The sequence below is a fragment of the Martelella sp. AMO21009 genome (assembly GCF_053484295.1).
The window spans coordinates 1-56,480 of record NZ_JBAKFR010000019.1 but is presented as its reverse complement, the minus strand read 5'-3'; the positions used below and the strand labels follow the sequence as shown (position 1 = coordinate 56,480).

The window sequence follows — 56,480 nt, the reverse complement described above, 5'->3', positions numbered from 1 at the left end:
AGGCGAGCAGGCCGGTGAAGGTCAGGAGCCTTGCCCAGTTGATCGGCGACATCTCGCGCGCTTCCCGGTCGGCAAGGCCGAACAGGCAGAACATGGCCTGGGAAAAATCGTCTCTCGCGTTCGGCTTGTAGCGCACATAATAGCGGTACTTGCGCATCGCGCGATGCATCAGCCCGACAAGCCGATTGTGGAAGAAATCGAAGAAGCCCTTCAGCAGGGAGCCCTCGGCATCATAGCGGGCAACCGTTTCCTGATAGTAGGAGGGCAGGGGGGAGCCTGCGCCATGGAGGCCGAGAAACGTCACTTCCATGCGGAACCGGCCGCGCCGTCTACCTGGGGGCGTTTCTTTCTTGTCATCGGTGCTGCGATCATCGACCGGCGGCGGGTCCTCCAGAACGATATCGTTGATATCGGACACCGGAAAGCCGAGGCGGTTGTCGACGCTGAAGACGATCTTCTCGTCTGTCGGAAGCAGGTGGGTTCCCACTTCCGTGCCTTCGTCGAAAGCGCGCTGCGTCTGCTCGACGGCCTGGAAAAACGACCAGGCGCGCGCATCGCGGACTAGAAGGTCCGTCAGATGATCGGCTGCCGGCCTGTCTTCGCTGGCCATTGGTAAACCTCGTTGTTTTCCTCGCCTTCCACGATGAGCTCGTGGAAGGAGTTGATGCTGGCATAAAGGGTGAAGAATTCGGCAAGCACGCTGGCGAACAGGTACATGTCGCCCTCGCTCTGAAAGCAGGACTCCCGGATGGTCATGCGCGTCAGAAGTCCGCGGATGGGCTGGCCGCGAAACAGCTTGTCGAAAGGCTTGGTGTCGATCGCGCGGATGCCGTCCATGCGCTGGCGGCTGGTGCGCTCGGCGCGGCGGTCGGCATAGGCCTGAAAATCATAGATCGCGATCACCGCGCCAAGCGCATCCTTGTCGAGAAGCGACACGTAATTCAGCGCGAGATTGGAAATCATCGTCCAATAGAGCGAACCATCGAGCGGCGGGTAGATCGGCGCCGTCGGCTGACGCAGATTGCGAAAGGTGACAAAGGCGGGCGTATCCTCGGTCATCACGCAGATATCGCCGCCGCCGAGTTCGCGCGCATGGCGGGCGTTGAAGCAGCTCAGCTCCGCTGAAACCACCTCGAAATCCGGCACGGCGCTCGAATTGTCGTGCCGGACGAAGGAAATGAGGTGATCGGCGCCGGCCTGCCGCAGAGATTCCCGCATCCTGAGCCGGTAGTAAATCTGCGTCAGGTTCTGCTGGCGTTCGACCTCGTGATGAAAGGATTCGAAGGCCGGATATTCGCGAAGGTGCTTGCCGGTTGAAGGTTCACCCTCGGAACGCCAGCTCACGACCCGGTCGATCGAAAAGATGGCCTTGGCGCCGTCGCCATTGGAGGAGGGTCTCAGGGGATAATGAAGCCGGCGATAATCGACCTTCATCGGTTCGGCATCGTAACGAAACAGGTTGACGGCCGGGGTGCAATAAAGCTGTACGGTGTCCGGGCGCACCTTCACATCCGGGGGAAGGGGACGCTCGAACTGAACCGACAGGCGAAACGTCATGCCGCTTTCATTGCCGAGGCTTTCGCCGAAGCGGAGAAGATCGAAGCACTGGAATTTTTCCGGAAAAACGAAGTACTCCTGCAGCAGGCGATAGCCTTCGTAGGCTGTATTGCCTGACGGCAGTATCGCCTCGTTCGCCGCGAAACCGCCGGGCTGGACGTTCCGCAGTGGAAAGGACACGGTTCGACCGCCGCCTTCTCCGCCCGTGACGGTGATGTCGATGGATTTCAGATAGCGCCCGAACCACAGGTAAAGCATCTGTGCGGTGTGATCGCCGCTGGCAAACCACAGTCGCAGATCGCGGAGATCGATCATGCCGAGCGGCAGACCGGACAGCGTTTCGAAATCGATGTGCAGCGTGGTCGACTGCCGCGATCGCTCAAGATATTGCTCGGCGATTTCGAGCGGATAGACATGGGTTTCGGACGTTGTTCGGAACGGGCAGACCGTACCGGATACCGGCCGCGACAGGATGATCGTGCCGTGCGGCACGACTTGCCGTTCGGTGATCGACTTTTCCTGCGGCGTAAGCTTCATCAGCGCCGTGGAGGGAAACGGCCGGAGGAAATTCGGCAACAGCAGATTGACGACGGAATGGGTGAGTTCCGGCAGTTCGTCGTCCAGCTTCTCCCGGAGCCGCGACGTCAGAAACGCAAACCCCTCAAGCAGACGCTCGACATCGGGGTCCGTCGACTGTTCGGAAAGATACCGAGCGAGTTTGGGATTGTTTTCAGCAAAGAACCGACCGCTTTCCTTCAGATAGGTCAGTTCGTCCTGAAAATAGCGTGAGCGCGCCGAGTTTGCCAATTCTGGCTCCTGCAACTACTTACATTACTGTTTCGGCATGCCATCAGGACGCGCTGGCGAACTGCTTCTGTCTCAGCGAGCAGGTCCGTCCGCCATGGCGATCTTCAGGCATTGTCCTCCCGCAAGAGCGCGGCCTCCCGGACGCGTTCTAGATAATCTGCGTGGCGTGTCCGTCGCGCATCAGCAGGTCGATCTCGACCAGTTCCTGCCGCGATTTCGCCGGCACCAGAGCCTGGATCCGGAACTTCAGATCGAGCGGCCGATCTGGATCATGCATGCACTCGACAACCTTGACCTCGACGCGCGGCTCAAAGCTATTGATGCAATCACGGATCGACGCCGCGATATGTCGGGTCAGGTCGTTGGATTCGATCGACGACTCGTTGAAATCGGCAAGACCGAGACCGGGAGCTGACTGGGACGCGCCGCTACGCGCATTGAGCAGCCGGATAAGGTGGCGTTTGATCGAACGCACGGTTGCCGACGCGGCATCGTCCGTGCGTTCGATCGCCATATTCTCCTCATCCAGCACAAGGCGCTCGAACAGGCTTCCTGCCGACCGGCGATCGATGCTGTCCCGGATATCGGTGTCGCGGTCCCCTCGCATGGCCGATCTAGTCTTCCTTGTCGAGCTTGCCCACCAGGGACAGTTCGAAATTGGCGCCCATATACTTGAAGTGCGGACGGACCTTCAGCGTGACCTGATACCAGCCGGGATCGCCCTCGACATCGGAAACCTCGACGCTTGCCGCGCGCAGCGGGCGGCGCGAGCGCACATCCGAAGGCGGGTTTTCCTGGTCGGCGACATATTGCTTGAGCCAGACATTGAGCTCGCGCTCGAGGTCTTCCTTCTCCTTCCAACTGCCGATCTGCTCGCGCTGCAGCACCTTGATGTAGTGCGCCAGCCGGTTGATGATCATCATGTAGGGCAGTTGCGTGCCGAGCTTGTAGTTGGTCTCGGCGGCCTTGCCTTCCTTGGTGTTCTGGAAAATTTTCGGCTTCTGAACGGAATTGGCCGAGAAGAAGGCGGCGTTATCCGACCCCTTGCGCATGGTCAGCGCGATGAACCCCTCCTCGGCGAGCTCATATTCGCGCCGGTCGGTAATCAGGATCTCGGTCGGGATCTTTTCCTCAAGCTGCCCGAAGGCCTCGTAGACATGGACAGGCAGATCATAGACCGCGCCGCCCGACTGCGGGCCGATGATGTTCGGACACCAGCGGTATTTGGCAAAGCTTTCGGTCAGCCGCGTGGCGAGAACGAAGGAGGTATTGCCCCACAGATAATGCTCGTGGTCGTCGGTCACGCTTTCCGAATAGACAAAGCTCTTGACCGGATTTTCCTCCGCGTCATAGGGCTGGCGCAGCAGGAAACGCGGGCAGGTGAGACCGACATAGCGGGAATCCTCGCTCTGGCGGAAGCCCATCCACTTGCGGAAGCGCGGTCCTTCATAAATCGAGAACAGATCCTTCTGCGCCGGCAGATCGACGAATTCATCGACGTCGAACATCTCCGGCGAAGCTGCCGCAATGAAAGGCGCATGTGCCATGGCGCCAACCGAGGCCACGAACTGCAACAGCTTGACGTCGCGTGCGCCGGGGCCGAAATCATAATTTGCGATCATCGCACCCACAGGCTCGCCGCCGAACTGGCCGTAGCCGGAGGAGTAGATGTGCTTGTAGAGACCGGACTGCACCACTTCCGGCGCGGTCTCGAAATCCTCCAGCAGCTTCTCCTTGGAGACCGGCAGCAGGTCGATCTTGATGTTCTCGCGGAAGTCCGTCTGGTCGATCAGAAGCTTCAGCCCGCGCCAGGCCGATTCCATCTCCTGAAATCCCTTGTCGTGGATGATTTCGTCCACCTGACGCGAGACCTTTTCGTCAAGCTGGGCGATCATCTGATCGACGAGAACGCGGTTGATGCGCTCGCCGGGCTTGCGGCTTGAGAGCATGTCGGCGATGAACGCTTCCATGCCCTTGCGCGCGATGGAATAGGTTTCCGTATCGTCCGGACGGATCCGGGTTTCTTCCATGATCTGGTCCAGAAGCGAGAAGCTTTGTATTTCGCCGGACTTTTCCTTGAGAGCAGCACCTGATTGGGCCATGTTTTTCAACTCCGAACTACGCGCCGATGATCTCGGCAGGTCAAACTGCATTCCGGTATTCCTTCAGGAAAACGATGCCTGGTCAGTCTTTCTTGCCTTTCGTATCCTCGCCCTTGACGGCGATCTCGCCATCGGGCTTGCCGGCTAGATCGGGCTTCGGCGCTGCGGCCAGTTTCTCCGCCTCGCGGGCTTCGATCGACTGCAGTTCCTCCATGAGCTTCTTGCGGGCATCCTCATCTTCCAGGATCTGTTCAAGACGCTGACGGAAGGCCGGCATATTGCCGAGCGGCCCCTTCAGCGCGACAAGCGCCTCGCGCAGCTCGATAAGCTTTTGCAACTCCGGTACCTGCCGCACCACGGCATCGGGCGAGAAATCCGCAAGGCTCTTGAACTCAAGCGTGGTGCGAAGGCGCGCTTCCTCGTCGCCGGAGAGCGTGTCCTTCACCTCCATATCGCGCTTCAGTCCGGCCTCCTTCATCACCGAGGCGAAGCTGTTCTTGTCCACCGAGAGCATTTCGCGCTCTTCCAGCGGCAGGCCGTCATCATGACCCAGATAGTCGCCGAGCATGACGAGACGGAGAGGCAGTTCCACCTCTTCCTGCTGGTCACCCGTTGCAGGGACGTAACGGATATTGATGCGCTCCTTGGGAGCGACTGAACTGTCTTTTCCAGCCATTTTGTCTTGCCTCCTGTGTTCATTCAGGCCCGTTGGAAACGCGCGCGACTACGACCTTTGCGGGTATTCAGAGTAAATTTGCCGAAATTAAGGTAACCTCTAAAAGTGGTATTAATTACTATCTATAGTATCTTTAGTTGACAAGTCGGGATTCGAAAAATATCGAATAAAAAGATGTAATGCGTGATAAATCCTAAATTACATTATGATAATATATAAAATTACTTAATTTATATTGAGAGTTAACGTGGCGCATACGCAGGAGTACAACCTTGAAGCGAATCTTTAGGCTGGTAAAATCTCTCTCAGGCGGTTCTTTTCGGGTGCTGAAAAGCCTAGTAAAGTCGTATGGCATGGCCAGCCTAGTCATAGCCTTCGCGCTTTGCGCTATTATCTGGTTCGTCGGGCCTCGGTTGAAGGTCTACGGTTTCCAGCCTTTCGGGCCGGTGACGTTCCGATTGATCGCAATTATCGCGATTATATTTTTCTGGGGTGTAAGCAATCTTCTCTTCGGCGCCGTGAGCAGACGCAGGCAGGAGCGGGCCTCGGAAGAAGGGGTGACGAAGGCGCCGAGGGATCCTGTGAAGGATCGCGTCGATGCGTTCGACCGCAGTTTCCGCAACGCTATGTCCGCCATTGCGAAGCACTGGATCGGCTCCGATGGCAAGCGCGGGAAACGCTCGGTCTATTCGCTGCCCTGGTATGTGATGCTCGGCTTTCCCTCTGCCGGGAAGACGTCGTTTATCGTCGAGTCCGATCTCAAGTTTCCTCTGGCGCATCTCTTCTCGCAGGAAGACGCCAAGTCTGTGACCAAAACCGAGGATGTCGATTACTGGGTCACCGACGATGCCGTCGTCTTCGATGTCGCCGGCCAGCTACTCACCCATCAGCGCAACCGTGAGGACGACAATGTTCTCGATGTTTCCCGGCTGCTTTGGGACAAATTCCTGGGTCTGCTCAATGAATACAGGCCCCGCAGGCCGATCAACGGTGCGATCGTCTGCATCGATCTCGTCGATCTCATCCAGTCCTCGCCCGAAGTGCGCGAAAACAAGGCCGCCCTTCTGCACGCCCGTCTGGTAGAGATGTCGGAAGCGCTCAGCACGCGCTATACCGTGCACGTCATTTTGACAAAGCTCGATCTCCTCGACGGCTTTCACGAATTCGTATCGGGCCTCACCAAGGCGCAACGTGCCGAGCCCTTCGGCTTCACCTTCTCGGTCTATTCGGAAAAATCCGGTGACAGCTGGGTGGAGGAGTTCGAGGAGGCCTATGACGGCTTTCTCGAGCGTCTCAACAATCTGATGCTCGATCGTATCGCCGATCAGCATTCCTCGGAGGCGCGACGCAAGCTCTATACTTTCACGCGCCAGCTCTCCGGCTTGAAGATGCTGATCCGGGAATTCCTTGGAACCAGCCTCCATCAGGACAAGTTCTCAACGGCGCCGCTGGTGCGTGGCGTGTTCATGGCCTCCTGCCGCCAGGAAGCCGTCCCGTTCAATGCCGTCCTGACGGCGGCCTCGCAGAAATACGAGATCCGTCCGCCCGTGCTCGCCGTCCATGGCGATCACTCGAAGCACTATTTCTCGGCCAATGTCCTAAAATCCGTGATCTTCGAGGAAGCTGGCCTTGCGGGCGACAATATCCGCCTTGAGCGCTCCAAGCGGGTGCGGTTCATTCTCTCGGGTGCTGCTGCCTCGGTTCTGTTCATCGGTTTCGTCGGCTTCTACTGGCAGGCCTATGAAAGCAACCGCGCCAAGATGGATGAGGTTGTCAGCATCGCCAGGACCTACAAGGCGGACGGCGAAACTCAGCCTGCAAACGCGGCAGACGCCGGCCAGTCCTTCCTCAAGCCGCTGAACGCTCTTCGCTCCGCAGGAACGATTTTCGGCAATTATGATCGCTGGGGCGTCATCCCGTCCTTCCTGACTCTTTCGCAAGGCAGACGGATCGGGCCGGTCATCGACAAGACCTATATCGACCTGCTGCAGAACGGTTTCCTGCCCGATCTTGCAAGCTATGTGGAAGCCGACGTGGTGAAGCTCGGCAAGGCGGACGACACGCGCGACGGCGATGAACGCCTTGAGGATCTGCGCATCTATCTGATGCTCGGCGACACCTCGAAGCGCAACAATGCGCTGGTGGAAGAATGGTATGGCGAGGTCTGGCAGACGCTCTATACCGGCGACGACCAGACGCAGCAGGACCTTTCATCCCATCTGAAATTCGCCATTGAGGATGCCGATCTCGAGGTCCCGCTCAACCAGACCGAAGTCGCCTCGGCGCAGGCGGATCTGCGCGCCGTGCCGCGCGATCTGCGGCTTTACCGCAATATCGAGCAACTCGCCAAAAGTCAGCTCGTGTCAGCCGTAAACTTCAGAAACGAGATCGGGCCAGCCTACAACATCATTTTCAAACAGCCGGCCGACGCCAACGGCAAGCCGGAACCGGTTGAAATCCCGCCTTTCTTCACCAAGACCGGCTTTACCGACTTTTTTGTCAAGCAGAACGAGGCGCTGTCCGTCGTCGCCATCGAGGACGCCTGGGTGGCCGGCGAGCGCGATACGGTAAGCTATTCCCAGGAGGATCTGGAAGCGTTCCGCAAGCAGGTCGCCGAGCGCTATGCGACCAACTACATCGACACATGGACAAACGCCCTGAACCAACTGGACATCGTCGATTTCGGCAGTCTCGACAAGGGCGTGGACGTGCTTGAGGAAATCACCGGGCCGGACGATCCCTTCGCCCGGCTTATCGCGCTGGTGAAGGCGCAGACGCAGATCTATGAGGAGAAAACCGTCACCCAGACGCCGGATCAGGCAGCCGATGCCACGCAGCCCTATGACCTTTACCGGGAGCAGGGCATGCGCATCAACCGCGCCTTTGCCCGGCTCGATGCGCTGGACGATCCGCGCGACAACAAGGGCAGCTATCTCGAAGACCTCGAGGCTTCGCTCTCGAAGCTTTACGAATACCTCAAGGAGGTTCGCCAGGCCGGAGACCGCTCGGGCGAAATGGCGCTTGCCAAGGCCAAGGCGCGGGTGAAGCTGGAGGGCGACGACCCGATCTATGTGGTCGAGCGCCAGGGCGTCGATCTGCCGGAACCGATGAGCCGGTTCTTCGCAACCATTTCCGACCAGAGCTGGGCGGTGGTGCTGGACAAGGCCAAGGAAGAGCTTCAGCGCGCCTGGAACGACGATGTCTACGGCGAGTACAATCTCTCGCTGGCAACGCGGTATCCCTTCACCATTGATGCCGAGGAGGATGTGCCGCTCAAGGAATTTACCGATTTCTTCGGCCCGAACGGCAAGATCGAGAATTTCTACAACGACAATCTGAGCCTGTTCGTCGATGATGCAACCGGCAAGCCGAAGGTGATCGACGGGCAAAGCCTTGTCATCAATCCCGAGTTCCTGGTGCAGTTGAAGAAGGCGCTCGCCCTGCAGGATACCTATTTCGGCAATGACGGCGCGCTTGGCGTGAACTACACCGTGGAGCCGAAGGGCCTGTCCGGACGCTTCGGCCGCTCGGTGATGAACGTCGAAGGCCAGCTCGTGCCCTATTCGCACGGTCCGCGCTTTCCGGTGCGCATCATCTGGCCGAACGAACTTTCGAAAAAGGCCGAAAGCGTGCTGACGCTGTTTCCAAGCGGCGGCGGCAAGCCGCGAACCATGTCCTTCAGCGGGCCGTGGTCGGGCTACAGGCTTCTGAACTCCGGCAAGATCGTCAACTACGACGCCAACGGCATGGTGGTCGAGTTCGATGTCGGCGGCGGGACCGCGAGCTACACGATCACCCAGCAGGGGCAGAAGAACCCGGCGCGACAGGATCCGCTGGCCGATCTCGTTCTGCCCGCCCGTCTGTGATCACGGGCGGGAGATGCCGATGGCGAATGAGGGCTTTCTGGAGGCGATCAGCGCCACGCTGGCAGACCCCTTTGAGGGCGACATCGAGGATCTGCCGGCCTATGATGTGATCGGCGACGCACTGATCCGCCGCGGCACGCCCAGCCAGGCCTCAGTCGACTGGCAGGGCGTCGAGGTGGCGGCCGCAAGGCTTCTCGCCCGCAATGCCAAGGATATCCGGCTGGTCGAGGCCATCTGTCTGGCCAGGTTTTCAAGTCGCGATCGCGAAAGCCTGCTTGCCTGCCTTGAGGGCTTGAACGCCTTTCTGGGGCTGGAGGAAACGCTGCGAAGGCCTGCCAAAAAGGCGCAGTTTCAATCGGTTCTGACCCGGCTGATGGGCTTCCTGCTGCGCGATGAGCCGCCCGGCCCGGCTGGCGTGCTGGCCGAGGAACTGACCGCGAGCCTCCGGCTGCTTGGTGAGAACGAAGCGGTGCAGGAGGCAGGGCAGTCACGGATGATTTCGGGTTTTCTCGACCGGCTGGCCCGTGATGCCGACGGGGTGGCCGCAGATCGTGGCGACGGCGCAAAAGCCCGGCCTGAACCTCGGCCACGGGCGAACGGCAAGACGGCGGAGGTGCGGCAGGCTGAGCCTTCTTCCTCAACGACGGTCGATTTCCGGCTTTTGCGCCGCCAGGCCGGAGAGCTTGCCGACCTCTTATTCGATCTCGATCCGGCAGCCCCCGTCTCCTATCTTCTGCGCCGTCACGTGACCTGGCTCGACGTGACCGCGCCACCGCCGATCAAGGAGGGGCGGAACACGATCGTCCCGCCGGTCTCCATCGAAAGCGTCGAACGTTATGAGACCGCCTTGCGCGAAAATCCGGATGACCCGGCGCTGGCCAAACGGCTGGAGCGAACGCTGCAGTCGCTGCCCTTTTGGATCGGCGGACATGTCATCGCCGCGCGACTGGCGCAAAAATGCGGGCGTTCCGCCGTGGCGACTGCCATCGCCGCGGAAACGCGTCAGTTTCTGGGGCGCCTGCCGGGGCTGACGGACCTCAATTTCCTTGACGGTCAGCCGCTCGTTGCCACCGACGACCTGGCGGCGCTCGACCAGCTCGCGGGGAATGCCGAACGGGCGTCGGCGGCGGATGGAGACGGGATAGATCAGGAAAGCCCCGGTGGTGAGATGCCGACGCTTGAGAGCATGGCGGCGGATCCGGCGAAGGCCAGCGAATGGGACCAGAGCTATCGGCAGGCGCCATCACCGCGCATGCGCGCCTTTCTGGAGCTTGCAACGCTGGAAATGCTGGCCGCATCCGGTTTTGCCGCCATCACCGCCGATCAGGCCATCCGCCTCGAACGGGCGGCCGAAGGTATCGGCGTCAGGGAATGGGACCCGGAACTTTTCCGAAGGTTGGAGAAGTTCAGAAAATGAAGATCGATAAGCTTTTGAATCAAAAAGTAAATTTTCGTACTCAACAGTACTGGCCAAAAATGGCCGAGCCTGGCCATTTTTGGCCGAGACGGATTTGCTATTCTGGATCAATGGGTTATGTCGGAATTTGGCGTTATGTCCGTTCTTTTCCCGGCCATTTTTGGCCGAAGTTTCTTGGGTTCACTTACATAAATACTCGCTCATATGAGCCCGTTTCTTCTCACGACGATAGAAATATTCGTTTAATATCAGTATTTTGTCGTTTTTCTATTCAGAATTCCCGTCTCTGGCACGGTTTATGCCAGATAAAGCTTGCCCGCCGCGGTTGGCGCTGACGGGCCTGAACCCGCCGATGGCATGGTGCCGCGGCAGTTGAGAACAATGAAACGAAGACGCCTGCCGGATCTTGCATGTTTGGCGACAGCACCGGCAGACGTCCTCAACAACAGGCAGGAGTAACCCATGCCCACACCCGCTTATATCACGATCGAAGGCGCAACGCAGGGCCCGATCACGCAAGGGGCCTTTACCGAGGATTCGGTCGGCAACGTCTGGCAGGAAGGCCATGAGGACGAGGTCATGGTCCAGGCCATCGACCACACCGTCGTCATCCCCCGCGATCCGCAGTCGGGCCAGCCGGCCGGCCAGCGCGTGCACACGCCGTTCAAGTTCACCTGCACGCTGAACAAGGCCGTGCCGCTGCTCTATAATGCGCTGTGCACCGGCGAGATGCTGACCAAATGCGATGTCAAATGGTACCGCACCAACACCGCCGGCAAGCAGGAGCACTTTTTCACCACCACGCTGGAAGATGCGCTGGTGACTGACATGGACTGCACCCTGCCGCATTGCCAGGACCCGAAGAATGCCGATTTTACCCAGCTTGTGAAGGTGGAGCTTTCCTACCGCAAGATCACCTGGGAGCATACGGCCTCGGGCACATCCGGCTCCGACGACTGGCGCGCGCCGGCCGCCTGATCGGGCAAGATACCGCCACCTCCGGGGCGGAATGACTCCGGAGGTGCGTCTGAAGCCACAATCATAGGTAATTGTCTTTGTGGATACGCGCCTTATTGGGGCGAAAGCATCCGCGAGACAGGAGGCAAACATGTTGCGTTACGCTGTCGGAAAAACCCGAAAAGCCCGCGATTTTCTGCTGGGGCTCTGGCAGCACGGGCGGCTGCGCCGTACGGGCGGTAGCCGCAGTGAAACCGCCGAAAGCGCACAGGAAGCAGCCGTCCCCTCCGGCGCTGCGCTCGATGTTTCCGGCGAGCGCGGCGTTGTCGGGGTGGCGATCGGCGGGCGGGGCGCAGTGCCGCATCGCGTGCACGCCGCTTCTTCCGCGGATGAACTCGACCCCGGTATCAGCTTCCTCGACCGCTTTGCCGACCATTCGCTGCTTGCCGAAAACGAACGCCGCGCGACCCGCAAGGCTGCCGCTGCTACGGCATCGCCCGAGGTGGTCGCAGCAAGAACGGCGGAAGCAAGGCCACGGGCGCCAGCGCCGTCAAAGGATGGCAGTCGATCATGAGAAGACGCTCCAAAATCCCCTTGATCATATCGGGCATCGTGTTTGTGCCGGTGGCGCTGTTCTTCGCCTTTGTAATCTGGTTTGCCACGGGCGGGGGCGCAGTGGATGCAACGCCCGGTACATTCCGATGCCGCATCGGTATTCCAGGCTACATGAAAGACATCCCGGTCATCGCCCCGTGCAACACGCCGGTCTACAACTATGAGGCCATGGATGTCAGCCCTGGCAGTGGGACGATCAAATACAACTCCTATGCATCGCAAGCTGAAATTGAAGCATTTTACCGGCGTTTTCTGGTCGCCAAGGGATGTGCCATTTCTGGCGGCGGTGATGGTTTTTGGGGAGGCCAATGCGCAAACAATGAATTTCAGCAAATGACTGTTGTTTTGTCTTCAAAACTGGCCGGCCAAGAGTGCTCTTTGGTAACTCTCTATACATTGGATCCATGATGAGCAATTTCGAAGACATCGCCAAAGGCTATGCCTCTCTGGCGTTGGGCACCGCCAATGAAGGCCTGATCTACACCTGCAACTGCGGCTGGCTCGATCTCGGTCACGCCTTCTCACCCTCGAAAGACAAAACGCTCGGCGCCCGCAATCTCTGGCTTCGGGTGAAAGCCGGTGGCCGGTATGCGAAGGTCAGGACCGGCCATTTCTACCCGCCCGGCTTTCTCGCCTATCGATACCGACCATCCGTGCTGCAGGCGATGCGCGATGATGGCTATGCCCGCTTTCCCGACGGTGCGAAGGGTTTTGCCGTCACCTTTCGCGAAGAGATGGGCAAGCATGGCATTTCCGCTGGGATCGAGCGTCGCTTTCTTGTCCGCCATCACCTGACGGTACTCGATCTCAGGCGGGTGGCGCTGTCGGTCTTCGCCATTGTCAGCTGGAAGTTCGAGAACTTCCAGCACATGCTGGAGCTCGGCGGCATCATCAATTTCTTCTCGAGATTGACGGGTGACCATCAAGAGCCAGACCCACAAGGGAAATGGCTATAACGAACTGCGCTTCGAGGACGAGAAGGACCACGAGGAAGTCTTTGTCCATTCCCAGAAGGACCGCAACGAAAAGACCAACAACAACCACTCCGAACGCATCAACAACAACTGGGTCCAGTCCGTCGGCCACAACAAGGGCATCGAGGTCGAGAACAATCATGCCGAGGTGATCGGGGGCGATATGCAACTATTCGTGGGGCCGTCTCAGAAGGGCATGTTCACGCCAAATGGTGCAGATACGCTCACGCAGGGGCTTCCTGGCGTCCCTTATGGTCTGGGCGAGAAGGGGGCAATGTCGCCGGGCGTTGGCACAATGCAATTGAGCATCGACAAGAACAAGGTCGAAAGTATCGGCAAGAACCACTCTCAACTGGTTCAGAACGTCAAGAGCGTGAACGTCAAGGACAGCTACTACATCGATGTCGGGGAAGAACTGGTCATCACTGCAGGCAAGCGAATTTTCTTCAAGAGCGGCGATAGCGTGATGGTGCTGAATTCCGATGGCTCGATCCAGATCAACGGCAAGAAGCTTAGTCACAATGTCAGCGACATCATCAAGTTGCTGTCCGATATCGTCAAAGTAAATTGAGGAGGGTGATACTTGAAAAATGCAAAGCATCGCCTTTCAGGAAGATCATTTTACATTGCTGCGGGGCTTGCGCTGGCGGTTGTTCTCGTTCCTGCCGGTTGGTGGGGGTATCATCATATCTCGGAGTGGATCATGGTTCACAATTCACCGGATACGCCGCTTTCCAACAGGCTGATCCTGCCCTATGGCGATGCGCCTTATCGTCTGGCGCAGAAGATAGAGCGCGGCGAAGCGATTTCAGAGGCGGACGTGAAGGCGTTGCCCGATGGCGTTGACCAGCGCTATGGCGACGAGATCACCCTGCTGTTTCTGGCGCTCGGCGCCCATAACCTGCAGGCGATCGACACACTGCTCGCCGCCGGCGCCGATCCCTATATCGTCGACCGTCCATCGCAGGGTTCGGGGCGGAACTTCGTCTACTACCTCACCATGCCGGGGCCAAGTTCAGGGCCGGTGCGGGGCTTCGATTTCGAAAACCATATGATCGAGAGCTATCTCAAATATGGAGGCAAGGCGAATTACCAGTGGCCGGATGAGGAAGGCGCGTGGCTGATCGAGGAAGTTGGGCTTATCGGCAATTATAAGGGCGTCAAAATCCTGCTTAAGGCTGGCGCTGATCCTTGGGCGCAAGATAACAATGAAGACACTCTAATGTCTGTTCTTGCGCGGTGGACGCCAGACGGATCACTTCCGCTGATCAATTTTATGCTGAATGAAGGTTATTTTGATCATGAGCCTTTGCATAAATTAAAGAATGTCATGTTATTCTTGGGTGGATACCACCAACGAGGTGATAAAACCAGTCTGGATATACAGAAAACGGCCTTAAGAATATTAAAACGCAATTCTCACTATCCGCCTGATCGGTATACGCAAGACATTTTTGGCGGCCCTATCCCGTGGAAGGAGGTCGAGAATGCCGACTGATGCTGGACACAAGGTCGCAGTGCCACCCATTCCCGATGCGGATAATATCAAGCCGCCGCCTGTTCCCGCTCCGCCGGAAGGGGAAAACACCGCCAATGCGACGCATGTTACCGGCAAGGCCGCAGCAGAAACGTGCGGGTTGATGCCATGATCTGGCCTCTCGCTCCAAACCGTCAGCCGAAGCGCGTATTTGCCATATGGCTTGCGCTGGCGGTTGTTCTCGTTCCTGCCGGGTGGTGGGGATATCATCATATCTCGGAGTGGATCATGGTTCACAATTCACCGGATACGCCGCTTTCCAACAGGCTGATCCTGCCCTATGGCGATGAGCCTTATCGTCTGGCACAGAAGATCGAGCGCGGCGAAGCGATTTCAGAGGCGGACGTGAAGGCGTTGCCCGAGGGCGTCGACCAGCGCTATGGCGACGAGATCACCATGCTGTTTCTGGCGCTTGGCGCCCATAACCTGCAGGCGATCGACACCATGCTCGCCGCCGGCGCCGACCCCTATATCGTCGACCGCCCATCGCAGGGATCGGGCCGGAACTTCGTCTTTTATCTGACCATGCCGGGACCAAGTTCAGGGCCGGTGCAGGGCTTCGATTTCGAAAACCATATGATCGAGAGCTATCTCAAATATGGCGGCAAAGCGAATTACCAGTGGCCGGATGAGGAAGGCGCGTGGCTGATCGAGGAAGTTGGGCTTATCGGCAATTATGAGGGCGTCAAGATTTTGCTTAAGGCTGGCGCTGATCCTTGGGCAGAAAATTCGCGCGGCGATACGTTGATGAGCACACTAGCCAGCGCTGCGGCGATGAAAGGCGTTTCGTTCATAGATTCGCTTATAGACGATGGATATTTCAACAATATCAGCATTAAAAATTTAGAAAACGTTATTGGTTATTTAGCTTTGTATGACCAAAGAGGCGACAAGGTCAGCGTTGAGCTTCAGAGGATCACATTGCGTATCTTGAAGCGCAATCCAGATTATCCACCAGACCAGAATACGCAGGACATTTTTGGCGGCCCCATCCCATGGAAGGAGGTTGAGAATGCCGACTGATGCTGCACACAAGGTCACATTGCCGTCCATTCCTGATGCGGATGATATCAAGCCGCCGCCTGTTCCCGCTCCGCCGGAAGGGGAAAACACCGCCAATGCGACACATGTTACCGGCAAGGCCGACCCCAAGAACTGTAAGCGGCAGGCCTGCTATCTTTGCCAGTTGATCTACAAGGACCCGCCGCCGAAACTCGGGTTTACGACGCTTTTTCCCGACAAGATCGCGCAGGCTGATAAAAACTGGGAAGAATGGGCTAAACGGGACCAGCAGACCAAGACCGGCCTTGTGGCGCGGCTTTACAAGGTGAAAGGCTACGACCCCGATTCATCCACCGATGTCTGCCCGCCGACGCTGGTGTTTCGCGGAACCGACGGCCACGACATGCGCGGCTTTGCGCTTTGTGTGACATTCGAATTTACGCCCTCCGCCGGAACATCCCCGCTGATCGATTTGCAATCGCTGGTGAAGGACATTCTGCCGGGCGGACATATGGTGTTTGGAATGGGACCGGACACAAAGGGCAAGACCCGGGCACAATTGATCGAGAAAAATTTCGAAAGTGTGACGCTGTTGGATGAGACCGGCCATTTCACCCTGATGGGCGTGCCCTATCAGGGTCGCGTGACGCTTGAGTTTTTCGGCGGACCGGATGGCGACTGGGCTACGAATATCGAGCAAGGCCTGGGAGTAAAAAGTCAGCAATATGAGAACGCTATGGCGTTCGGCAGATCGATCGTAAAAGAAAAAATCAAACCGGGAAAGGATCGACGGTTAACAATCGCAGGGCATTCTCTGGGCGGTGGTCTGGCAAGCGCGACGGCAACAGTAGTTGATTATTATAATCCCAAGAGCATCTTCACCTATTGCCAGACCTTCAATGCCGCAGGCGTCAACTCCAGGACGGTTGAGCCCGCCTTGCTTGGCAGTGCGACGATCGATGCCTTTGCCGTTCGCGATGAGATTCTGACCACGATTGAAACCCGGGTGAATGACCTGCCGATCCTGGGTGCGGTGCTGAAATGGGCCAAGGCAGAGGCGAAGGTCAACGGCTTCCCGCCGCCGGAGGGCAATTTTGCGCCAAGGCTCGGCATCAGCCCGGGGCCGGCCGGTGGCGAGGGCTGGCAGGCTCCGCCCAAAGGCGGCGCGCTGCCGAAAGTCTGGCCGATCGCCGAGCAGACGGTTCTGCCGGGCGTGACCGCCAGCGATTTCCGCTATCTCAATGAAATCGACAGCATTATGAACAGCTCCGCCTCCTTCATGCAGGCATTGACCACTCTTGCGGCCCGCATTCCTGAATGGATGAAATTGGCCGGTGTGGGGGCTTTGTCATCCGACAGCAAAAAAGACTATCTACCCGTCTATTCGCCCGACAAGTCGATAGGGGGGCGGGTTGCAAAGGGCATTGAAGAAGGCCTGGAGGCTTTGTCCGACAGTAATGCGGTGAGTGCCGCCAAAACAATTCTGGAACTAAGCCCCGGCTTCTCCAGGGTCGCTTTTGCCGCCGACATATGGAAAGAAATCAAGCTCCTGAAGACGCTTTGCGGCGTCTCTGCTGCCTATCACGGCATGGACTATGTCATTGCGACTTATGACGGAGTGGCGCCACCACCGCCGGAGCCGGCAGCAGCACCACCCACCGCGCCCTCTGTGCAGGACGCTCTGGACCAGATGGGCCGTCAGCTCGGGAGGTGAGCCATGATCCCCGAAATCTCGCTTCCTTTCCCATGCCTGTTCTTCCGCCACTGGTATCTGGATGGCAGTGAGATGGGGGTGCTGGTGGTGCGGGCGGTGTTTGAAATCCACGAGGGCAGACGCGCGTTGTTGCCGAAGGCGCAGCCGGGGATGGCGCTCTCGGATGTGTTTTCCGGCGAGGCGAATGTCTCGTCGCTGAAATACGAAAGCGAGATCGCGCCGTTCAAGCCGAAAACCGACCTGACCTTTTCCGCCATTGCCCGCTCGCCCGAGGAAAAGCAGCTCACGAGCTGGCCGGTGCGGGTCGATATCGCCCGGCCTGCGGAGGATGGCGCGGCGCCCGAGGTTATCGGCAGCCATGGCTTTCATGTGTTCGGCGAGCGGCTAATGGAGCCGGAGACGGCAATGGGCGGAAAGCGCTGGCGGCTTTCGGATGCGACGCCGGTCACGCAAGTGCCGATCGTCTACGAGCGCGCCTATGGCGGCACGGTGAGGATCGATGAAGACACCGAGGACGCCCATGTGTTCAACCCGGTCGGGCGCGGCATGGTCAGCGATTATCTTCTGGAGGCTGGCGAGGCACTGCCTGCACCACAGATCGGCCTTGCGGGCGAGTTCGCCGCCTGGGCTCCAGGTGCGGAGATGACGGTTTGCGGTCTCGGTCCGCTGACGAAATCCTGGCAGCCGCGGCTTGCGCTCGCCGGCACGTTTGACGATGCCTGGCTGAGAGAGCGCCATCCGCGCATGCCTGAGGATTACAATTACGGCTTCTGGAATGCCGCGCCGCAGGCCATGCAGTTCAAGCCGTTCCTCACCGGCATGGAGCAGATCACCGTCCACGGCATGCGCCATGATCCGGAACTCTACCGGTTCTCTTTGCCGGAAGGCGGGCTGAAGGCTGTCATGCGTTATGACAACGCGGATGATCGCAGGTTTGTCATGCGCCTTGACACCGTCCATTGCGACATCGTCGACCCGGACCCGAACAAACATCAAATGACGCTGGTCTGGCGAATAGCGATCGAGAACCCCGACGATGTGACAGCGATCGAGGTTCTGCCGCATGCTCTCAGAAAGGAGACATCATGAGCCGCAGTGCCGCCCGCAATACGGGCAAGTCCAACAGCATCGTCTGCCTTTCGCCCTGCGTCTGCCTGACGCCGCGCGGCCCGAAAATGGTGCCGGTGCCCTATATGATCGTCTCGAAGCTGGAATGGAGCACGAAGACGATCTCCAATACCGGCTTCGGCGGCGATCAGGCCTTCACCATGGAAAGCCGCACGGAGAAGGTGACCGGCAACGAGTCGGGCACCGGCGGCGGGGTGTCCTCCGGCGTCAATGTCGGCTGGTGCCGGCCGCAATCAAACAAGTCCAGTTTTCTGGTCGAGGGCCATCAGGTGCTGCAGGACAATTGCGTCTACGAAATGAACTGCGCCGGCCCCGACGGGCCGTCGAATACACTCGGCAAGCTGAATTATGACGATGCGTGAGCGCGCTGTCGCACTCGATCCTGCTGTTCATCAAAGGTTCGTTTGACGGTTTACGCTGATTTTGTCCGTAAAGATAGTGATTTCACGGAAAGCCGGACATTGTCCGTAATCGACAGGAAAGCGGACACAGGCACATGACAGTAAGTCGGCTACGCAAGAGGCTCCTGGAGCTTCTGGAGTAGAACGCAACCAGTGAAATCGTGTTTGATGGATTGCAGGATCGACGGAGAGCAAAGTAAACGGCAAGATCGTGTCCCACGGAGTGGTGTAGCCTCGGCGTTCGCCGTGCCTTCCGGAGCGGGCCGGGAGTGGATCAGCTTGCCGCCGGCAGGCTGATGAGAGGATCATCGCTCATTGTTGCGATGGTCTCAAGTGTCATGTAGCGGGACCGCTGGACGGCCCATTCGTCGTTCTGCTCGAGCAGCAATGCGCCGACCAGCCTGACGATTGCGTCATCGTCGGGGAATATGCCGAAAAACTCGGTGCGGCGCTTGATCTCGCCGTTCAGGCGTTCGATCGGGTTTGTGGAATGAAGCTTGGCCCAATGCTGCCTGCGAAGGTCATGTAGGCGAGCATGTCTTCTTCGGCGCTGTCCATGAGCGAGGCGAGCTTGAGCACTTTCGGGCTGATCTGATCGGCGCCACTGCGCCACTGGGTGCTCGCCGCATCCGGCGTGTCCTGGGCAATGAAGGCGGAGGAGACGACACGCCGTCCGCTCTTTCCTGCATGGGCGAGCGCGTTGCGCATGAAATGGACCCTGCAGCGCTGCCAGGTGGCGCAAAGCACCTTCGACACGGCGGCCTTGATGCCCTCATGGGCATCGGAGACGACGAGCCTGACGCCACGTAGCCCGCCTCTGGTCAGGTTGCGGAAGGAATCCCGTCCAGATCGGCTCGGCTTCTGAGGTTCCGATCTCCATGCCGAGCACCTCACGCCGGCCGTCGGTGTTCACGCCCGCCGCGATGATGACGGCGACAGAGACAGTGAGCAGCGTGTGCGCCACTGGTCCGAGCACCGCTGCGAACGCCGCCGCGCCGGACCTTCAGATAGGTGGCATTGATCCACAGGTAGGTCTATTCTCCCTCGATGGGCCTGTCGAGAAAGGCCTTCACCCTGTCATAGATTTCCTTGCAGAGCCGGGAGACTTGGCTCTTGGAGATGCCTGACATGCCAATGGCTTTGACAAGGTCATCGGCGGATCGGGTTGAAACGCCCTGGATATAGGCTTCCTGGATAATCGTCGTCAAAGCCTTCTCGGTTATGCGGCGCGGTTCGAGGAAGCTCGTGAAATAGCTGCCGGTGCGCAGCTTTGAAATACGAAGCTCCACCGTTCCGGCTCGGTTCGGCGGGAAAACGATTCACTGGATTGTTTTCTTTTCTGCCTTACCCCAGTCCCGGTCGCGATAGCCGTTGCGCTGGGCAAGCCGGAACGTGCAGTCTGTATGGCCACATTGATCATGACGGCAAGCTCAATGACATTGTTCCCCAGGCGTGGCTTGCCGACGTGATTGCCGCATTGCGGACACCCCGATTGCCAAGCTGTAGCAACTGCTTCCTTGGAGGTGGACACCGCCGACCATCAACGCACAAGCGGCCTAATCTGCGACCCTACTGCAGGCTTACTCTCTTCCGGCGATGGCAGGTAGCGGTCCGTCGATTTTGCGGGCGCTGTTTCCTAGCCGAGTGCCCGCTCGGAAAAATTGCCGGCGAGAAAGGCGTCATAGGCATCGCGGATACCGTCCTCAAGGCTGATCTTCGGCGTCCAGCCCATGCCGCGCAGCTTGTCGGCGCTCATCAGCTTGCGCGGCGTGCCGTCGGGCTTGGAAAGGTCGTGGACGATCTCGCCCTCAAAGCCGACCACCTTGCAGACCAGCTTCGTCAGGTCGAGGATCGAGATATCCGTGCCGGAGCCGACATTGACGTGCTCTTCCCCGGAATAATTCTTCAGCAGGAAGACCAGAGCGTCGGCGCAGTCGTCGGCATGGAGGAATTCGCGCAGCGGCGTGCCCGTGCCCCATACCACGATCTCCTTCGCGCCGGAGGCCTTGGCCTCATGCGCCTTGCGGATCAGCGCCGGCATGACATGGCTCGAATTCAGGTCGTAATTGTCGCCCGGGCCATAGAGATTGGTCGGCATCGCCGAGATATAGTCGCGGCCATGCTGCCGGCGATAGGCCTGGGCGAGCTTGATGCCGGCGATCTTGGCGATCGCATACCATTCATTGGTCGGCTCCAGCGGGCCGGTAAGCAGGGAATCCTCGCGGATCGGTTGTTCGGCGAATTTCGGATAGATGCAGGACGAACCGAGAAACAGGAAGCGGTTGACGCCGTTCCGGTGCGCGGCCTCGAAAATGTTCGCCTCGATCATCAGGTTGTCATAGAGAAAATCCGCCGGATAGCTGTCGTTGGCAAGAATGCCGCCGACCTTCGCCGCAGCCATCACCACAGCATCGGGCTTAGCGTCGGCCACGAACGCCTCGACCTCGGTCTGCCGCTTCAGGTCGACGGTGTCGCGCCCGGCGGTGATCACCTCGCAGTTTTCGCGCTCCAGGCGGCGGACGACGGCAGCGCCAACCATGCCGCGATGGCCGGCGACCCAGATTCTCTTCTGTGCGATATCGAAGGTCATGAAACTGTCTTTCGTTTCGAAATGAAAGCGTCGGATGAAAAGAACGATGCGGTTTTCTTTGACCCGACGCGTCAAATAAAAGAATCTACACGAATGCGGGTTCAGCCCTCAAGGCTGACCGGCAGGTCAAGCCCGTGCGCCTTCAGCAGGGCATAACGTCGCGCGGCCTTGTGATCCTCGACCACCATTTCCCGGCACATGTCGCGGGCGGTGATCTCCGGCACCCAGCCCAACTTTTCCTTGGCCTTGGTGGGATCGCCGAGCAGGGTATCGACCTCGGCGGGGCGGAAATAGCGCGGATCGATCCTGACGATCACGTCGCCCGGTTTCACATTGGGCGCCAGATCGCCGATCACGGCTTCCACCGTGCCAACCTCACTGATCCCGTCACCGGAAAAGCCAAGCGTTATACCGAGATCCGAGGCAGCCCAGGTGATGAATTCGCGCACGGAATACTGCTTGCCGGTGGCAATCACGAAGTCTTCCGCGCTTTCCTGCTGCAGCATCATCCACTGCATCCGGACATAATCCTTCGCATGGCCCCAGTCGCGCAGCGAATCTATATTGCCCATATAAAGGCATGACTCGAGGCCAAGCGCGATGTTTGCAAGGCCGCGGGTGATCTTGCGGGTCACGAAGGTCTCGCCGCGGCGCGGGCTCTCATGGTTGAACAGGATGCCGTTGCAGGCATACATGTCGTAGGCCTCGCGGTAATTGACGGTGATCCAGTAGGCATAGAGCTTCGCGGCCGCATAGGGCGAGCGCGGATAGAATGGCGTGGTCTCGCGCTGCGGGGTTTCCTGCACGAGGCCGTAAAGCTCGGAGGTGGACGCCTGGTAGAACCGCGTCTTCTTCTCTAGCCCGAGAAAGCGGATTGCCTCCAAGAGCCGCAGCGTGCCGATCGCATCGACATCGGCGGTATATTCCGGGGCCTCGAAGGAGACCGCGACATGCGATTGCGCACCGAGGTTATAGACCTCGTCCGGCTGGATGTCGCTGATGATACGGGTCAGGTTCGACGTGTCGGAAAGGTCGCCGTAATGCAGCTTCAGCCGCGCATTGGAAGCGTGCGGATCCTCGTAGAGATGATCGATGCGGTGGGTGTTGAACAGCGAGGCGCGACGCTTGATGCCGTGAACCTCGTAACCTTTTTCGAGAAGGAATTCCGTGAGATAGGAGCCATCCTGACCGGTGACCCCGGTGATCAAAGCCGTTTTCGTCAATTTTTCTCTCTTTAATTGATTTTTACAAAAAAGTTAGCCGTAATCATTTTACGATACGAGACAGTGGTAACCCATGTTTCGTGCCCCATCGGCGTCGAAGCCGATCAGGCTGGATGCGTCGAAGCATACACCACGCTGACGGTATTGCACTCACTATTTGGCCATGTCAGCCGGGCCGTTTTCACCTTCCCTGGAAGATTATGTGAAGCCCGCTCCGTACATTGTCGACCTGTTTTGAAGCCTGGCGCCCGCGCCAGTGGCGCGACACTCCGGCACCTGTCAATTCGGCGGCGTGTAGCCATCGGGGAATTGCAGTAACCGGTCGCAGGCGCCGCGATTGCCGTAAAGGGTCTGATATTGATCGGCCTGCTGGCGTGCACGCAGGCGGGCTGCTTCGATGTCGGCTTCGGTCGCGCCCGCCTGGAGCGCTTTTGCGAAGGTCGCATCCGCGGCATCGTTGAGGCGGCGCGTCGCCCGAAGGCCGCCATAGGACTGGCAGTCAGCGGCGCCGAGTTCGGCACGGGCGGCCTGGTCGAGCATGATTTCGTTCGGCTCTTCCGGCGCGCTCGTCTGGCAGCCGGCCAAGGCAAGCATTGCTGTCACGGGAAAGGCAATGCGGAATCGGGCAGTCATCTGGCACCTCCTGAATTCGCCCGCCGCAGGCGGGTTATTGCCGCGAATATCCGATACCTGAGGCGTGAGCGCAAGCGCCCGGGAAAGGAATATGGCCGTGATCAATCATGTCGATTGGCTCGACGGTAATGTGGCAGGAGCGACATCCTTGCCGGCCGGCGGCGCGACGCGCAGTTGCCTTCGGTGGAGGGCCAAAGCGTCGCGCATCATATCCGATGCATGGCCTCGATGAACTGCTTCGCCTTCTGCGCAATCGCTGCCACGTCCGCGCCGGGCTTGTAGAGCGCACCGCCGATGCCGAAGCCGGATGCGCCGGCGTCGACATAGGCTTTCATATTGTCCGGCGTCACGCCGCCGACGGCGAAGACCGGGATGTCCTTCGGCAGGACGGCTTTCCAGGCCTTGATGACGAATGGAGGAATCGCCTCGGCGGGGAAGGCCTTGATGCCGGTCGCGCCAGCGGCGATGGCGGCGAAGGCTTCCGTCGGCGTGGCGACGCCCGGCAGGCTGATCAGGTCCCGCGCGGCGGTCGCTTCGATCACGGCCGGGTTGGCGTTGGGCGAGATGATGACGCGCGCGCCGGTGGCGGCCACATCGGCAACCTCAGCCGGCGTGAGCACCGTGCCCGCGCCGATCAGCGCGCGGTCGCCGAAACGAGCCTGAAGCCTCTCAATGCTCTTGAGCGGTTCTGGCGAGTTGAGCGGCACCTCGATGATGCGCCAGCCGGCTTCGATCAGCGCCTCGCCGATCGGCTCCGCTTCCTCGGGCCGGATGCCGCGCAGGATCGCGATCAGATTGCAGGCTTCAAGCGCTTCGGTGAAATTCATCATGTTCAATCCTGTTCCGTGGAGGGCAGTTTGCCGGTGATGCGCTGGACGCCAAGCGTGGCGGCATCCTCCGGGCCGGGTTTGATCGCAAGGTCGAAAAGCGGCGCGACGCGCCCGTAGCGCTCGCTCAGCGCCGAGTTGCCGATGATGCCGATCGCTTCGCCGGGACGCAGCCAGCCGGCGGTGCGCGCCTGCCGGAATTCCGAGGCGATCAGCAGGCCCGAGACATAATCCCCGACCTCTTCGGGCTGAAGCGTGCCGGCCAGAATGCCGCTGCGGGCGCTGAAGACTGCCGAAAGCAGGGCTTCGGCGGCGGGCTCGTCGCTTGCGGCAAATTCCGCCGCGCGATCGAAGGCCGACCAGGCTGGCGCGCTGCCGGGGCCGGGCTCAGCGGCGCGGGCAATGAAGGAATGCCGGGTGAGAAGGGCATAGATTTCGCCGGTGGCATAGGTCTGGAAGGCGGCGATGCGGCCGCTTTCGATGCGCGCCCACTTGCTGTGAGTGCCGGGCAGCACCAGCGTGCGGTCCTCCTGAAGGCCGTAGCCGACGATCTGCGTTTCCTCGCCGCGCATGACGTCGGGAAACGGTTTTGCGGCCGGATCGCGCAGGCCTGGCAGGAAGGTCATGGTCGCGCCGTTTTTCAGCGTGACGCGTTTCGCGCCCGCGGCGAGTTCGGCAAGGCCCGCCGGCGCATCCACATACGGCACCTCAACCCAGCCGCTGCGGCTGGTGATCATGCCGCAGGCGGTGACCGGGAAGGGGCCGTGCTCGTCAAACCAAGCGCCAATCGCCGCCATCAGCGCCGCCTCGAAAGCGCCGCCCTCCACAAACTGAATGCCGCCATTCTTGCTTTCGCGTCTGTCCAGCACGCGGCCATCGGCCGCAACAAGGGTGGCGCGGAGCGAACTGGTGCCCCAGTCGACAATGGCGGAGACGGTTTGGGTCATGTGTCAGGTCTCGTTTCAGTAGCAGACGATTTCGTGGTTCACGGTCATATCAGCTTTCTTTTGCGCCCCGTGCTCAAGCCAAAAGTCTGGTATTTATGTATGATCTTTTGTGTGATTCTAATCGACCTGTTGGGTTTTGGTGGCGATCCGCGTTCTGCGCAGCGCGTCGGTCATCTCGCTTCTGGCGACGCCGATGAGCTGCTCCATGGCGTGGCGCGCGGCATCCGGGCGGCGCATCCTGATGGCCTCCAGTACATCCTGATGGGCGAGGATTGCCTGCTCATGCGACTGGCTGGCGCGGTTCGTCAGGCGGAAACTTGCCAGTAGAGCGGCGCGGATGGCGCTGGCGAACTGACGATAGACCCAGTTGCCGCTGGCATTGATGATCGCGGTGTGGAATTCGAGGTCGGCGCGGCTCCATTCCTCGTTGTCGCGGGAATTGGCCTCGACCATGTCCTCGAAAGCCTTCGCGATCTGGTAGAGCTGGTGCGCATTGGCGTTGGCGGCCGCCTGGGCGGCGGCGGCCGGCTCCAGCAGTTGCCGGGCGTCGATCAGCGAGGAATAAAAGGCATCGTCGGCCCCGACGGAGAGCATGATGTCGAGCACGGTGGGGTCGAGATAGTTCCAGTTTTCGCGCGGCAGCACAATGGTCCCGGCGCGGGTGCGCGAGCGCACCATGCCGAGCGCGGAGAGATATTGCATCGCCTCGCGCAGGCTGGTGCGGCTGACCCCGAATCTCTCCGTTAGTTCTGCTTCATTGGGCAGTGTAGCGCTCTCGGGAAACGTGCCGTTGACGATCAGCTCGACGAGCGAATGGAGGAGGGCTTCCCTGACGCTGCGCTTGCCGCGCTGGGCGATCGGCGCGCCATGTTCCGTCAAAATCTGAGTCATCGCGTTGCTTGTCACTTTATCCCCTTGGCGCGCATGGCGCTTTTTCGCGCCGGCGCTTCGTTGGCGGTAATATGATCGATATAGCCTCCTCATTCAAATTGAAAAATAAATCATATTTATAATTGACATTGGTCCGACGTATTATAAGTATCGTGCCGCCGGGATGGCGTGGCCCCCGGCAGGGAAAACGTCCACAGGGAGGAGCACAATGAAGCTCATCATCAAGGCGGCCTTGTTGGCCGCCGCCGCATTGTCGAGTGCGACAGCCGCATCCGCGCAGGAAGACCTCAAGGTCGGCGCGATCTACATGGACGCGCAGGGCTTTTATGCCGGCGTGCGCAAAGGCATCCAGGATGGCGCTGAAGAGGCCGGCCGCAACCTCGTCATCGTCGAAACCAACGCCCAGGGCGATGTCAGCAAGGAATCCTCCTTCATCGACTCGCTGATCTCGGCCGACGTCCAGGCGATCATCGTTTCGCCGGTGTCCGCCGACGGCTCCTACCGCGCGATCCGCCGCGCTCATGACGCCGGCATCCCGGTGGTCTGCTATAATACCTGCCTCAACGAAGAGGACATGAAGGAATACATCTCCGCCTATGCCGTCGGAGACCCCCATGATTTCGGTTACAAGCTCGGCGATGCCGCCGCCGACTACTTCATCGCGGAAGGCAATGACACGCCGAAGATCGCGGTCCTGAACTGCGAATTCGTCGAAGTCTGCATCACCCGCAGAGAGGGCTTCGAGGAAGCGCTGATGGCCAAGGTGCCGAACGCCGAGATCGTCGCCAATCAGGAAGGCGCGATCCTCGACAAGGCCGTTTCGGTTGCCAGCACCATGCTGACCTCCAACCCTGAAATCGACGCCTTCTTCGGCGAAGCCGGCGGTGCGACGCTGGGTGCCGCTCGCGCCGTGCGTTCGCAGGGCAGGGAAGGCGAGGTTGTCGTCTTCGGCGGCGACATGACCACCGAAATCGCCCAGGAGCTTGCGGACTTCACGGTCATCAAGGGCGTCGTCGATATCTCCGGCCAGGGCCTCGGCAAGCTGGCGCTGGCGCAGGCGATCAAGTCGATCGACGGCACGCCGCCGGAAGGCATCGAAGTCCCCTATGAAATCGATCTCTACAAGTCGTCGGAAGATGGCAAGGGATGGCTCGAGGCTCACGCCGACGGTATTCCGTGATCGGCGGCCGGCGCTGCCGCGCTGCTGAGGCAGCGCGCTGAAGGCAAACATCGATGCCGCCGCAACCCGGCGGCATCGCTATCAACGGGAAGAGCAATGACGTCTGCATCTCAGATCAAAAGGCCGGAAGCACCAGCGCTCGTCTCCATGACGGGGTGCACCCGGCGTTACCCCGGCGTGCTGGCGCTCGACAATGCCGATTTCGAGGTCGCTCCAGGCGAAGTGCGTGCGCTTCTCGGCAAGAACGGCGCCGGTAAGTCAACCCTTATCCGCATGCTGACCGGCGCTGAAGTGCCCGATAGCGGAACCGTCTTCATCGATGGCGATGAACTGACGCATACGGGTTCCGCCCGCGCCCAGCAGGCGTTTTCACACGGTGTGCGGGTGGTCTATCAGGAGCTCAGCCTGGTCCCGGGCATGTCGCTTGCCGAGAACCTGTTTCTCGGGCGCTGGCCGCGGCAGGGCGGCGTCATCCGCCATCGCGCCATGATCGCCGAAGCCAAAGAGGCGATGCAGCGTCTCGGGCTCGATCTTTCGCCCGATACGCTCGTCTCAACGCTCAGCCCCGCCGAACGCCAGCTTCTGGAGATCGCACGGGCGCTGCTCGGCAATCCCAAGCTGGTGATCCTCGACGAGCCGACAAGCTCGCTGGCGGCAGCCGAAGCCGAAAAGGTGATGGCGGCGGTGACGCGCGTCGCAGCTGAAGGCATCGCGGTCATCTATGTCAGCCATCGCATGAACGAAATCCGCCAGATCGCCCATTCGGCGACGATCATGCGCGATGGGAGGATCATCGACACCGTCGATGTGCAGAATGCCGACACGCGCGAGATCGTCCGCCTGATGCTGGGTTCGGAAGGCGCTGAAGCCGCCGTGCTGGAAGATGCCAGCCAGGCCGAGACCGTGCTGGAGGTCAAGGGCCTGGCGGTGGCGCCCAAGCTCTCCTCCGTATCGTTTTCGTTGAAGAAGGGCGAGGTTCTGGGAATTGCCGGCCTGCTCGGCTCCGGCCGCACGGAACTGCTGCAAGCGATCATGGGCGTGCGTCGCGGCGAGGCGGGCGAGATTTACGCAAACGGCAAGCCGGTGACATCGCTCGGCTACAAACAGATGATCAAGCTCGGCTTCGGCTATACGCCGGAGAGCCGCAAGGAAGAGGGCATCGTTCCGCTGCTTGGCGTCGATGAGAATACGCTTTCGACGCGGTTTGAGGGCGTGACCGTCAATGGCGTGCTTTCGGCCCGGCGGATGGCCGAGGCGACGCGCCGGATCATCGACCGGCTGCACATCAAGACCGCGCGCACCGACACGCCGATCGGCACGCTTTCGGGCGGCAACCAGCAGAAGGTCGTGATCGGCCGCTGGGTCTATGCCGGCAGTCGCATCCTTCTGCTCGACGAGCCCACGCGCGGCGTCGATATCGAGGCCAAGGCCCAGATCTATTCAATCATTCGCGAACTCGCTGCCGAAGGCCGCAGCATCGTTTTCGTTTCCAGCGAGATCGAGGAACTGCCGCTGGTGTGCGACCGGGTGCTCGTCCTCAGGGACGGCGCGCTCCGGGAAGAGTTCAAATCACCCAACATCGATCAGGACACCTTGATGGCGGCCTGCATTTCAGGACACTGACGGAGACGATGATGTCGCATAATAACGCTGCCGATACGGCCGCCCCGAAGAAGAAAAGCGGTTTCGGCGTTTCGAAGCATATCAACGAGCTCAGCCTGTTCCTGGCGATTGCGTTGCTCTACGTGATCTTCGGCACCACCGCCTACGGTTTTCTGTCGTTCAACAATCAGGTGAATATCCTGCGGGATGCGGCGACGATCGGTATCGCGGCCTGGGCGATGACGTTCATCATCATCTCCGGCGAAATCGATGTCAGCGTCGGCCCGATGGTCGCGTTCATTTCCGTGGCGCTCGCCTATCTCCTGCAATGGGGCTTCCCCACGCCGATCGCCTTCTTGCTGGCGGTGGCGCTCGGCGCCGGGCTCGGCGGCATTTCCGGCGTCTTGCGCGCCTATTTCGACGTGCCGTCCTTCGTGGCGACCCTCGGCATGTGGAGCGCCTTGCGCGGGCTGGCGCTGTTCTTCACCGATGCGCTGCCGGTTTCGATCGGCCGCAATGACGTGCTGGACGCGCTCGACCGTTCGGTGCTCGGCATCCCGCCGGCGGCGATCATCATGCTCGTGCTGTTCGCCGTGTTCGCCTTCGTCAGCCGCAAGACGGCGTTCGGTCGGTCGGTGTTTGCGATCGGCGGCAATGCCCATGCGGCCTATCTCAGCGGCATCAACGTGGCGCGCATCCGGGTCGCGATCTTCGCGATTGGCGGCGCGATGGCGGCGATCTCGGGCATCCTTCTGGTCTCGCGTCTCGGCTCGGGCAATGCGACGGCGGCAAGCGGGCTGGAATTTGACGTGATCGCGGCCGTGGTCGTCGGCGGCACGGCGCTTTCCGGTGGTCGCGGCTCCATGCTGGGCACGCTTCTTGGGGTGCTGGTGATCACGCTTATCGGCAACGGTCTGGTGCTGCTGGGCATCAATCCATTCTTCCAGCAGGTTGTGCGGGGTCTCATCATCGTCATCGCCGTGCTCGCCAACATGCAGGCGATCAAGCGCAGCCTGGCCCGCAACAAGGGGTGAGGGGCATGGCGGTCGTTAAAATCAGGTCCGGCGACCTTTCGCTTCGAGCATCAACCGCTGGCGGGTTGATCCTCGGCTTCTGGCGGGATGGTGCGAATGGACCCCTGCCGCTCCTGCGCGAAGCGCCGAATGGGGCGGACGCGCTGTCATCCTCCTGCTATCCGCTGGTGCCCTTCGGCAACCGGGTGCGGGATAACCGCTTCACATTCAATGGCCGGCACTACGCCCTGACTGCGAATACCGACTGGGACCCGCACTACCTGCATGGCGAGGGCTGGCTTTCGCCATGGTCGCTGGAAGAACACGAAGCCGACCGGTTGGTGATGCGGTTCAGCCATGCAGGCGGCGGCACGCCCTATGTCTACGAGGCCTGGCAGAGTTTTTCGCTCGACGATGGCGAATTGCAGATGACGATGAGCGTCGAGAACCAGGGAGACGAAGCGTTGCCGTTCGGCCTCGGATGGCATCCCTATTTTCCGATGACGCTGGAAACCACGCTCGAAGCGCCCGCCCGGAAGTTCTGGACCGAGGTTGAGGGCTGGCTACCCGGCGAGGCCAGGGATATTCCCGCCGACCTTGATTTCAGCAAACCGTCGCCCCTGCCGCACCGCTGGGTCAATAACGGCTTCGAGGACTGGTCCGGCGAAACAGTGATAACCTGGCCGGAGCGCGCGACGAAGCTATCCCTGAAAGCGGAACCGCTGTTCCGGCACGCTTTCCTCTTTGTCTCGGATACCGTCTTCGATCCGGATTTCGAGCGGGACTATTTCTGTTTCGAGCCGATGTCTCATCTGGCGGACGGTCACAACATGCCCGATCTTGGCGGGCTTCGCATTCTTCAGCCCGGCGAGAAACTCTCGGGCAGCATCTGGCTGGGAGCGCAGGACCTATGAGCAAGACGAGCGAAGGACGGTACGACTATATCCTCGTCGGCGGCGGCAGTTCGGCCTGCGTGGTCGCCGCCGGTCTGGTGAAGTGCGGCGCGAGCGTGCTTGTTCTGGAGCGTGGCCCGGCCAAGGCCAATCCGATCATGCATTTCCCCGCCGGCTATATGAAGTTTCTGGCGAAGGATACCTATCTTGCGATGCACCGCACCGCCCCGCAGCCCCAGCTTGACGGGCGCGGGCCGATCGTCCCGCAGGGCAGGGTGCTTGGTGGCGGCAGCACGGTCAATGCCATGGTTTACATGCGCGGCCAGGCGGCCGATTTCGACCACTGGAACGAACTGGTGGCCGACGGCCAAGGCGATGATGCCTGGAGCTACCGCGATCTTCTGCCCTATTTCAAGGCACAGGAGGACAACGACCATCTCGCCGGTGAATTTCACGGCGTCGGCGGTCCGCTGAAGGTCTCCCATCTCGGCCACACCAGCCCGATGACCCGCACCTATGTCAAAACCCTGCAAGGCATGGGCATCCCCTATACCCCGGATTTCAACGGCGAAAGCCAGTTCGGCGTCGGCTTCATGCAGCACACCATCGATTGGCGGACGCGCCGGCGTTGCAGCGCCGTGGACGCGTTTCTGGCCCCCGTCATGGACGACCCGCTGCTGACGATCGTCACCGGGGCAACCGTCACCGCGATCTGCATGGAAGGCGACCGGGCGGTCGGCGTCGATTACGTGCAGGGCGGCGACCGGAAATCCGTTTTCGCGGACACCGAAGTGATCCTTGCGGCTGGCGCGTATCAGACCCCAAAACTGCTGATGCTGTCCGGGATCGGGCCGGAGGAGGAACTCGGCCGTCACGGCATCGCGGTCAAGCTCGCGCTTCCCGGCGTCGGGCGCAATCTTCAGGATCATTATGAGTGTCCGGTGGTCGCCACCACCAAGGGATCGTTCGGCTATTACGGACAGGATCGCGGCTGGCCGATGATCAAGGCAGGCCTGCAATATCTGTTGTTCAAGACCGGCCCGGCCTCCACCACGGGGGTCGAAACCTGCGCCTTTCACGACCCGGAGGGCAATAACGAGCGGCCGACGATCCAGATGTTCTGCGTGCCGACCGTCTATCTCGACCGCGACGTCATGGGTACGGATCCGGGCGATGGCGTGACCATCAATTCGCTGCTTCTCAGACCGAAATCGCGCGGCTCGGTGACGCTGTCCTCCAGCGACCCGTTCGCCGATCCGGTGGTCGACACGCAGATATTCAGCCATCCGGATGACCTGAGGGTCACGATGGCCGGTTTCCGCTACGCCCGCACCGTGCTCGCCGCCTCGCCGATGCGCGAACTGATCGACAGGGAAATCTTCCCCGGCGCCGAAGTGACCAGCGACGAGGCGATCGCGGCGCACTGCAAGCGCACAGTCAAGACCGGCTATCACCCGGTCGGCACCTGCAGGATGGGGCATGACGGCGATCCGGAAGCCGTGCTCGATAGCCGCCTCAAGGTCCGGGGCACAAGGGGCCTCAGGGTCATCGACGCCTCGCTGATGCCGACCATCGTCAGCGGCAATACCAATGCCGCCGTTCTTGCCGCCGCCGCCAAGGCGACCGACCTCATACTTCCCTGATCGGAACCAGTCATGAAGATCACCAAGCTCACCACCTATCTGGCCCCGCCGCGCTGGCTGTTCCTGAAGATCGAGACCGATGAGGGCATTGTCGGCTGGGGCGAGCCGGTTGTGGAAGGGCGCGCGCTCACCGTTCAGGCGGCCGTCAATGAGATGGCCGACTATCTCGTCGGCAAGGACCCCTTCCTGATCGAGGATCACTGGACCGTGCTTTATCGCGGCGGTTTCTACCGCGGCGGCGCGATCCACATGTCGGCGCTGGCCGGCATCGACCAGGCGCTGTGGGATATCAAGGGAAAGGCGCTCGGTCAGCCGGTCCATGCGCTCCTCGGCGGCCAGTTGAGGGACCGCATCAAGGTCTATTCCTGGATCGGCGGCGACCGTCCGTCCGACGTTGCGGCCAACGCAAAAGAAATGGTCGCCCGCGGCTTCAAGGCGATCAAGCTCAATGGCTGCGAGGAAATGCAGATCGTCGATAGCCATGAGAAGGTGGAAAAGGCGGTCGAGACGATCGCGATCATCCGCGAGGCCGTCGGACCGCATATCGGCATTGGCGTCGATTTCCACGGCCGGGTGCACAAACCTATGGCCAAGGTTCTGGCAAAGGAACTCGAGCCCTACAAGCTGATGTTCATCGAGGAACCGGTGCTTTCGGAAAACGCGGAAGCCCTGAAGGAGATCGCGAACCATTCCTCCACGCCGATCGCGCTGGGCGAACGGCTTTTTTCGCGCTGGGACTACAAGCCGATTTTCCAGGGCGGTTACGTCGATATCATCCAGCCGGATCTGTCCCATGCCGGCGGCATTACCGAATGCCGCAAGATCGCGGCCATGGCGGAGGCCTATGATGTGGCGCTTGCGCCGCATTGTCCGCTCGGGCCGATCGCGCTTGCCGCCTGCCTTCAGGTGGATGCGGTCTCCTACAACGCCTTCATCCAGGAGCAGAGCCTGGGCATCCACTACAACGAAACCAACGATATTCTCGACTATATTTCGAACAAGGACGTGTTCGAATATGCTGACGGCTTCGTCGGCATACCGCAGGGGCCGGGGCTGGGCATCGAAATCGACGAGGCCTATGTGATCGAACGCGCCAGGGAAGGCCACAACTGGCGCAACCCGATCTGGCGTCATCCGGACGGCAGTTTCGCCGAGTGGTGAGGAGATCAAGATGACGGGACGGCTTTCGGGCAAACGCATATTCGTCACCGGCGCGGCCCAGGGCATCGGCCTTGCGATCGCCAGGGCCTTCGTGAAGGAAGACGCATCGCTGTTCATGGTTGATCGCGACGGCGCGCTTCTGGAGCGCGAGGCGAGGGCGCTTCACGGGTCTGATGCGACCATTGGCTGGGCCGCAGCCGATATAACGGATGCCGGGGCGATCGCCGCCGCCATGCGTCAGGCGGCGGATGAAATCGGGCCGGTTAACGCGCTCGTCAACAATGCCGGCGTCAATGTGTTTTCTGCCCCGCTCGAGACCAGTGACGAGGACTGGAACCGGTGTTTCGACATCAATCTCAAGGGGGCATGGAACTGCTGCAAGGCGGCGCTGCCGGGCATGATCGAGGCCGGCGGCGGCGTGATTCTCAATATCGCCTCGACCCACGCCTTCACCATCATCCCGCATACTTTCCCCTATCCGCTGGCAAAGCACGCACTGCTCGGAATGACCAAGTCGCTTGGTCTTGAATATGCGGCGAACAACGTCCGCGTGAACGCACTCGCGCCGGGTTATGTAGCGACGCAGAAGGTGATCGACTACTGGAACAGCTTCCCCGATCCCGAGGCCGCGAAAGCCGAGACGCTTCGGCTCCACCCCGGCGGACGGATCGCCACGCCCGAAGAGATTGCGATGGCGGCCGTGTTCATGATCTCCGACGAATGCCCGTTCATGAACGCAACCTGCCTGACCGTCGATGGCGGCCTCAGCGTCCAGCAGCATCCCGCCTGACGTACCGCGTCTGCGTCTTTTTTTAATCAGACGGGCTGCGGGCTCAGGGCCGTGGGCAGCGTTATCATGAGACGCGCCATGTCTTTTGAACGGGTGAAGGCAATCTCGCCGCCAAAGCTCTTTGCGCGCGCGGCCATGTTGGCGAGGCCATGGCCCTTGCCGCGGATATCGTTGCCGGTAAAATCGTTCTCCACAGTGATGACCGCGTCCCCATTCTCATTGGCGGACGCGGAAATCGCGATGTGCGTTGCTGGTCCATGTTTGACCGCATTGGTGACGGCCTCCTGCAATATTCTTAAAAGGGCGAGGGCGGTTGAAGGCGTAACGCCGGTGACGTCCGGCATGTTCTTGGTCTGCCAGTCGAGCTGAATGCCCATGCGGTGCAGGTAAGGGCCGGTTCGCTCGCGAAAGCCGGCCAGCGCGACCCGCAGATCCGTGTCGCTCAGGTCAAGCGACTGGATCACCAGCCGGAGATCGCCGAGCGCGTCACGGGCGGTGGTGCGGATCGCCTCCGGGGTGAGCGGTTCTCTCTCGGTCTGGGCCATGATCGCGACGAGGTGGCCGCTCAGACCGTCATGCAAGTCGCGCATCAGGCGATCGCGCTCCCGTTCGAGGGCCATACGGGTCAAATTTTTGCGTTCTTTTTCATGAAGCAGGTTCAACTCCTGCTGTTGCTCATCAAGTCGCCGTTTCAGGTGGATGTTGGCGCTGTCAAGCTGGTTCAGACTTTGGATCAACCTGATCGTGATGATAAGAATGGCGGCCAGGAGGGTCGCCATTTCGAGATAGGGCGTCAGCATGTGGGCGCCGTTCGTGAGGCCGAACAACAGGCCGACGTCATGAAGCCCGAACAGCATGCAGAGTGCGAGCGGCGCGGCGATGATGGCCGCAACCGGATCCCGCGATCTCTGGTAATGCGCGATGGCAATCCACAGTGCCGCCATCATGGCGGCAATGCTCAAGACATTGCCGAGAGCTGCAACCTGCGATCTCGAACCTAGCCCGGACCAATACGCTGTGAGCAGAGTAAGCGGGAGGCCAAGAGCCAGATAGAGTGATTTCCGGACGAATTTCCGGCCTGCCATTTCGAGCGTAAGCGCAACCGCAAGCAAAAGCGTGCCCAGTTGCAGCGTTGCGTAATAAAGTCGCGGCACGCCTGCGCCGGCGAGCGTGAAGCCGTATTGCGTAGCCGTCAGGGTGAGGCTGAAGACCATGATCAGGCTGAACCATCGAAAAAAGCCGTCAGCCGGCCGCAATAGAGCTACCATTACGACGCTGATGGTGATGATCGCCTTGAGCAGGAGCGAGGTGAAGCGCCACTGTTCGAAGACGAAATCATAGAGTTGCCGGTAAGGCGCGAATACGGATTGCGACGTCAGGTAAGCGGGCGAGAGATAGCTCGAGATCCAGCCATCCAGACGGCTATGGCGGATTTGAAGCTCGTTGACGCCCTTGTGAAGCGCCACGGGCACGACATCAAATGCATAATAGTCGCCCAGGCGCGGCGAGGTGAGGAGTGAGATTTCCCGGCGAACAAGGGGGATGTTATTCAGACGTACGTCTATGGACTGGCGTACGGCCGGAAAGAAGAGAACCGGATGATCGGCAGGCACCGCCTCCAGGGGAAAACGAATCTTGTAGAGCGCTTCGGTGCGTGACGATTCCCAGATGTTCGTTCGTGTATAGGGAAGGGTTATCTCCCGCGCCGGGGAAGCGCCTTCCTTAAGTATTGCCGAATGCAGAACGAGCGCATTGCGCGGCGTTGGCAGGGACAGTACGAACGGCATCGCACAGCAGATGGCGATGAGAACGACAAAAAGCAGCTTCAGCAAGAAAGATGGCAGTTTCTGGTGGCCTGCCCAGGCCTGAAGTTTTTTTGCCGCCAAGGCCATGGAATTCGCCGTCAGAATTGCATCAGTCCCTGGCGGGTTGCCTCGAAAACGGCCTCCGACCGGTTCTTCACCTGAAGTTTGCGATAGATATTACGGATATGAACCGGAACGGTCTGTCTCGAAATATGCAATTGCTGTGCGATTTCCGCATAGGTGAACCCCTTCGAGATGCCCCATAATATATCCATCTCCCGCGAGGTCATGTTCACGGCCGGGGCCGGCTCTGGAGAACGGGTATCGGGCGTCTGTTCAGAGAGTTGCCTCACAAGAACGCGGGCGATCCGGGAGGATATCGGCGAATGACCCGCCATCAGGCTCTCGACCGCCTCGATAAGATCCAGGCTGTCAGCATCCTTCAGCAGGTAACCTGTTGCCCCGGCGCTGATCGCTTCGAGCACGGACCTATCATCGGCAAGAACGGAGATGACCATTGCTTCGGCCCTCGGATGCGTCTTGCGCAAAGCGCGGATCGCCTCGAGGCCGCTGCCATCCGGCAAATTCAGATCCGCGATCAGAAGGTCGATCTCCGACCTCGCAAAGGCCGCGCGCGTCTCTGCAACAGTTGCGCAAGCGGCGACCAGGTTGCCGCCATCCCATCCATTGATCAGGCTAGCCAGCCGTTGGCGCACGACATCGTCGTCCTCGCACAAGACAATTCGAAAGGGTGCCAAAGAAGTATGTCCCCATCCCTACCCGAAGCGCTTCGGAACCACCGAGACCGCGTCGCGCAGCCAATCCCATCTTGTTTCTTGAACCGCGGGCGTCGGCAATACCACGAATATGGTATTTTGTAAGTTTTCTCGAACGTATATCATTTTCACATTGCTTTGGGAGGGGTTCTAAAACCTCGAGCATTCGAGAGGGCTGAAATGCATTTTGTGGCTGAAAGACAACGGACGGAGCCGGAGCGGAGGCGGAAATCGCCAAAGCGCTTTTTTACCTGTCACTGTGGTCATCGTTTGCGTTTTGGCTCCTCGACATGCGGAAAGTGCTATCGTATTACACCTTTTTACAATCGTCGCTGGCCATACCTTATACTCATAGTATCTTTCGGGATTTTTTGGGTACTTGTGATGACTTTCAGCGCTCTTTATCTCCTCGTGAAAGCTTTGAATATTGGCGCAGGTGCGTAATTTATTTTATTTTTTTCCAGAACGTAAAAATTTAAGCTGTGCCCCATCGCCGATCATGCCACCATGATCCGTGATGGGGCCTGGCCTGTTTGTGTGCTTCGCTGGCTGGCGGCGCGGCAAGCACGGTCGCCCCTTCAGCAAAGCTGGCATTCGGGACATCGTTTCGAACGAAAGCGGTTCTCTTCCTCTACCCGTGCCAGAAACGCTCATATAAGTAAGTTAGTTCTTATTTTCTTCGGTTGTGGGCTTGTGCGTCCGCGGGTTCAGCAGGGGATGCTGATCACGGCGCGCAGGCCGCCGAGCGGGCTGTCGCCGAGGGTGACATTGCCGCCGTGGGAGCGGGCGATGTCGCGGGCGATCGCGAGGCCGAGGCCGGTGCCGGAGGAATCGAGGTTGCGGGCGTTGTCGAGCCTCAGGAACGGCTTGAACACTTCCTCGCGCATCTCCGGGGAAATGCCCGGCCCGTCGTCATCAAAGGTCACTGTCAGCCATTTTTCGCCGTGCTCGGCGGTGATTTCCAGGCTCTCTGCATGGCGTTTGGCGTTGGAGGCGAGGTTGGCGATCAGGCGGGCGAAGGCGTTGGGCCTGACCGTCACATCGTCCGGCCCGATCACCACGTAGTGCAGCGATTTTCCGGAAAGCTCGAAATCCTCCTGCTGGCGGCGGAATAGCGCCGAGAGGCTGGCCGTGCCGGTGGTTTCCTCGGCATCGCCGCGGGCGAAGTCGATATAGCCCTGCAGCATCTTCTGCATTTCCTCGATATCCTCGTTGAGGGCCTCCACCTCCGGGCTCTCGCCGATGAGGGCAAGCTGCAGCTTGAAGCGGGTGAGGATGGTGCGCAGATCATGGCTGACGCCGTTCAGCATCGTGGTGCGCTGTTCGATCTGGCGCTCGATGCGCTCGCGCATCAGGATGAAGGCAAGGCCCGCGCGCCGGATTTCGATCGCCCCGCGCGGCGTGTAGGGCACCTCGGAGCGATGGCCCTTGCCGAAATCCTCCGCGGCCTGGGTCAGCTTCAGGATCGGCCGGATCTGGCCCCGCAGGAACAGCGTTGCGATCCCGATCAGCACCAGCGAGGTGCCGACCATCCACAGAATGAAGATATGGGTGTTCGAGGCATAGGTCATCGAACGGCGCGCGAAGATGCGCAATATGCCGTCATCGAGCTTGATGCGGATTTCGACGAAACGGGAATCGCCGAGCGTGTCGATCCAGAACGGACGGCCGATCTTGGCCGAGATCAGCTCCGCCAGCACCTGGTCGAGCAGGCCGAAAAACGGCTTCGGCAGCGGCGGCGGAAGCTTCGCGCCGGGCTCGAAGGCGACCCTCAGCCCCATGTCGCGCGCGGCAATCGAGATGATCTCGCTTTCATATTCGTCGCCGGTTGCATCGATGAGATCGATGATCGCCGCGATATCGCCGGTGACGGCATCGGCAAGACGGCGGGTCACCATCTGCCAGTGGCGCTCCATGAACACGGTGGCGACAACCGCCTGCAGCAGCAGCATGGGTATGATGATGATCAGCAGCGAGCGGGCGAACAGGCCGCGCGGAAGCCGGTGATGGGTCCAGCGGGCGATAACCTTGTAGGCGCCGGCGATATGGCGCAGCCCCGGCAGCCGCTCGAGTTCGCGCGTGCGCCGCCTGAGGGTGTGCGCCGCTCTTTCACAGGCCGTTTGAACGCTTGCGGGCCAGAGTTTCAATGTCGGGTCCTAATCCCGGCTCAGGCGGTATCCGATACCGCGCACGGTCTGAAGATAAACCGGGTTCGCCGGATCGTTTTCGATCTTGCGGCGCAGCCGGTTGATCTGGACGTCGATCGTGCGCTCGTTGATCTCGCTGGCGCTGCTGACGAGATCGTAGCGCGCGACCGTCTCGCCGGCCTTTTCGGCGAGCATCGTCATGATGTCCTGCTCGCGGTCGGTGAGCCGGATTGGCGTTGTCCCCTTCTTCAGCTCGCGCCGCGCAAGCGAGAAGGAATAGGGCCCGAACACAACCTGTTCGATCGCCGGCGTCTTCGGTGCGTCGGCCCGGCGCAGGATATTGCTGATCCTGAGAAGCAGTTCGCGCGGCTCGAACGGCTTGACTAGATAATCGTCGGCACCGGCTTCCAGGCCGGCAATACGGGCATCCGCCTCCGCCTTCGCCGTCAGAAGCAGCACCGGAACCGGGCGAATTTCCCTTAGGTGCCGGGTCAGTGAGACGCCATCCTCGCCCGGCATCATCACGTCGAGCACGAGAAGATCGAAGTCGAGCCCTTCCAGCTTGCGCCGCGCCTCAGCGGCATCTGCGGCCGTGGAAACCCGATAGCCGTTCTCGCCCAGATAGCGCTTGAGCAGCGTGCGTATGCGGGTGTCGTCGTCGACAATCAGAAGGTGGGCCGCATCATCGTCGACCGCTCTGGCTTCGCTCATAATTCCTCCCCTTTCCGCAGCAGGGCTTCTGCGCCGGCATGGGGATCATGATCGCACATGCGTGTCAGAAATTCGCCGACCGCGCGGCGCTCGTCCTCGTCCATTGCCGCGAAGGCCCTGTCGATGCGCCGCAATTGCGGCGAAAGCAGTTCCGCGCGCAGCCGCTCGCCTTCCGCTGTCAGAAACAGCCGGCGCTGACGCCGGTCCTCCGGTCCCGCCGTCTGGCGGATATAGCCGCTGTCGATCAGTTGTTTCAGGACGCGTGCAAGGCTCTGCTTGGTGATCCGCAGGATATCGAGCAGGTCGGCAACGCTCATCCCCGGCCGGCTGCCGACGAAATGGATGACCCTATGATGGGCGCGGCCGAAGCCGATCTCGCCGAGGATCGCGTCCGGATCGGCGGTGAAATCGCGATAGGCGAAAAACAGAAGCTCGACCACCGCCAGGTTCGAAACCTCGCTCTCGGGCGCCTGTTCGGGCATGATCGCCTGATGTTTCACTCCCAAAGCCTGTTTCCTTTCGCCCACCGGGCTTTTGTAATCAAATCCAGTCTGACATAGATATCGTATCAGGTTTAAAACGGACGCGGGCGAAATGGAAGCCGTTGGCGGCGACCGTCCGCAAGGGAGATATCAGTTTCATGGCGCAGCTCCAGGCCGGGATCATACCCGTCACCCCTCTTCAGCAGAACTGCACCGTGCTGTTCGATCCCGCGTTGGGCGAGGGCGTCGTGGTCGATCCCGGCGGGGATGCCGATGTCATCATCCAGACCGTGGAGGAAAACGGCATTGCGCTGAAGGCGATCTGGCTGACCCACGGTCATCTCGACCATGCCGGCGGCGCGATGGAGCTGAAGGAACGCCTCGGACTTGAAATCATCGGTCCGCATGAGGACGACCGTTTCATTCTGGAAAACATCGAGGCAAGCGCCGAGCGCTTCGGCATGACGGGCATGGTGCGCAACTGCTTCCCCGACCGTTTCCTGAGCGAAGGCGAAACGGTTGGTTTCGGCGATCATCTGTTCGAGGTCTACCACACGCCCGGTCATGCGCCTGGCCATGTGATCTTCTTCAACCGCGCCCAGAACTTTGCCCATGTCGGCGATGTGCTGTTTCATGGCTCGGTCGGGCGCAGCGATCTGCCCGGCGGCGATCACGATACGTTGCTCGCCTCGATCCGCGACAAGCTGTTTCCGCTGGGCGACGATGTCGGTTTCATCTGCGGCCACGGCCCGGGCGGCCGCATCGGCGAAGAGCGCCGCAACAACCCATTCCTCAAGGGGCTCTGAACGGCCTCAATCCCGCGAAAATGGGATGGTCTTTTGCTCCGCGCGGCCAAGCGCCTTCAGCAGGGCGATCCTCGTCTTGCGCCTGCGGCGGTTCAGCTTGTTTGCAAGGCCGGCCAGCGCGCGCCTGACCGGGCCCTTGCCCTCATGCGTCAGCGGAGGGCTTGCATGGCGATCGTAGATCACCGAGGCGATGCCGAGCTGTTCGGTTCCGGGCCCTTCCAGATACTGATCCTGCACGCAGATGGCCGGGTCGATCTGATAGGCGCTGAGCCCGCCGAAGACCCGGTAATGCGCGCCGAAGATGACGTCGTCCACCGGCAGCGGCAGCGGATCGCTTGCTGCGCAAAGACGCTCCATCGCCCGGCGGCTGACGATATAGCCCGCCGCGCCGTAATGGCTGCTCAACAGCCTCTTCAGCCGGTGCGGTGTGTCCATCAGCGCGTCGCCCCTGCGCGAAACGTGCGTGGGCATGGCAAGCGTCTCGAGCTTGATCAGGTCCGCGCCGTCCGGCAGCCATTCGGAGGCCGCTGAAAGGAGCTTGCCCGCATCCGGGGCAAGGTGGATATCGTCCTCGAAGATCGCCGCGTATTCGAGACCGCGCGAAAGCGCCAGTTCCCAGACCTTCTTGTGGCTCAGATAGCAGGCGACTTCGCTTGGGGTCAGGTTGCGGGCATATTTGCTGACCGGCGGCACGACAATGTTTCTGACGAAATCCTCGGAGAGCGTGGCGGCGTCGACGGCATCGATCCGCTCGAAGGCAAGGCCCTGGGCGTCGAAAACCGCGCCCATGTGCGACAGTCGGTCGCGGCTTCTGGCGAGGTTGATGAGGAAGATGTCCAAGACGGTCCGAGCCTCTTTTCGGGCGGCGTTCTGCTGTTGGACGCGGGCCTATCCCGCGATCAGGATTTGCTCGGCGCCGTCAATCGCGCCATCTGCAAAAACGGCGCGGCCATTTTCCATGCGCACGCCTCCGGCGGCAAGTCGCTTGAGCGCGGCGGGATAGAGCCTGTGCTCGACGGTCAGTATCCGCTTTGCCAGCGCATCGGCATCATCGCCCGGCATCACCGGAACCACCGCCTGCCCGATGATCGGCCCCTCGTCCATCCCCTCCGTCACGAAGTGAACCGAGCAGCCGGCAACGCGCATACCGGCATCGAGCGCGCGCTGATGGGTGTCGAGACCCGGAAACAGCGGCAGCAGCGAGGGGTGGATGTTGATGATCCGGCCCTCATAGGCGCGGATGAAATCGCCCGAGAGCAGCCGCATGAAACCGGCAAGGCAGATGAAATCGGGCGCGAGGCCGGCAAGCAGGCTCAACATCGCGGCCTCGTGGGCCTGTTTGCTGTCGTAGTCCTTGCGCGGCAGAGCGTGGGTCGCGATGCCCCGTGCCTTTGCCTTTTGAAGCCCGCCGGCATCCGGCTTGTCGGAGATGACGGCGATGATTTCGGCCGGAAAATCGGGAGTGGCGCAGGCGTCCGCCAGCTTTTCCATGTTGGAGCCGCTGCCGGAGATGAAGACGACGACCCGCTTGCCTCCGCTCATAGTGCGATCACGCCCTTGTAGACCGTGCCGTCCATGCCGTCCTTGCGGGCGACGATGCGGCCGAGCCGGAAGGCGTTTTCGCCCTGTTCCGCAAGCGCTGCAAGCACGGCTTCAAGCTGATCTTCGCGGCAGACGCCGATCATGCCGACGCCGCAGTTGAAGGTGCGCATCATTTCAGCGGGGGCAACGCCGCCCGCGCGCGCGATCCACGAGAACACGGCGGGCACTGTGATGGCTTCCAGATCGATCTCGGCGGAAAGCGTTTCCGGCAGGACGCGCGGTATGTTTTCCGGAAAACCGCCGCCGGTGATGTGGGCGAGCGCTTTGATCGCGCCGGTTGCGCGGATCGCGGCCAGAAGCGGCTTCACATAGATGCGGGTCGGCTCCAGCAGCGCCTCGCCGAGGCTCTTGCCCGGCGCAAACGGCGCGGGCGCCTGCCAGCCGAGGCCGTTCATCTCCGCCACGCGGCGCACGAGAGAAAACCCGTTGGAGTGGACTCCGGAGGAGGCGAGGCCGAAGATCACGTCGCCTTCCGCGAGGCTTTCGGAAGGCAGCAGCGCGCCGCGCTCGGCCGCGCCCACCGCGAAGCCTGCGAGGTCGTAGTCGCCCTTGGCATACATGCCCGGCATTTCCGCGGTCTCGCCGCCGATCAGCGCGCAGCCCGCCTGCCGGCAGCCCTCGGCGATGCCTTCCACGATCACCGCGCCCTCATCGGGGTCGAGCGCGCCGGTGGCGAAATAATCGAGGAAGAACAGCGGCTCCGCGCCCTGAACCACGAGATCGTTGACGCACATGGCGACCAGATCGATGCCGACCGTGTCATGCTTGCCGGCCTCGATCGCGATCTTCAGCTTGGTGCCGACGCCGTCATTGGCGGCGACCAGCACGGGATCGGTAAAGCCCGCCGCCTTCAGGTCGAAAAGTCCGCCGAAACCGCCGATCTCGCCATCCGCGCCGGGTCGCCGGGTCGATTTCACCGCGGGCTTGATTTTCTGGACCAGAAGATTGCCGGCATCGATATCGACGCCTGCGTCGGAATAGGTCAGGCCGTTTCTACGCGTCTCGCTCATGGGGCGGTCCCTCATGCAATAGTCAAAGCCGGGCATTGCATGGAGTCTTGCGCGATGCAAGTCTGTAGCGGGGCCGCCGCGCCGATATCGACAACTAAGGCATGTCGCGGTGGATATCGGGGAGGGGCGCAGGGCGAGCGCCTTGTCGCTTGACGCTGGCGGCGGTTTGCTGAACAAACGCAATGGGCCTTTATCGCTTTTGCGGGCCCGGATGCCAAATCGTTTGAGCGCGAACCGGAGCGGGAGTTTTTCATGGCGGGTCGGATCAGTGCCGCGGGGCTGCGCAGGCAGGTCTATTTCTGGCTGCTGTTTGCCGCCTTTGTCGCGCTTTTTCTCTATGTTTTCCGCAGCATATTGCTGCCCTTCGTCGCCGGCATGGCGCTGGCCTATTTCCTTGACCCGATTGCCGATCGGCTGGAGAAGCTCGGTTTCAACAGGCTGTGGGCGACGACCACGATCATGCTGTTCTTCCTCGTGATCGTCATCGCCGTGCTGTTGCTGTTCATTCCGCTTCTGGTGTCGCAGGCCTATGATGTCGCCCAGCAGGTGCCGAAATACATGAACCAGCTCGAGCAGTATCTGGAGACGACAGAGTTCTCCAAACTGATCGACTGGGGCAATGACCAATTGGCATCGCTCAGCGAGAATATCGGCAAGATGCTCTCGGGCGGTGCCTCGATCGCCGGCCAGGTGTTCGGCAGCATCTGGAGCTCGTCGATGGCGGTGGTCAACCTCGTGTCCTTCTTCGTGCTGGCCCCGGTGATCGCCTTCTATCTCCTGCTCGACTGGGACCGGATGGTGCAGAAGATCGACCAGTGGGTGCCGCGCGGGCAGGTGGACGATGTCCGCTATCTCGCTCATGAGATCAACGCGGTGATCTCCGGTTTCGTGCGGGGGCAGGGGTCGCTCTGCCTCATTCTCGCGATCTACTACGCGATCACGCTCAGCCTCGCGGGGCTCAATTTCGGGGCCCTGATCGGGATTTTCGCCGGTCTCGTCAGCTTCATTCCCTATCTTGGCTCGACCTCAGGCCTGATCCTGTCCATGGGCGTGGCGCTCTTCCAGTTCTGGCCGGATTTCTGGATGATCGCGCTGATCTTCGGGATCTATCTATTCGGCCAGTTTCTGGAAGGCAATGTGCTGCAGCCCAAGCTTGTCGGCTCCAGCGTCAGGCTCCACCCGGTCTGGCTGATGTTCGCCCTGTTCGCCTTCGGCGTGCTGTTCGGCTTCGTCGGCCTGCTGGTCGCGGTGCCGGTGTCGGCGGCCGTCGGTGTGCTGGTGCGCTTTGCGATCGACCGCTATCTCACCAGCGATCTCTACTGGGACGGCATCGAGCACCATGCCGAAGAGCCTTCGCCGGTCGTTGAAGAGGGGAAGTGAGTCTGACCGTGTTGCGTGACAAAGCGATGCAGTTGCCGCTGGAGCTGGGCCACGATCCGGCCGCCGACCGCGATCACCTGTTGATCTCGCCGTCAATCATGCCGGCGATCGACCTGATCGACCGCTGGCCGCGCTGGCATACGCCGGTCACCGTGCTCGTCGGTCCGCCGGGCTCGGGCAAGACCCATCTGTCCACCATCTGGAAGGGGCTCAGCCAGGCCCGCCCGGTGACGGCGGAACTGAGGGAAGGGCGCCCGGTTGCCGCCCGCCACGGCGCCTTCCTGTTCGAGGATGCGGATCGCGAGGCCTTTGACGAGACCGGCCTGTTTCACCTGATCAACACCGTGCGCCAGCATGGCGGCAGCCTGCTGATCACCGCCCGCTCGTTGCCGCAGCTCTGGCCGATCGCGCTGCCCGATCTGAAATCCCGGCTGGCCGCCGCCACGACCGTGGAGATCGGCGCACCGGATGACGCGCTGCTGCAACAGGTGATCTTCAAACTGTTCGCCGACCGCCAGCTTGAGGTCGATGACCGTCTCGTCGCCTACATCGTCACGCGCATGGAGCGCTCGCTCGATGCCGCGAGCCAGATCGTGGATGCTATCGACAAGCTGGCGCTGTCGCGCAACCGCCGCATCACCCGGGCGCTCGCCGCCGAGGTTCTGGCCGCGCGCGAAGCGTTCTGATTTCGCTCATTCACCTTGATCGAAAAGGCGGAACTGGGTGAGGTCGGCATCCTTTGGCGGCGTGAGGCCGAGATGCTTCCAGGCTGTCGCCGTCATCACCCGCCCGCGCGGGGTGCGCTGGATAAAGCCCTGCTGGATCATGTAGGGCTCGATGATATCCTCGATCGCGTCACGCGGCTCGGAAAGCCCTGCCGCGATCGTCTCGATCCCCACAGGTCCCCCGCCGAAATGCTGGCAAATCATGTTGAGGTAGCGACGGTCGAGCTGGTCGAGGCCCATGTGGTCGACCTCCAGCCGCGTCAGCGCTTCATCGGCGATAGCGCGGCTCACCTCGTTCGCATCCGCCACCTCGGCGAAATCGCGCACCCGGCGCAGCAGCCGGCCGGCGATGCGCGGCGTGCCGCGGGCGCGACGCGCGATCTCGCGCGCGCCGTCATCGCTCATGCCGAGCCCCATCAGTCGCGCGCCGCGGCGGATGATCAGTTCCAGCTCTTCGACGGTGTAGAAATTGAGCCGGACGGGAATGCCGAACCGGTCGCGCAGCGGCGTCGTCAACAGACCGAGCCGCGTGGTGGCCGCAACGAGCGTGAATTTCGAAAGGTCGATCTTCACCGAGCGCGCCGCCGGACCCTCGCCGATGATCAGGTCGAGCTGGAAGTCTTCCATCGCCGGATAGAGGATTTCCTCGACCGCCGGGTTCAACCGGTGGATCTCGTCGATGAACAGTACGTCGCGCTCTTCGAGATTGGTCAGCAGAGCCGCCAGATCGCCGGCCTTGGCGATCACCGGTCCGGAGGTGGAGCGGAAGTTGACGCCAAGCTCCTTCGCCATGATCTGGGCAAGCGTGGTCTTGCCGAGCCCGGGCGGGCCGACGAATAGAACATGGTCGAGCGCCTCGCTGCGCCTTTTGGCGGCCTCGATGAACACCTTCAGATTGGCGCGCGCCTCCGCCTGGCCGGTGAAATCGTCCAGCGTCTGCGGCCTCAGCGCCGCATCGAGGTCTTCCCCGCGCTTGTCCGGCGAAATCAGGCGATCGGCTTCACTCATGTCAACAATTCCATTCCCGGTATGGCGGCGGCCGCGGCGCGGTCGAGCGTCAGCGTGGCATGGCAGCCGGATTTTGCGTTTCGAAGGGCGATCAGGATATCGGGAAACTCGGCAGACGTGCGGTTCATCAGATCCAGCGCCTCTTCAACCTGCCATTCATCCTCGACCTCGATATCGCGCGCCTCCAGAAGATCTGCGATCGCCGCTGCAAGTTCGGCGCGTCCCACCCGCAGCCGCTTCCGCAGGAACCAGGAAAATTCCATCAGCGTGATCGCGTTGATATAGCCCGGTCCCCGCTCCGGCAAGCTTTCAATCAGCCGGTCCACCCGCCGGCACTGCTCGGCGTCGTCCTGCAGCACCAGCCGAAGCAGAATATTGGTATCCAGCCCGATCATGATCGCTCGGCGACATGTTCGGCAACCGCCTCGCCAACGGCATCTTTCATGTCCTCCAGCGACATCGGCTCTCTTTCGGCATCGTGGAAGCGGCCCTTCAGGTCGCTCGCCTTCCTGTTCTTTGCCCGCACGATGATTTCGCCGTCACGGATAATGTAGCGTATGCGGTCGCCCGGTTTCAGATTCAACATCTGGCGCACTTCAACGGGAATCGTGGTTTGTCCTTTGGAAGTCAGGGTGCCGTAGTAGACGCTCATTTCAGATCTCCTTACTGGAAGGAATTTGTAAGGAATATGCTATCATGAAAGAATTACTGCGACAATTCCTTCAGTCCGAGCCTTATCAGCGTTGCGCTCGGGGCCTCCTCTCCAGCCTGTTTCACCGCGGCGGAGATGGCGCCGGCAGCCTGGTCGCGGGAATAGCCGAGATTGGTGAGCGCGGATATCGCATCGGAAACGGCGGCGGGCGCGGCGCCTTCGCCGACCTCCCTGCGGAAGGAAATCGCCTCGCTGTCGCCGAGAGAAAGCCCGGCCGGCACCTTGTTCTTGAGTTCGGTGACAATGCGGGTGGCGACCTTCGGCCCGACGCCCGGCGCGCGCGATACCGCGGTCTTGTCGCCGAGCGCAATCGCATTGGCGATCTCGCCTGCCGACAGCGTCGAGAGGATCGCCAGCGCCACCCGCGCGCCGACGCCCTGCACGCTCTGCAGCAGGTTGAACCAGCCGCGCTCCTCCGCGCTCATGAAGCCGTAGAGCCGCAGTTGATCCTCGCGCACAAAGGTCTCGATGAACAGCACCACCGCCTCGCCGCGCGACCCGATGCGCGACAGCGTGCGCGCCGAACAGTAGGCGACGTAGCAGACGCCGTGCACGTCAACCACGACATGATCGTCGCCGATCTCGTCGATCACGCCCTTGAGCTTGCCGATCATGCTATTTTATCCTTTCGACGCCGCACATTCTCGGCATGCATATGTTGCATCAACCATTCGCCGCCGCCATGGCCGCCTTCATCATCTTGTTGCCGCCGCGATTGTGGCTGTGGCAGATGGCGATCGCGAGCGCGTCCGCCGCGTCGCTGCCTTTGAACTGCACGCGCGGCATCAGAACCTTCAGCATCATGTGGATCTGCTGCTTGTCGCCATGGCCGACGCCGATCACCGCCTTCTTCACCGCGTTGGGCGCGTATTCGGCCACGGGAAGGCCGGCAAGCGAGGGCACCAGCAGGGCGATGCCGCGCGCCTGGCCGAGCTTCAGCGTTGCCACGGCATCCTTGTTGACGAAGGTCTGCTCCACCGCCGCCTCGTCCGGGCGAAAGCCGTGCACCACTTCCGATAACCCGTCGTGCAACTGGCGCAGGCGCGAGGGCAGATCGAGATCACCGTCAGAGGTGACCGTGCCGGAATCGATGAACTTTAGCGAATTCCCAAGCGTCTCGATAACGCCCCAGCCGGTGCGCCTCAGCCCCGGATCGATGCCTATGATGCGAATCGTCTTTTCCATGTTTTCATCCTATCGTTCTTGCCCCAAGGCTTCCAGATAAAAGTGAACAAAACAAAAACATGCGGAGCGCCGGCCGGGCGTTCCGCATGTATCGCGTCAGGACGTTGGTATGCGATCAGGCAGCGATGGCGTCGAGCCGTTTCAGATGTTCCTCGCCGAGCGTCAGTTCGGCTGCTGCGATATTGTCGCGCAGGTGACCGCGCGAGGACGTACCGGGAATAACAAGAATATTCGGGCTGCGCTGCAGCAGCCAGGCAAGCGAGACCTTCTGGATGGAGGCATCAAGTTCGCTTGCGACCTGATCCAGAATGTCGGCCTGATAGGGCAGGAAACCGCCGAGCGGGAAGTACGGCACATAGGCGATGCCCTGTTCGGCGAGGCTGTCGATCATCGCATCGTCGTCGCGGTGGATCAGATTGTAATGGTTCTGCACGCAGACGATCGGGGCGATGTCCTGGGCAATCCTGATCTGGCTTTCCGTGACGGTCGAGATGCCGATATGCTGGATAAGGCCTTCCTCCTGCATCTGTCGCATCGCCTCCATCGGCGCGGCGATTTCGCTATCCTCGCTGAAGCCGGTGGCGCTGCCCATGCGCAGGTTAACGATCGCGATCCGGTCGAGCTTCAGCCGCTCCAGATTGTCCTCGACCGATTTGCGCAGGAAATCCGGCTCGTGGTTCATGTTCCAGCCGCCGGCGTCATCGCGCCAGCCGCCGATCTTGGTGACGAGCGTGAGATCGTCGGGGTAGGGATGAAGCGTTTCGGCGATCAGCCGGTTGGTCACGTAGGGCCCGTAGAAGTCGGATGTGTCGATATGGTCGATGCCGAGCGCAAGCGCCTCGCGCAGCACCGCGCGGCATTCGTCGGGATCCTTTGGTTCACCGAAGACATGGGGACCTGCGAGCTGCATGGCGCCGAAGCCCATGCGGTTGACGGAAATATCGGTGCCTGGAAAGGTGAAGCGGCCGGCGGCCGAGGCGGTGCTGATATCCATGTTCGTCATGAGATTGATCCTTCTCTTTGGAGCGATGGCGGGGATATAGGAGGAAAGGGCCCGGTTGATAATCCGGACAATTTCGAATACTCTGATCGCCATGCCGAACAATGCTTTACTGCCGTCCTTCGATGACCTGATGACCTTCCTCGTGATCACGAGAGCGGGGGGCTTTCGGGCGGCGGCCAGAAAGCTCGGGGTTTCACCCTCCACCGTGAGCGAAACCATGTCGCGGCTCGAAGCGGAGCTCGGCGTCCCGCTTCTCATCCGCACCACGCGCAGCGTCCACCTGACCGAGGCGGGCCGCGAACTGGCTGATCGTCTGGAACCTGTGCTCGCGGAGGCCCGCTCGGCAATCGCCGATGCGACCAGCAGCGAGGGCGCGGTGCGCGGGCGGCTGAAGATCCAGGTGCCAGGCGCGGTGATGGAGGATATCCTTCCGCCGATCCTCGACGGTTTTGCGAAGGCCCATCCGGAGGTGCGGGTGGAAATCCTCGTCGATGACCGTTTCACCGACATGATCGCCACCGGCTGCGACGCCGGGATTCGCTATGGCGAGCATCTGGCGCAGGATATGATCGCGACGCCGATCGGGCCGGCGCGACAGCGCTACGCACTCGCGGCTGCACCGGAATACCTCACGCGTCGCGGCACTCCCCTCCATCCGCGCGATGTGCTGGATCATGACTGCATCCGGTTGCGGTTTGCGTCAGGCGCGCTGACGGAGTGGGAGTTCGAGAAGGATGGAGAAATCCTGCGGATCGACCCGGCGGCCCGGCTGATCATCGCCACCGCCGGCTGGCGCGCCGCCGTCAAGCTGGCGATTGCGGGCCACGGGCTAATTGGCAGCTTCCGCAACTGGCTGGAGCCGCATTTCGAAACCGGCGAACTGGTGCCCGTCCTGGAGGACTGGTGCCCTGATTTCGAAGGTCCTTTCCTCTATTATTCCAGCCGCCTGACGCCCAGACCGCTGCGCGCCTTCATTGATTTCGCGGCGGCGCATAGGCGAATGGCCGGTGAGACAGGGTAGCGAGCGGTTTCTTCGGCGATTGCGACAGGCGGGCTTTGCAAATCAGCTGGCCAGTCCCTAATTATGTGTCAAAGACACACATTCCGGGACAGGATTTCCATGACCAAATTCTCCATTCTCGACCTTTGTCCGGTTGTCGAAGGCGGCACCATTTCCGAGGCGCTAGATGCCACGCGGCAGATGGCGAAGAAGGCCGAAGAGGCGGGCTATACCCGCTTCTGGCTGGCCGAGCACCACGGCATGGCCGGCATTGCCAGTGCCGCGACCTCGCTGGTGATCTCGGAGGCCGCGCGGGCGACCAGCACCATCCGGGTCGGCTCCGGCGGCATCATGCTGCCCAATCATTCGCCGCTGGTGATCGCCGAACAGTTCGGCACGCTGGAGGCGCTCTATCCGGGTCGCATCGATCTCGGTCTTGGCCGGGCGCCGGGAACGGACATGAACACGGCGCGGGCGCTGCGCCGCAATCTCGATGCAGGCGCCCAGACCTTCCCGAATGATATTGTCGAACTGCAGCAGCTGATGGATGATCCGGTCGAAGGGCAGCGGCTGCTCGCCAATCCGGGGGCAGGGGCCAAGGTACCGCTCTATATTCTCGGCTCCTCCACCTACAGCGCGCACCTTGCCGCCATGCTCGGCCTGCCCTACGCCTTCGCCTCCCATTTCGCGCCCGACATGCTGTTCGAGGCTCTTCATATCTACCGCACCAATTTCAAACCTTCGGCCCAGTTGGACAAGCCCTATGTGATTGTCGGCGTGATGGGCGCGATGGCGGATACGGATCAAGAGGCGGACTATCTGTTCACCTCGGCGCTGCAAAGCTTCGTGGCGCTGCGCCGCAATGCCCGCGGCAAGACGCCCCGTCCTGTCGACAGCATGGACGGCCTCTGGACCGAGGGGGAGAAAATGTCGATCGAGCACACCTTCCAGTTCGCCGTCGTCGGCGGTCCGGAGAAGGCGAGGGCCAAGATGGCTGGCTTCGTCGCCGATACCAAGGCCGACGAGGTGATCATCTCCGTGCCCGTCCATTCGGTCGAGGCGCGGCTGAAGGCCGTCGGCATGTTCGGCGCGCTGCGCAATGAGCTGAAAGAGGCGGCGTAATTCCGCCTATTTCGGGAAAACGAAGCTCACCACGGCCCGGAGCCCCCAGCCTTCCGGGCCGTTCTCCGGCGCGGTCGCCCAGTAGCGCGCGCCAAGCGTCAGGCTGATCGGCTGTTCGCCGGCCATCACCAGTTTGCCGACCGTGAAGTCGATCGGCACGATCCACTCCTCGCCCACCCAGTCATACTGAGCCTCGCTGGTAAGCGAGAAGGTCCAGGCCGATTTCGTATTGTAGGAGATGAAGGGCTGGGTCATCGTCGTGGAAATGCGGCTCCTGTCATCGGCGCCGGCAAAGGACCAGACGTGGTTGGCGAGAAGCCCGGTCGTCCACGGCCCGTGCTCGAAGGCGATGACGCCGGTCGGGCCCGCGCCCCATTTTTCGGTTCCGAGCAAATCATCGGTCGCCGTGGGCAGAAGGAAAACCGGCCCCGCGCCCCAGATCAGCCCGTCCACGCCGCTGTCGACCGGCGAGACGAACAGCGACAGCAGCGTATCGCCCAGGCCGAACTGGTCGCCGGAAGGGCCGGCGATATCGCTCTGCTGCTCGATCGGGACGATGGTGCGGGTGATCAGATTCCAGTCCGCGTTCAGGCTGAAGGGGATGATCGGCTGAACATTGAGCTGCAACTGGTCGCCCTTTTCGGGGCCATAGCCGCGGTCATAATTGAACTGGAACGGCAGCACCGTCAGCGGCGCGACCGGATTGGAAAGCTGCTTGGCCAGATCGGCCTTTGTGTCGTCGGCCGCCGCACTGCCGGTCGCCGCCAAAGCCAGAACCAATCCGCATGTTGTGATACGCATCCATCCCTCCGCCGCAACTTTAAAGAAATGTGATTCACACGCAATCTCTTAAGGTTGCAAGTCGATTCCGGGTGTATGGGGCGCGGGACTTCTACTTTTTCGTGTCATTGTGCAGAACTGCAACGGTCAGTTTGCCGCGCTGTTTGAGCGCCAAGCACGCGAGAGCGACCCCTGCGGCCTTTGTTTTACGGCTTCATTACACTTGCATAGATTGTTATATATTACTGAAATTTATTTCGAAGATTATTTACAAGTTATGTATATTAATTGATTTAATTATTATTATTGGAGGTGTTCCTTTATATTTTCTCGTTATATTTGTGTATATCGGGAGGAAAGCATATGCGTAAAGCAAACTTCGTGCCGGTCGTGGTGATGGGCATGTTTTTCGCGGGTACCGCCGCAAGCCAGAGCGTGGCGGGAACGGATGCCGACATTCCGGAGAAGCTGGCGAACCCGCTCGCTTCGATGGTCGTCGTGCCGGTGGAAATGAACTATGACACGGGCTACGGGCCGGCAGGCGGCGATCGCTCTGACGTCAAGTTCAAGCCGATCATACCGTTCGAGCTGAACGCGGACTGGAACCTCATCACCCGAACGATCATCCCGGTCGTTTATCAGAATGATGTCTTCGGGCCATCCGGAGAGCAGTTCGGACTTGGAGACACCACGACCAGCCTGTTTCTGTCGCCGACGAATAGCGGCATTCCCGGCCTGATCTGGGGCGCAGGCCCGATCTTTCTGTTGCCCACAGCAACGGATGATTACCTCGGGGGAGAGAAATGGGGCGCCGGGCCGACTGCGATAATCGCCAGTCAGACGGGGCCGACCACGGTCGGGTTCCTCGGCAGCCACGTCTGGTCTTTTGCCGGCAATGGCGACAGGGCCGATATCAGCGCGACATTCCTTCAGCCCTTCATGACCTATCGGTTTGCGAAGACGTGGAGCCTCGGGCTGACCACCGAGACGACGTATGACTGGAAGAACGATATCTGGTCGGTCCCGGTCGATCTGACGCTGAGCAAGCTCGTGAAGTTCGGCAAGCAGCCGGTCAATCTGACCGCAGGTGTCCGCTACTGGGCGCAAACGCCGGAGGGCGGGCCGGACCGCTGGGGTGCCCGCCTGGGGCTGACCTTTGTTTTTCCGAAAGTCTAGCGCCCGTCCGAACAGACAAAAGGCCGCCGGTGCGGCGGCTTTTCAATGCAAGGTAAGTCAGTCTCGGCTCACGCCGAAAGCTTCGCCATCACCTCGTCGTCGACTTCGAAGTTCGAGTAGACGTTCTGGACGTCGTCATCGTCTTCAAGATTATCGATGAGCTTCATCAGCGAGGTGGCGCGCTCCTCGTCGACGGGGATGGTGTTCTGCGGCTTCCAGATCGCCTTGACGCTTTCGGCCTCGCCGAGCGCCTTTTCAAGGGCTGAGGAGACCTCGTTGATGTCCTCGAATGCGCAGTAGATGGTGTGGCCGTCCTCGTCGGAGACAACGTCTTCCGCGCCGGCCTCGATCGCGGCTTCCATGATCGCATCGGCGTCGCCGGCCTCAGGCTTGTAGACGATCTCGCCGACATGGTCGAAGGAGAAGGCGACCGAGCCGGTCTCGCCGAGCGCGCCGCCGGCCTTGGTGAAGATCGAACGGACGTTGGAGGCGGTGCGGTTGCGGTTGTCGGAAAGCGCCTCGACGATGACTGCGACGCCGCCCGGGCCATATCCCTCGTAGCGCACTTCGTCGTAATTCTCGGCATCGCCGCCGGCGGCCTTCTTGACCGCGCGCTCGATATTGTCCTTCGGCATCGACTGCGCCTTGGCGTTCTGGATCGCAAGCCGCAGGCGCGGGTTCATGTCCGGGTCCGGCGTGCCCATCTTGGCGGCGACGGTGATTTCTCGCGCAAGCTTGGAGAACATTTTCGAACGGACCGCATCCTGCCGGCCCTTGCGGTGCATGATGTTTTTAAACTGTGAATGGCCAGCCATGGCTCCGCCCTGTCTTTGTTTGTCTGAATGCGCGCCCTTATACGGGCGGCGGGCCGCGCATTCAAGCCTAGAGCGCCGTGCATCCATTCGGATGCACTAAGGACGCTCTAACCTATTGAATCTACGCATCGTGCTTTCCGAAAATCGATTCCGATTTTCGGGCCGATGCTGTAGGCGCGCTACCAAACGCCCTGCAGCAGCATGATCTGCGGCGGGCGCGGCAGCGATGCGAGTGACAGCGTGATGGTGCGGCTGTCGGAATAGACGATCTCATAGTCCTCGGCGAACATAGCGGCGAAATCGCGCACTCGCGGGCCGGTGCGATGCATCGGCAGCACCAGCGAGGAATGCAGGCGTTCGATCACGTTTTTCATGCTTTCCGCCCCGAGGGTCAGCCCGCCATCAACGGGCACCATGACCACGTCCAGTCGGCCAATTTCTGCGATATGGCTGTCGGCGAGTTCGTGGTGGAGATGACCAAGGTGCCCGATGCAGAGGTCCGCCACCTCGAAGATGAAGATCGAATTGCCGTCCTCCTCGAACGCGCCCCAGGCGCGGATATCGGTGGTGACGTTGCGGATATAGGTGTCGCCGACGACCAGATCATGGTCGATCGGCTGGCCGGGCGTATCGCCCCAGCCATGCAGCACCATGCCGATTCCGGGATCGGGCGTCAGGGTGAAATGGCTTTCATGCGCCTTGTTCATGGTCGCGACATCCGGCGGGCCGCCGGGCAGCAGAAAACCGGCATAGTCGGTGGCAATACGTACGCCGCCTGGGCTTTCGATCAGGAAGGTCGAATGGCCGATGAAGCTTATCGAGACTTCCGGCGCCTCGTAGGCGACCGGTGCGAAACTTGCGAATTTCACATGGGGCAGGCGTTCGGCGATCGCCTGGCACTGGCTGACGGGCGGGCGCGCCTCCTGGGCGAAGCCCGAAGCGGCGAGCGCCATAAACGCCGGGATAAGCATCGCGCATGAGCGAAGCATTGCCATTCCCCCGATTGTCCTGATCGGACCAGTGTGCGGGAGAACCGCCGAAAGGTCAATGTGAGGCGGCGTTCCGGCACATCACACATTCGTGATTGCCGGCATTGTCGGCGCCTGAAAATGTCTTTGCCACTCACTTGCTTTCGGCGCGAAATTTCCCCATCTCGATGCCCGATCTGGGTTAGTGCGGAGAGCGTGCGGACAATGCGTGAAAAGGTAAAGGCTTTGATGGGTTCCCGTTCCTGGGAAACCTTCATCCTCTCGGTCATCGTAATCAATGCCATTACCTTGGGTTTCGAGACCTCCAATACCGTGATGCAGAGCTTTGCCGGCCCGCTGCTGCGCTTCTTCGATGCTCTGGTGCTGACCATTTTCGTGATCGAGATCACGCTGCGGCTTTATGCCCACAGGCTGCGCTTCTTTCGCGATCCGTGGAGTCTGTTCGATTTCACGATCGTCGCGATCAGCCTCGTGCCGGCCAGCGGCCCGCTTCAGGTGCTGCGTGCGCTCAGGATCCTGCGTGCGCTGCGTCTCCTGTCAATGATCCCGTCGCTCAGGCGCGTGATCGGCGGGCTGGTGGCGGCGCTTCCCGGCATGGGGTCGATTATCGTGCTGATGGCATTGGTGTTCTATATCTTCGCCGTGATCGCGACCAAGCTCTACGGCGAAGCCTTTCCCGAATGGTTCGGCTCGCTCGGCGCGTCGATCTATTCGCTGTTCCAGATCATGACGCTGGAAAGCTGGTCGATGGGCATCGTCCGCCCGGTCATGGATGTCTATCCGAACGCCTGGCTGTTCTTCGTGCCGTTCATTCTGTCGACGGCGTTTACGGTGCTGAACCTCTTCATCGGTATCATCGTCTCGGCCATGCAGAAGGAGCACGAGCAAGAGCTGCTGGAGGAAAGCCGGCAGGCGCGGGAGCCGGAAATGCTGCAGATACTGTCGGAGTTGAAGGCGCTGAGGCAGGAAGTGGCGGCGCTGAGGAACGAGCGGTCCGCGCCGTAAGCGCGGCGTTTGGAGAAGCTACGCTCGCCCCATTCTCCTTCGTCATCAACTCTGTTGGATGATTTTCTCTCTGAACCTTGCATTGAGGGTCACGA

55 protein-coding genes and 2 pseudogenes (1 of these 57 running past the window's edge) are annotated in these 56,480 nt (G+C 60.8%); 28 read left to right on the top strand and 29 right to left on the bottom strand.

Translation table 11 applies throughout. The annotated features are described in order from the left end of the window. From tssG to tssB, 5 genes are all read right to left on the bottom strand, one after another. Positions 1 to 610 carry the 5' portion of a type VI secretion system baseplate subunit TssG gene (gene tssG / locus V6766_RS18045; protein ID WP_448468844.1) on the bottom strand. Its footprint begins 485 nt before the window's first position, so 610 of the gene's 1,095 nt are visible here — the first part of the coding sequence; the start codon lies at positions 608 to 610; the stop codon falls past the left edge of the window. Further along, positions 574 to 2,364, bottom strand: a complete 1,791-nt coding sequence (gene tssF, locus V6766_RS18040; RefSeq protein WP_448468842.1) for a type VI secretion system baseplate subunit TssF — start codon at positions 2,362 to 2,364, stop codon at positions 574 to 576. The genes tssG and tssF overlap by 37 nt, the downstream gene beginning before the upstream one ends. 148 nt (positions 2,365 to 2,512) lie before the next feature. After that, a complete protein-coding gene (gene tssE, locus V6766_RS18035) occupies positions 2,513 to 2,971 on the bottom strand; it encodes a type VI secretion system baseplate subunit TssE (RefSeq protein WP_448468840.1) in 459 nt (152 codons plus the stop codon). Between the two features lie 7 nt (positions 2,972 to 2,978). Next, a complete protein-coding gene (tssC, locus tag V6766_RS18030) occupies positions 2,979 to 4,466 on the bottom strand; it encodes a type VI secretion system contractile sheath large subunit (protein WP_448468836.1) in 1,488 nt (495 codons plus the stop codon). 82 nt (positions 4,467 to 4,548) lie between these two features. Continuing rightward, complete coding sequence (tssB, locus tag V6766_RS18025; protein ID WP_448468834.1) at positions 4,549 to 5,142, bottom strand: type VI secretion system contractile sheath small subunit; 594 nt, start codon at positions 5,140 to 5,142, stop codon at positions 4,549 to 4,551. A gap of 272 nt (positions 5,143 to 5,414) precedes the next feature. On the opposite strand from tssB, the gene tssM reads away from it, so the two are divergent. The 13 genes from tssM to V6766_RS17960 all read left to right on the top strand — a co-directional run bounded on the left by tssM (position 5,415) and on the right by V6766_RS17960 (position 18,714). Beyond that, positions 5,415 to 9,008, top strand: a complete 3,594-nt coding sequence (gene tssM, locus V6766_RS18020; protein WP_448468832.1) for a type VI secretion system membrane subunit TssM — start codon at positions 5,415 to 5,417, stop codon at positions 9,006 to 9,008. Between the two features lie 19 nt (positions 9,009 to 9,027). Further along, a complete protein-coding gene (locus V6766_RS18015) occupies positions 9,028 to 10,425 on the top strand; it encodes a type VI secretion system domain-containing protein (protein ID WP_448468830.1) in 1,398 nt (465 codons plus the stop codon). A 462-nt stretch (positions 10,426 to 10,887) separates the two neighbouring features. Continuing rightward, on the top strand, positions 10,888 to 11,403 hold the full coding sequence (locus V6766_RS18010; RefSeq protein WP_448431218.1) for an Hcp family type VI secretion system effector: 516 nt from the start codon (positions 10,888 to 10,890) through the stop codon (positions 11,401 to 11,403). 130 nt (positions 11,404 to 11,533) lie between these two features. Further along, complete coding sequence (locus tag V6766_RS18005) at positions 11,534 to 11,956, top strand: hypothetical protein (RefSeq protein ID WP_448468828.1); 423 nt, start codon at positions 11,534 to 11,536, stop codon at positions 11,954 to 11,956. Then, positions 11,953 to 12,405, top strand: a complete 453-nt coding sequence (locus V6766_RS18000) for a hypothetical protein (protein ID WP_448468826.1) — start codon at positions 11,953 to 11,955, stop codon at positions 12,403 to 12,405. The genes V6766_RS18005 and V6766_RS18000 overlap by 4 nt, the downstream gene beginning before the upstream one ends. Continuing rightward, positions 12,405 to 12,953: a hypothetical protein gene (locus V6766_RS17995; RefSeq protein ID WP_448468824.1), complete on the top strand. Its 549-nt coding sequence runs from the start codon at positions 12,405 to 12,407 to the stop codon at positions 12,951 to 12,953. Before V6766_RS18000 ends, V6766_RS17995 begins: the two co-directional genes overlap by 1 nt. Then, a complete protein-coding gene (locus tag V6766_RS17990; protein WP_448468822.1) occupies positions 12,913 to 13,542 on the top strand; it encodes a bacteriophage T4 gp5 trimerisation domain-containing protein in 630 nt (209 codons plus the stop codon). Before V6766_RS17995 ends, V6766_RS17990 begins: the two co-directional genes overlap by 41 nt. 12 nt (positions 13,543 to 13,554) lie before the next feature. After that, positions 13,555 to 14,469, top strand: a complete 915-nt coding sequence (locus V6766_RS17985; protein ID WP_448468820.1) for a hypothetical protein — start codon at positions 13,555 to 13,557, stop codon at positions 14,467 to 14,469. After that, positions 14,459 to 14,620, top strand: a complete 162-nt coding sequence (locus V6766_RS17980) for a hypothetical protein (RefSeq protein ID WP_448468818.1) — start codon at positions 14,459 to 14,461, stop codon at positions 14,618 to 14,620. The genes V6766_RS17985 and V6766_RS17980 overlap by 11 nt, the downstream gene beginning before the upstream one ends. Then, complete coding sequence (locus tag V6766_RS17975; RefSeq protein ID WP_448468816.1) at positions 14,617 to 15,531, top strand: hypothetical protein; 915 nt, start codon at positions 14,617 to 14,619, stop codon at positions 15,529 to 15,531. The genes V6766_RS17980 and V6766_RS17975 overlap by 4 nt, the downstream gene beginning before the upstream one ends. Next, positions 15,521 to 17,224 (top strand): hypothetical protein, encoded by a 1,704-nt coding sequence (locus tag V6766_RS17970; RefSeq protein WP_448468814.1) that lies wholly within the window; start codon positions 15,521 to 15,523, stop codon positions 17,222 to 17,224. Before V6766_RS17975 ends, V6766_RS17970 begins: the two co-directional genes overlap by 11 nt. Before the next feature lie 3 nt (positions 17,225 to 17,227). Then, a complete protein-coding gene (locus V6766_RS17965; protein ID WP_448468812.1) occupies positions 17,228 to 18,313 on the top strand; it encodes a DUF2169 family type VI secretion system accessory protein in 1,086 nt (361 codons plus the stop codon). Then, on the top strand, positions 18,310 to 18,714 hold the full coding sequence (locus V6766_RS17960; protein WP_448468810.1) for a PAAR-like domain-containing protein: 405 nt from the start codon (positions 18,310 to 18,312) through the stop codon (positions 18,712 to 18,714). The genes V6766_RS17965 and V6766_RS17960 overlap by 4 nt, the downstream gene beginning before the upstream one ends. A 313-nt stretch (positions 18,715 to 19,027) precedes the next feature. Here the strand turns inward: V6766_RS17960 and V6766_RS17955 are convergent. Continuing rightward, positions 19,028 to 20,141: pseudogene (locus tag V6766_RS17955) on the bottom strand (IS256 family transposase); the annotation flags it as partial. On the opposite strand from V6766_RS17955, the pseudogene V6766_RS17950 reads away from it, so the two are divergent. Further along, positions 20,142 to 20,259 (top strand): annotated as a pseudogene (locus V6766_RS17950) (transposase domain-containing protein); the annotation flags it as partial. Between the two features lie 130 nt (positions 20,260 to 20,389). On the opposite strand, the gene fcl reads toward V6766_RS17950, so the two are convergent. From fcl to V6766_RS17920, 6 genes are all read right to left on the bottom strand, one after another. After that, entirely contained in the window at positions 20,390 to 21,343 is a 954-nt protein-coding gene (gene fcl / locus V6766_RS17945; RefSeq protein ID WP_448468808.1) for a GDP-L-fucose synthase, read from the bottom strand. 101 nt (positions 21,344 to 21,444) lie between these two features. Further along, positions 21,445 to 22,566, bottom strand: coding sequence for a GDP-mannose 4,6-dehydratase (gmd, locus tag V6766_RS17940; RefSeq protein WP_448468806.1), 1,122 nt, complete (start codon positions 22,564 to 22,566; stop codon positions 21,445 to 21,447). A gap of 279 nt (positions 22,567 to 22,845) precedes the next feature. After that, on the bottom strand, positions 22,846 to 23,199 hold the full coding sequence (locus V6766_RS17935; RefSeq protein WP_448468804.1) for a hypothetical protein: 354 nt from the start codon (positions 23,197 to 23,199) through the stop codon (positions 22,846 to 22,848). Positions 23,200 to 23,405: 206 nt separating this feature from the next. After that, on the bottom strand, positions 23,406 to 24,026 hold the full coding sequence (locus V6766_RS17930; RefSeq protein WP_448468900.1) for a 2-dehydro-3-deoxy-6-phosphogalactonate aldolase: 621 nt from the start codon (positions 24,024 to 24,026) through the stop codon (positions 23,406 to 23,408). A gap of 5 nt (positions 24,027 to 24,031) precedes the next feature. Next, on the bottom strand, positions 24,032 to 24,973 hold the full coding sequence (locus tag V6766_RS17925) for a 2-dehydro-3-deoxygalactonokinase (protein WP_448468802.1): 942 nt from the start codon (positions 24,971 to 24,973) through the stop codon (positions 24,032 to 24,034). Between the two features lie 117 nt (positions 24,974 to 25,090). Then, complete coding sequence (locus V6766_RS17920) at positions 25,091 to 25,864, bottom strand: FadR/GntR family transcriptional regulator (protein WP_448468800.1); 774 nt, start codon at positions 25,862 to 25,864, stop codon at positions 25,091 to 25,093. A gap of 208 nt (positions 25,865 to 26,072) precedes the next feature. On the opposite strand from V6766_RS17920, the gene V6766_RS17915 reads away from it, so the two are divergent. The 7 genes from V6766_RS17915 (at position 26,073) to V6766_RS17885 (ending at position 34,146) form a co-directional block, all read left to right on the top strand. Then, positions 26,073 to 27,044 (top strand): substrate-binding domain-containing protein, encoded by a 972-nt coding sequence (locus V6766_RS17915; protein WP_448468798.1) that lies wholly within the window; start codon positions 26,073 to 26,075, stop codon positions 27,042 to 27,044. Positions 27,045 to 27,140: 96 nt separating this feature from the next. After that, entirely contained in the window at positions 27,141 to 28,667 is a 1,527-nt protein-coding gene (locus tag V6766_RS17910; protein ID WP_448468796.1) for a sugar ABC transporter ATP-binding protein, read from the top strand. An 11-nt stretch (positions 28,668 to 28,678) separates the two neighbouring features. Further along, entirely contained in the window at positions 28,679 to 29,680 is a 1,002-nt protein-coding gene (locus V6766_RS17905) for an ABC transporter permease (protein WP_448468794.1), read from the top strand. A gap of 5 nt (positions 29,681 to 29,685) precedes the next feature. Next, a complete protein-coding gene (locus tag V6766_RS17900) occupies positions 29,686 to 30,573 on the top strand; it encodes an aldose 1-epimerase (RefSeq protein ID WP_448468792.1) in 888 nt (295 codons plus the stop codon). Next, the gene (locus V6766_RS17895) at positions 30,570 to 32,195 is read left to right on the top strand and encodes a GMC family oxidoreductase (RefSeq protein ID WP_448468790.1); all 1,626 of its coding nucleotides are present in this window, start codon (positions 30,570 to 30,572) and stop codon (positions 32,193 to 32,195) included. The genes V6766_RS17900 and V6766_RS17895 overlap by 4 nt, the downstream gene beginning before the upstream one ends. Positions 32,196 to 32,207: 12 nt before the next feature. Further along, positions 32,208 to 33,356: a galactonate dehydratase gene (gene dgoD / locus V6766_RS17890; protein ID WP_448468788.1), complete on the top strand. Its 1,149-nt coding sequence runs from the start codon at positions 32,208 to 32,210 to the stop codon at positions 33,354 to 33,356. A gap of 10 nt (positions 33,357 to 33,366) precedes the next feature. Continuing rightward, the gene (locus V6766_RS17885) at positions 33,367 to 34,146 is read left to right on the top strand and encodes an SDR family oxidoreductase (protein WP_448468786.1); all 780 of its coding nucleotides are present in this window, start codon (positions 33,367 to 33,369) and stop codon (positions 34,144 to 34,146) included. A 26-nt stretch (positions 34,147 to 34,172) separates the two neighbouring features. On the opposite strand, the gene V6766_RS17880 is transcribed toward V6766_RS17885, so the two are convergent. The 5 genes from V6766_RS17880 to V6766_RS17860 form a co-directional block, all read right to left on the bottom strand. Then, complete coding sequence (locus tag V6766_RS17880) at positions 34,173 to 36,038, bottom strand: sensor histidine kinase (protein WP_448468784.1); 1,866 nt, start codon at positions 36,036 to 36,038, stop codon at positions 34,173 to 34,175. A gap of 11 nt (positions 36,039 to 36,049) precedes the next feature. Then, positions 36,050 to 36,709 carry a response regulator gene (locus V6766_RS17875; protein WP_448468782.1) on the bottom strand — a complete coding sequence of 220 codons (660 nt, stop codon included), beginning with the start codon at positions 36,707 to 36,709 and terminating at the stop codon, positions 36,050 to 36,052. A gap of 725 nt (positions 36,710 to 37,434) precedes the next feature. Next, positions 37,435 to 38,790, bottom strand: a complete 1,356-nt coding sequence (locus V6766_RS17870) for an ATP-binding protein (protein ID WP_448468898.1) — start codon at positions 38,788 to 38,790, stop codon at positions 37,435 to 37,437. Positions 38,791 to 38,883: 93 nt separating this feature from the next. Further along, complete coding sequence (locus tag V6766_RS17865; protein ID WP_448468780.1) at positions 38,884 to 39,585, bottom strand: response regulator; 702 nt, start codon at positions 39,583 to 39,585, stop codon at positions 38,884 to 38,886. Further along, positions 39,582 to 40,067: a MarR family winged helix-turn-helix transcriptional regulator gene (locus V6766_RS17860; RefSeq protein ID WP_448468896.1), complete on the bottom strand. Its 486-nt coding sequence runs from the start codon at positions 40,065 to 40,067 to the stop codon at positions 39,582 to 39,584. The genes V6766_RS17865 and V6766_RS17860 overlap by 4 nt, the downstream gene beginning before the upstream one ends. 158 nt (positions 40,068 to 40,225) lie before the next feature. Between V6766_RS17860 and V6766_RS17855 the strand changes: the two genes are divergently transcribed. Next, positions 40,226 to 40,873: an MBL fold metallo-hydrolase gene (locus V6766_RS17855; protein ID WP_448468778.1), complete on the top strand. Its 648-nt coding sequence runs from the start codon at positions 40,226 to 40,228 to the stop codon at positions 40,871 to 40,873. 6 nt (positions 40,874 to 40,879) lie between these two features. Here the strand turns inward: V6766_RS17855 and V6766_RS17850 are convergent, their stop codons facing one another. The 3 genes from V6766_RS17850 to purM are packed head-to-tail and all read right to left on the bottom strand — an operon-like array spanning position 40,880 to position 43,485. Next, on the bottom strand, positions 40,880 to 41,713 hold the full coding sequence (locus V6766_RS17850; RefSeq protein ID WP_448468776.1) for a glycosyltransferase family 25 protein: 834 nt from the start codon (positions 41,711 to 41,713) through the stop codon (positions 40,880 to 40,882). A 48-nt stretch (positions 41,714 to 41,761) separates the two neighbouring features. Next, positions 41,762 to 42,415 (bottom strand): phosphoribosylglycinamide formyltransferase, encoded by a 654-nt coding sequence (purN, locus tag V6766_RS17845; protein ID WP_448468774.1) that lies wholly within the window; start codon positions 42,413 to 42,415, stop codon positions 41,762 to 41,764. Beyond that, complete coding sequence (gene purM, locus V6766_RS17840; RefSeq protein ID WP_448468772.1) at positions 42,412 to 43,485, bottom strand: phosphoribosylformylglycinamidine cyclo-ligase; 1,074 nt, start codon at positions 43,483 to 43,485, stop codon at positions 42,412 to 42,414. Before purM ends, purN begins: the two co-directional genes overlap by 4 nt. Before the next feature lie 252 nt (positions 43,486 to 43,737). On the opposite strand from purM, the gene V6766_RS17835 reads away from it, so the two are divergent. Continuing rightward, positions 43,738 to 44,865, top strand: a complete 1,128-nt coding sequence (locus tag V6766_RS17835; protein ID WP_448468770.1) for an AI-2E family transporter — start codon at positions 43,738 to 43,740, stop codon at positions 44,863 to 44,865. 26 nt (positions 44,866 to 44,891) lie between these two features. Then, a complete protein-coding gene (gene hdaA / locus V6766_RS17830; protein WP_448468894.1) occupies positions 44,892 to 45,551 on the top strand; it encodes a DnaA regulatory inactivator HdaA in 660 nt (219 codons plus the stop codon). 6 nt (positions 45,552 to 45,557) lie between these two features. Here hdaA and ruvB read toward each other — a convergent pair whose 3' ends face one another. From ruvB to V6766_RS17800, 6 genes are all read right to left on the bottom strand, one after another. Continuing rightward, a complete protein-coding gene (gene ruvB / locus V6766_RS17825; protein ID WP_448468768.1) occupies positions 45,558 to 46,598 on the bottom strand; it encodes a Holliday junction branch migration DNA helicase RuvB in 1,041 nt (346 codons plus the stop codon). Next, positions 46,595 to 46,993 carry a PIN domain-containing protein gene (locus tag V6766_RS17820; RefSeq protein WP_448468766.1) on the bottom strand — a complete coding sequence of 133 codons (399 nt, stop codon included), beginning with the start codon at positions 46,991 to 46,993 and terminating at the stop codon, positions 46,595 to 46,597. The genes ruvB and V6766_RS17820 overlap by 4 nt, the downstream gene beginning before the upstream one ends. Continuing rightward, positions 46,990 to 47,250 (bottom strand): AbrB/MazE/SpoVT family DNA-binding domain-containing protein, encoded by a 261-nt coding sequence (locus V6766_RS17815; RefSeq protein ID WP_448468764.1) that lies wholly within the window; start codon positions 47,248 to 47,250, stop codon positions 46,990 to 46,992. Before V6766_RS17815 ends, V6766_RS17820 begins: the two co-directional genes overlap by 4 nt. Positions 47,251 to 47,303: 53 nt before the next feature. After that, positions 47,304 to 47,924: a Holliday junction branch migration protein RuvA gene (gene ruvA / locus V6766_RS17810; protein ID WP_448468762.1), complete on the bottom strand. Its 621-nt coding sequence runs from the start codon at positions 47,922 to 47,924 to the stop codon at positions 47,304 to 47,306. A gap of 49 nt (positions 47,925 to 47,973) precedes the next feature. After that, positions 47,974 to 48,495 carry a crossover junction endodeoxyribonuclease RuvC gene (gene ruvC / locus V6766_RS17805; RefSeq protein WP_448468760.1) on the bottom strand — a complete coding sequence of 174 codons (522 nt, stop codon included), beginning with the start codon at positions 48,493 to 48,495 and terminating at the stop codon, positions 47,974 to 47,976. Positions 48,496 to 48,610: 115 nt separating this feature from the next. Beyond that, positions 48,611 to 49,498 carry an oxidoreductase gene (locus V6766_RS17800; protein ID WP_448468758.1) on the bottom strand — a complete coding sequence of 296 codons (888 nt, stop codon included), beginning with the start codon at positions 49,496 to 49,498 and terminating at the stop codon, positions 48,611 to 48,613. Between the two features lie 91 nt (positions 49,499 to 49,589). Here V6766_RS17800 and V6766_RS17795 point away from each other — a divergent pair, with 91 nt between their 5' ends. Then, a complete protein-coding gene (locus V6766_RS17795) occupies positions 49,590 to 50,519 on the top strand; it encodes a LysR substrate-binding domain-containing protein (protein ID WP_448468892.1) in 930 nt (309 codons plus the stop codon). A gap of 99 nt (positions 50,520 to 50,618) precedes the next feature. Further along, positions 50,619 to 51,620 (top strand): LLM class flavin-dependent oxidoreductase, encoded by a 1,002-nt coding sequence (locus V6766_RS17790; RefSeq protein ID WP_448468756.1) that lies wholly within the window; start codon positions 50,619 to 50,621, stop codon positions 51,618 to 51,620. Positions 51,621 to 51,626: 6 nt separating this feature from the next. Here the strand turns inward: V6766_RS17790 and V6766_RS17785 are convergent, their stop codons facing one another. Next, positions 51,627 to 52,421: a transporter gene (locus V6766_RS17785; protein WP_448468754.1), complete on the bottom strand. Its 795-nt coding sequence runs from the start codon at positions 52,419 to 52,421 to the stop codon at positions 51,627 to 51,629. 342 nt (positions 52,422 to 52,763) lie between these two features. On the opposite strand from V6766_RS17785, the gene V6766_RS17780 reads away from it, so the two are divergent. After that, entirely contained in the window at positions 52,764 to 53,576 is an 813-nt protein-coding gene (locus V6766_RS17780; protein WP_448468752.1) for a transporter, read from the top strand. 68 nt (positions 53,577 to 53,644) lie between these two features. On the opposite strand, the gene V6766_RS17775 is transcribed toward V6766_RS17780, so the two are convergent. Both V6766_RS17775 and V6766_RS17770 read right to left on the bottom strand, forming a co-directional pair. Further along, on the bottom strand, positions 53,645 to 54,391 hold the full coding sequence (locus V6766_RS17775; RefSeq protein WP_448431026.1) for a YebC/PmpR family DNA-binding transcriptional regulator: 747 nt from the start codon (positions 54,389 to 54,391) through the stop codon (positions 53,645 to 53,647). A gap of 179 nt (positions 54,392 to 54,570) precedes the next feature. Beyond that, positions 54,571 to 55,380 (bottom strand): MBL fold metallo-hydrolase, encoded by an 810-nt coding sequence (locus V6766_RS17770; protein WP_448468890.1) that lies wholly within the window; start codon positions 55,378 to 55,380, stop codon positions 54,571 to 54,573. 204 nt (positions 55,381 to 55,584) lie between these two features. Between V6766_RS17770 and V6766_RS17765 the strand changes: the two genes are divergently transcribed. Continuing rightward, positions 55,585 to 56,385, top strand: a complete 801-nt coding sequence (locus V6766_RS17765) for an ion transporter (RefSeq protein ID WP_448468750.1) — start codon at positions 55,585 to 55,587, stop codon at positions 56,383 to 56,385. Positions 56,386 to 56,480: the final 95 nt, after the last annotated feature.

Coding starts and splice junctions, on each gene's coding strand:
- tssE (WP_448468840.1), bottom strand. CDS start 2,971: ATGCGAGGGGACCGCGACACCGATATCCGGGACAGCATCGATCGCCGG.
- tssC (WP_448468836.1), bottom strand. CDS start 4,466: ATGGCCCAATCAGGTGCTGCTCTCAAGGAAAAGTCCGGCGAAATACAA.
- tssB (WP_448468834.1), bottom strand. CDS start 5,142: ATGGCTGGAAAAGACAGTTCAGTCGCTCCCAAGGAGCGCATCAATATC.
- V6766_RS18015 (WP_448468830.1), top strand. CDS start 9,028: ATGGCGAATGAGGGCTTTCTGGAGGCGATCAGCGCCACGCTGGCAGAC.
- V6766_RS18010 (WP_448431218.1), top strand. CDS start 10,888: ATGCCCACACCCGCTTATATCACGATCGAAGGCGCAACGCAGGGCCCG.
- V6766_RS18005 (WP_448468828.1), top strand. CDS start 11,534: ATGTTGCGTTACGCTGTCGGAAAAACCCGAAAAGCCCGCGATTTTCTG.
- V6766_RS18000 (WP_448468826.1), top strand. CDS start 11,953: ATGAGAAGACGCTCCAAAATCCCCTTGATCATATCGGGCATCGTGTTT.
- V6766_RS17995 (WP_448468824.1), top strand. CDS start 12,405: ATGAGCAATTTCGAAGACATCGCCAAAGGCTATGCCTCTCTGGCGTTG.
- V6766_RS17980 (WP_448468818.1), top strand. CDS start 14,459: ATGCCGACTGATGCTGGACACAAGGTCGCAGTGCCACCCATTCCCGAT.
- V6766_RS17975 (WP_448468816.1), top strand. CDS start 14,617: ATGATCTGGCCTCTCGCTCCAAACCGTCAGCCGAAGCGCGTATTTGCC.
- V6766_RS17970 (WP_448468814.1), top strand. CDS start 15,521: ATGCCGACTGATGCTGCACACAAGGTCACATTGCCGTCCATTCCTGAT.
- V6766_RS17965 (WP_448468812.1), top strand. CDS start 17,228: ATGATCCCCGAAATCTCGCTTCCTTTCCCATGCCTGTTCTTCCGCCAC.
- V6766_RS17960 (WP_448468810.1), top strand. CDS start 18,310: ATGAGCCGCAGTGCCGCCCGCAATACGGGCAAGTCCAACAGCATCGTC.
- fcl (WP_448468808.1), bottom strand. CDS start 21,343: ATGACCTTCGATATCGCACAGAAGAGAATCTGGGTCGCCGGCCATCGC.
- V6766_RS17935 (WP_448468804.1), bottom strand. CDS start 23,199: ATGACTGCCCGATTCCGCATTGCCTTTCCCGTGACAGCAATGCTTGCC.
- V6766_RS17930 (WP_448468900.1), bottom strand. CDS start 24,026: ATGAATTTCACCGAAGCGCTTGAAGCCTGCAATCTGATCGCGATCCTG.
- V6766_RS17925 (WP_448468802.1), bottom strand. CDS start 24,973: ATGACCCAAACCGTCTCCGCCATTGTCGACTGGGGCACCAGTTCGCTC.
- V6766_RS17920 (WP_448468800.1), bottom strand. CDS start 25,864: ATGACTCAGATTTTGACGGAACATGGCGCGCCGATCGCCCAGCGCGGC.
- V6766_RS17915 (WP_448468798.1), top strand. CDS start 26,073: ATGAAGCTCATCATCAAGGCGGCCTTGTTGGCCGCCGCCGCATTGTCG.
- V6766_RS17910 (WP_448468796.1), top strand. CDS start 27,141: ATGACGTCTGCATCTCAGATCAAAAGGCCGGAAGCACCAGCGCTCGTC.
- V6766_RS17905 (WP_448468794.1), top strand. CDS start 28,679: ATGTCGCATAATAACGCTGCCGATACGGCCGCCCCGAAGAAGAAAAGC.
- V6766_RS17900 (WP_448468792.1), top strand. CDS start 29,686: ATGGCGGTCGTTAAAATCAGGTCCGGCGACCTTTCGCTTCGAGCATCA.
- V6766_RS17895 (WP_448468790.1), top strand. CDS start 30,570: ATGAGCAAGACGAGCGAAGGACGGTACGACTATATCCTCGTCGGCGGC.
- dgoD (WP_448468788.1), top strand. CDS start 32,208: ATGAAGATCACCAAGCTCACCACCTATCTGGCCCCGCCGCGCTGGCTG.
- V6766_RS17885 (WP_448468786.1), top strand. CDS start 33,367: ATGACGGGACGGCTTTCGGGCAAACGCATATTCGTCACCGGCGCGGCC.
- V6766_RS17880 (WP_448468784.1), bottom strand. CDS start 36,038: ATGGCCTTGGCGGCAAAAAAACTTCAGGCCTGGGCAGGCCACCAGAAA.
- V6766_RS17865 (WP_448468780.1), bottom strand. CDS start 39,585: ATGAGCGAAGCCAGAGCGGTCGACGATGATGCGGCCCACCTTCTGATT.
- V6766_RS17860 (WP_448468896.1), bottom strand. CDS start 40,067: ATGCCCGAACAGGCGCCCGAGAGCGAGGTTTCGAACCTGGCGGTGGTC.
- V6766_RS17855 (WP_448468778.1), top strand. CDS start 40,226: ATGGCGCAGCTCCAGGCCGGGATCATACCCGTCACCCCTCTTCAGCAG.
- purN (WP_448468774.1), bottom strand. CDS start 42,415: ATGAGCGGAGGCAAGCGGGTCGTCGTCTTCATCTCCGGCAGCGGCTCC.
- purM (WP_448468772.1), bottom strand. CDS start 43,485: ATGAGCGAGACGCGTAGAAACGGCCTGACCTATTCCGACGCAGGCGTC.
- V6766_RS17835 (WP_448468770.1), top strand. CDS start 43,738: ATGGCGGGTCGGATCAGTGCCGCGGGGCTGCGCAGGCAGGTCTATTTC.
- hdaA (WP_448468894.1), top strand. CDS start 44,892: ATGCAGTTGCCGCTGGAGCTGGGCCACGATCCGGCCGCCGACCGCGAT.
- ruvB (WP_448468768.1), bottom strand. CDS start 46,598: ATGAGTGAAGCCGATCGCCTGATTTCGCCGGACAAGCGCGGGGAAGAC.
- V6766_RS17820 (WP_448468766.1), bottom strand. CDS start 46,993: ATGATCGGGCTGGATACCAATATTCTGCTTCGGCTGGTGCTGCAGGAC.
- V6766_RS17815 (WP_448468764.1), bottom strand. CDS start 47,250: ATGAGCGTCTACTACGGCACCCTGACTTCCAAAGGACAAACCACGATT.
- ruvA (WP_448468762.1), bottom strand. CDS start 47,924: ATGATCGGCAAGCTCAAGGGCGTGATCGACGAGATCGGCGACGATCAT.
- ruvC (WP_448468760.1), bottom strand. CDS start 48,495: ATGGAAAAGACGATTCGCATCATAGGCATCGATCCGGGGCTGAGGCGC.
- V6766_RS17800 (WP_448468758.1), bottom strand. CDS start 49,498: ATGACGAACATGGATATCAGCACCGCCTCGGCCGCCGGCCGCTTCACC.
- V6766_RS17795 (WP_448468892.1), top strand. CDS start 49,590: ATGCCGAACAATGCTTTACTGCCGTCCTTCGATGACCTGATGACCTTC.
- V6766_RS17790 (WP_448468756.1), top strand. CDS start 50,619: ATGACCAAATTCTCCATTCTCGACCTTTGTCCGGTTGTCGAAGGCGGC.
- V6766_RS17785 (WP_448468754.1), bottom strand. CDS start 52,421: ATGCGTATCACAACATGCGGATTGGTTCTGGCTTTGGCGGCGACCGGC.
- V6766_RS17780 (WP_448468752.1), top strand. CDS start 52,764: ATGCGTAAAGCAAACTTCGTGCCGGTCGTGGTGATGGGCATGTTTTTC.
- V6766_RS17775 (WP_448431026.1), bottom strand. CDS start 54,391: ATGGCTGGCCATTCACAGTTTAAAAACATCATGCACCGCAAGGGCCGG.
- V6766_RS17770 (WP_448468890.1), bottom strand. CDS start 55,380: ATGCTTCGCTCATGCGCGATGCTTATCCCGGCGTTTATGGCGCTCGCC.
- V6766_RS17765 (WP_448468750.1), top strand. CDS start 55,585: ATGCGTGAAAAGGTAAAGGCTTTGATGGGTTCCCGTTCCTGGGAAACC.